Source organism: Streptomyces sp. NPDC057271 (genome assembly GCF_042668715.1).
Lineage (GTDB): Bacteria > Actinomycetota > Actinomycetes > Streptomycetales > Streptomycetaceae > Streptomyces.
In genome coordinates this window covers 5,623-57,430 of sequence record NZ_JBHUYJ010000047.1, presented here as the reverse complement: position 1 = coordinate 57,430, position 51,808 = coordinate 5,623, and the positions used below count along the sequence as shown (strand labels likewise).

The following is a 51,808-nucleotide window of genomic DNA, read 5'->3' as shown; positions in this document are numbered from 1 at the left end:
CACCCCCCAGGTCATCCGTTCGACAGGGGGACACAGTCATGCCGGGCCCGGAGGCCAGCGGCCCTCTTGCAGGACCGCAAAGAACATAACGGGGGGCTTCGTGCCCTCGGGGCGCAGCAGGAGCCCGGTGACGGCCCGGTCCCGGTAGAGGGTGGTCTGCCCGAGGTGGAGAAAGGTGTCCGGGCGGGGGCCGGTCTCCTGCTCGCTGCCGTCGACGGAGCGGGTCGCCTCGCGCACCTCCCGCTGGAAGAGCATGCCGGGCAGGGAGGCGGCGGCGAGGAGCAGGGCCACTCCGAAGCCGACGCCGAGCACGGTCAGGACGGTGCGGAGCAGGCCCGAGCGGCCTCCGGTGACCGCGAACCGGGCGCCGAGCGTCAGGTCGCGGGACCAGGTACGGAGCCTCATGCCGCCCACTCCGTGGAGCGGACGGCGCCGTCGCGGACGACGACCTCGCGGTCGGAGTAGGCGGCGACGCGGGCTTCGTGGGTGACGAGGACGACGGCGGCGCCGGTGTCCCGGGCCGCGTCCGTGAACAGCTCCATGACGCGTTCGCCGTTGAGGGAGTCGAGCGCGCCGGTGGGTTCGTCGGCGAAGAGCACCCGCGGGGCGGTGACCAGCGAGCGGGCGACCGCGACCCTCCCCCTAGGCCCTGGCGGCCTGGGGGGACCCCCAGCCCTGGCCGCCGGATATCTCGCCGGGCCGCTTGCCGGCGATGTCGCCGATCTCCAGGCGGTCCAGCCACTCCCGGGCGCGGGACTCGGCGCCCTTGCGCCGTTCGCCGTTCAGACGGAGCGGAAGGGCGACGTTCTCGACGCAGGTCAGCTCCGGCACGAGCTGACCGAACTGGAAGACGAAGCCGAAGTCGGCGCGGCGCAGGGCGCTGCGCTCGCCGTCCGACATCGTGGTGAGCTCGCGCCCGTCGTAGGCGATGGTTCCGGCGTCGGGCCGGACGATTCCGGCGAGGCAGTGCAGGAGCGTGGACTTCCCGGAGCCCGAGGGGCCCATCACGGCGACGACCTCGCCGGCCCGGATGGCGAACTCGGCGCCCGAGAGCGTCGGGGTCGGTCCGTACGCCTTGTCCAGGCCGCTCGCCCGGAGCAGAGGGGTGGCGGTCATCGGCGGATCTCCTCGGCGAGGCGGTCGAGCCGGGCGGCGGTCAGCTCCAGCCAGCGCAGGTCGGCTTCGAGGTGGAAGAGGGCGTGGTCGCAGATCAGCTGGTCGGCGAGGTCGCCGCTCTTCTTGCGCCGGGTCAGGTCGCGCATCAGCCGGAGGTGCTCGGCGCGCTGGACGTCGAGCAGCCCGGCGGCGCCGCGTCCGGTGAGGAGCGCGAGGACGACCTTGGTGTAGAGCGTGGACTGGAGGTACGGCTCCGGCTTCTCGGGCCGGCTCAGCCACTGCTCGACGTCGGTGACGCCGGCCTCGGTGATGGCGTACCGCTTCCGCTCGGGCCCTTCGCCTGCCTCGATGCTGTCGACCTCGACCAGGCCGTTCTTCAGAAGCCGGGACATCGTCGAGTAGACCTGCCCGTAGTGCAGCGGACGGTCGTGGCCGAACTTCTCGTCGAAGGCCCGCTTGAGGTCGTAGCCGTGGCGCGGACCGGACTCCAGGAGCCCGAGAAGGGTGTGTCCGATTGACATGCCGTCACTGTACACCCTGTGTATACGCACGATGTATAGCTGCGGTGACCAGGGAGAGCGCGGATGTGACCCGCGACGCACAACCATCCGCGTCCCAGAAGCGTCGGTTTCACCGTAAGCAGGTGCTGATTCTCACGTCCGGAAAAGACCGGATCGAGTGCACTTTGTCGGCATCGGCGGTGTTAGCTTGCTGAGCTGACTCGGAGCGGTCACCTGCCCGACCACCACCACGACACCACCACGCCGACGACACCACGACGACGAGACCACGACGAGCGGAGCGACGGAGAACATGGGCCGAGCGGACAAGGGCCAGGGGAAGAAGGGCGGGCGCATACGCCGCCTCTTCACCTGGAAGAAGATCCTGGGCACGTTCTTCGTCGGCTGCCTGCTCGTGATGGGCGCCTTCTACACGATCTACCTGATGGTCCCGGTGCCGACGGCCAACGCGCAGGCGACCATGCAGAGCAACGTGTACAAGTACGCGGACGGCAGGATCCTCGCCCGTACCGGCGAGATCAACCGCGAGATCGTCGGCCTGGAGAAGATCCCGCTCGACGTGCAGTACGCCTTCGTCGCGGCCGAGAACAAGACCTTCTACAAGGACCACGGCATCGACATCAAGGGCACCGCGCGCGGCGCCCTGAACACGATCACCGGCAAGGGCAAGCAGGGTGGTTCGACCATCACCCAGCAGTACGTGAAGAACTACTACCTGGACCAGGACCAGACGGTCACCCGCAAGCTCCGCGAAATGGTGATCGCGCTCAAGGTCGACCAGCGCATGTCGAAGACCGAGATCCTCGCCGGCTACATGAACACCAGCTTCTACGGCCGCAGCGCGTACGGCATCCAGGCCGCCTCGCAGTCGTACTACGGCGTCGACGCCTCGAAGCTGAACGTCGCCCAGGGCGCCTACCTCGCCTCGCTGCTCCAGGCCCCGAACCAGTACGACTGGACCGCCGCCACGCCCACCGGGCGCAAGCTGGTCGAGGACCGCTGGAACTACACCCTCGACAACATGGTCGAGGAGGGCTGGCTCGACCCGACCGAGCGCGCCACGCTGAAGTTCCCCGCCCCGCGCAAGGAGAAGGCCGCCCCCGGCATGGAGGGCCAGCGCGGCTACCTCGTCGAGGCCGCCAACCAGGAGCTGATGCGGCAGGGGATCAGCGCCGAGGACATCAAGGCCGGCGGCTGGACGATCACCCTCAACATCGACGAGCAGAAGCAGAAGGACCTGGTCAAGGCGGTCGAGCGGCAGCTGGAGAAGAAGCTCGACCGCAAGGGCGACAAGAAGGACGCCACCGTACAGGCGGGCGCCACCTCCGTCGACCCGAAGACCGGCAAGGTCGTCGCGATGTACGGCGGCGTCGGCGCCACCGAGCACTGGACGTCGAACGCCACCCGCCGCGACTACCAGCCCGCCTCGACGTTCAAGCCGATCGTCCTCGCCTCCGCGCTCGACAACCGCGCCCTCACCCAGGACGGCCGGAAGATCGGCCTCGGCACGATCTACGACGGCACCAGCAAGCGGCCCGTGGTCGGCAGCTCCATCGCGTTCAACCCGGAGAACGAGGACAACCGCAGCTACGGCCCGGTCACCGTCCAGAAGGCCACCAACAGCTCGATCAACTCCGTGTACGCGCAGATGATCGTGGACGTCGGCCCGGGCACCACCAAGAAGACCGCGCTCGACCTCGGCATGAAGGACGGGGCGGACTTCGGGGAGACCCCCGCGATGTCCCTCGGCACCATGGGCGCCTCCACCTGGGACATGGCCGGCGTCTACGCCACGCTCGACAACCACGGCGTCAAGGTCACCCCGACGATCGTGAAGTCCGCCGAGCACAAGGACCGCAAGGCCGAGCCGGTGAAGTCGATCGGCGGCCAGGTCATCAGCCGCGAGGCCGCCGACACCGTCACCAAGGCGATGACCGGCGTCGTCCGCAGCGGCTCCGGCTTCCGGGCCGCCGGCGACTACGCGGCGGCCGGCAAGACCGGAACCTCGGAGAACAACCGCTCCGCCTGGTTCGTCGGCTACACCCCCGAACTGGTCACCGCCGTCGGCCTCTTCGGCGAGGACCCCAAGGGCAACCAGGTCACCCTGACCGACACGATCAACCCGGGCCGAGCCAACGGTGGACGTACCCCCGCCGAGATCTGGGGCGACTACACCACCGCGGCACTCGACGGCGGCTCCGACGCCCGCTTCGACCTGGAGACCGACGGCCTCGGCGACGTCGTGGAACCGGACCCGACCACGACGCCCACCGGCGACGCCCCGACGTCGACCCCGCCGCCCGTCACCGAGTCCCCGGACCCGACGCCCCCGCCGACCTCGACGGCGACCACGCCGCCGCAGCCGACGGACACGACCACGGTGCCGCCGCCGCCCACGCAGACGACGGACCCGGTGCCGCCGACGATCGAACCGCCGGTCGACGGCGACATCGGCGACGAGAACATCCGCCCCGAGCGGTGACACGACGAAGGCCGGACCCGAGAGGGGTCCGGCCTTCGTCGTGTCACGCTCAGATACGCGTCGGCAGTTCGAACCAGACGACCTTGCCGCCCGAGAGCCGGGTCGCCCCCCACCGACGGGCCAGCCGGTTCACCAGGAAGAGCCCGCGCCCGCCCTCATCCGTGTCCCGCGCCCGCCGCTGCCGGGGCAGCTGCGGCGAGTCGTCGCCGACCTCGCAGCGCAGGACGTCGGTCCTGAGCAGACGCAGCGTCACCGGCCGCTCCGCGTACCGCACGGCGTTCGTCACGACCTCGCTGATCAGCAGCTCGACCGAGTCCGAGAGCTCCTCCAGGTCCCAGCGGGCCAGCGCCCGCCGCGCGAGCCGCCGCGCCCGTCCCGGCGCCGCGTCCTCCGGCTCCAGGAACCAGTACGCCACGTCACTCGGCGCGATCCCGTCGAAACGGGCCGCGAGGAGCGCGATGTCGTCGTCCCGGTCGCCCGGGCCGAGCATGTCGAGGACGTCGTCGCAGAGGGCCTCCAGGGGCGGGGAGTGGTCCGGGCCGGTCAGCTGCGCGGTCGCCGCCAGGCGCTCGCGGAGCTGCTCTATCCCGGTCCACACGTCCCTCAGCCGCGACTCGACCAGACCGTCCGTGTACAGCAGCAGCGTGGCGCCCGCCGGGGCGTCCAGCTCGACCGCCTCGAAGTCGACCCCGCCCACGCCGATCGGGGCGCCCGGCGGGACGCGCAGGACCTCGGCACGGCCCCCGAGGTGGAGCAGTATCGGCGGCGGATGGCCCGCGTTGGCGATGGTGATCCGGTGCGAGACCGGGTCGTACACCGCGTACATGCAGGTCGCCATCCGGTCCTGGCCGAGCCGCTGGGCCTGCTCGTCCAGGTGGTGCAGGACCTCCTGGGGCGGGAGGTCGAGCCCGGCGAGGGTCTGCGCCGTCGTCCGCAGCTGGCCCATGATCGCCGCGGACGTCATGGAGTGGCCCATGACGTCGCCGACGACCAGCGCCACCCGGCTGCCGGGCAGCGGGATCGCGTCGTACCAGTCGCCGCCCACCCGGGCCGTCTCGGCGGCCGGCAGATAGCGGGAGGCGAGCCGGACGCCGGTCGGCTGCGGCAGCGAGTCCGGGAGCATCGTGCGCTGGAGTTCGTCGGCGATGTACGCCTCACGGCCGTAGAGCACGGCCTTGTCGATGCCGAGCGCGGTGTGGGTGGCGAGCTGGGCCGCGACGAGCAGGTCGTTGGGCTCGAAGGCGGGCCGCTCCGGTCGGCGCAGGAAGACGGCGGCGCCGATGACCCGGCGACGGCCCCGCAGCGGCGCCAGGATCGCCCGGTGCCCGGCGGGCAGCACGTGCTCCCGCCCGAGCAGTTCGGACAGGGCGGTGCGGGCGGCTGCGGAGTCGCCGAAGACCGGCCGCACCCCGCGCAGCACCTCCGCCAGGTTGCCGCCGGAGCGCACCTCGCAGAGTTCGGCCGCGGGGGTCGGGTCCGGGTCGGGGACGAGCGTCAGCTCCTCGCCCTCCACGTCCGTTAAACGGAGCCGGTCGGTGCGGCGGAGCCGCAGCACGAACGGCGCGACCGGCCGTTCGTCGCCGACCGGGAGCGGGTCGCGCAGATAGACCAGGATCGCGTCGGAGAAGGTCGGCACGGTCGCCCGGCAGAGCCCGAGCACGATCTCGTCGAGGTCGATCCCGCGCGCGATCCGCCGGGTCGCCGCGCCCACGAACCGCAGCCGGTCGCCCTCGCGCCGGGCCGCGGCGCCGTCCTGCGACTGCGGGGCGCCGGTGGTGCCCGGAGCGCCCGGGGCGGCGTTCACGGCCATCGCGGCCGCCGGGGCGCCCGCCTGCGTGGGCGGGCCGCCCGCGGCGGGGGCCGCGGCCGTCGTCACCTGTCCGGGCACGGGACGGCCTCCGCCGTCGCCCGTGCCGTCGGGGGTGTGCTCACGGTCGGCGCCCGGCGTGTCGTCGGGGCGTCTGTCGGCGGCGGACCGGGGACCTGCCGAACCGGGCTGCGCCGGCACCGGCGCCTCGGCCGCTTGCTGCCGGGGGCGGGTGCGCTCGTGCGGCCGGGCAGCCAGCGGCTGCCGGCCTTCGTGGGAGGTGGGATGCTCCGTCACGCGTGGGATTCCGTCCGTCCGGGCCGGTGGTGCGATGCACTCGCTCTTCTCGCCGATGCCGCGCCTTCACGGGGGATAAACCCCTGGCGCGCGGTGGATCTGAATGCCCCGCGAGCAGCGGCTACGACAGGGGTCGGCACACCCGGGCAGACGTCCGGCACTGCTCTCCCCTCAAGAATGACTTACGGTCAGGTCCTGCGCTGTGCTCTGTGGTTGACACCGTGTTCGGTGGATCATCGTCGTGCGGAGGACGATCCTACGTTTGCACCCGGGGGGCGCATCAAGGGTCTCACGGTGCCGTTCGCGCCGGGGTGCGATCCCAGTCCGACGGCAGCTCGGGAACGGTCCACCCGGGATCGGGCCGCCAGTCCTCCCACCCGTCGCGGAACGGCGCCCCCCAGGCCCGGATCAGGTCGACGGCGGCGCTGCCCGCCGCCCGGACGCGCGCGGCCTGCGCCGCGTCCATCAGACCGGCCCGCTGGGCCTGCGCGAACTCGTCCTCGTCCCGCCAGAGCCAACTGCGGTCGGGATAGACGGAGATGTCCAGGAAGTGGTCCTCGGAGTCGACGCCGCCGGACCACCGCGTGTGCGGCTCCTCCAGGTTCACGTACCAGCTGCGGAACTGCCAGCCGCGCTCCCAGAACAGCCAGACCGACCACGGTTCGCCGGGCCGTGCCAGCTTCAGCACACCCGTCCCGAACCAGCGCGAGCGGATCGTGGTGCGCGGGGCGGTGTAGCGGGTGGCGAGCGGTTCCTGGTGGACGGGCGTGCCGTCGGCGAGCACCGGCTTGACGCACTCGGTGCCCGGCGCCATCCAGACGGCGAGCAGGCCGGGGGTGTCGCGCACGACCGTCACGGGCCGGCAGATGTGCACGTCGCCGAAGGCGTTGTCGCGGTAGCGCCAGAGGATGTGATCCCCCGGCGCCCAGTGTGGAGAACCGCCCGATCCTGTCATGCGCAGATATTAGGGGTGCGCCCCCTCGCCCGCTGCGATGCAGGTCACGGATGAGTCATACGCAGGACGTCGAGCGCCTCGTCCAGCTGTTCGACGGTGAGGTCTCCGCGGTCGACGTATCCGCCCTCAAGGACCACCTGACGGATCGTCTTCCGTTCGGCCAGGGACCTCTTGGCCACCTTCGCCGCCTCCTCGTAGCCGATGTACCTGTTCAGCGGGGTGACGACGGACGGCGAGGACTCGGCGTACTCCCGGGCCCGTTCGACGTCGGCGGTGATGCCGTCGACGGTACGGTCCGCCAGCAGGCGCGCGGCATTGGCCAGGAGCCGTACGGATTCCAGCAGGTTCTTGGCCATCACCGGGAGCATCACGTTGAGCTCGAAGTTGCCGGCCGCGCCCGCCACCGCCACCGTGGTGTCGTTTCCGGTCACCTGCGCGGCGACCATCAGGACCGCCTCGGGAATGACCGGATTCACCTTGCCCGGCATGATCGACGAGCCGGGCTGGAGGTCGGGGAGGTTGATCTCGGCCAGGCCGGTGCGCGGGCCGCTCGCCATCCAGCGCAGATCGTTGCAGATCTTCGTCAGACCGACGGCGATGGTCCTGAGCTGGCCCGACGTCTCCACCAGGCCGTCCCGGGCGCCCTGTGCCTCGAAGTGGTCGCGGGCCTCGGTGAGGGGCAGTCCCGTCGTGTCGACGAGTTCGGCGATGACCGCGGCGGCGAAGCCGGGTGGCGTGTTGATGCCGGTGCCCACCGCCGTACCGCCGAGGGGGAGTTCGGCGAGCCGGGGGAGCGAGGCGCGCAGCCGTTCGACCCCGTACCTGATCTGTGCCGCGTAGCCCCCGAACTCCTGACCGAGGGTGACCGGCGTGGCGTCCATCAGGTGCGTACGACCGGACTTGACGACCGTCGCGAATTCGGCCGATTTCCGCTCCAGCGAGGCGGCCAGATGGTCGAGGGCGGGGACGAGGTCGTGGGTCACGGCGGCCGTGGCGGCGATGTGGATCGAGGACGGGAAGACGTCGTTGGAGGACTGCGAGGCGTTCACATGGTCGTTGGGGTGGACCTCGCGCCCCTCGGGGAGCCGCTCGGTGGCGAGCGTGGCGATGACCTCGTTGGTGTTCATGTTGGAGGAGGTGCCCGAGCCCGTCTGGAAGACGTCCACCGGGAAGTGCTCGTCCCAGCGGCCCTCGGCGACCTCGGCGGCTGCCTCCGCGATGGCGTCCGCACGGTCCCGGTCGATCACCCCGAGCGAGGCGTTGACCTCGGCCGCGGCGGCCTTGATCCGGGCCAGGGCCTCGATGTGCGCGCGCTCCACGCGCTGCCCCGAGACGGGGAAGTTCTCCATCGCCCGCTGGGTCTGGGCCCGCCACTTGGCGTGCGCGGGAACCCGCACCTCGCCCATCGAGTCGCGCTCGATCCGGTACCCGCTCGTGTCGTCGCTCATGACGTCAACCTCCATGCAAAGGTGAGCACTTGTCTTGTTCTACCTATTCCCATTGCGCTTACCGGCCAGTAAAAACCGTGGGTAACCCCACTTCCAGGAGGCGCAATGAGGCGCACCAGGTACAGACTCCGTTGGGCGATCGCGGCCTCGGCCGCGGCCGCCGCGGTCTTCGGATCGACGGCGGCCGCCGCCCCCGCCGGCGCGGCCCCGAGCACACCCCGGACGGTCTCCGCCGTACCGCTGCCGCCCGAGCTCGAAGCCGTCCGGGCCGCCGAGGCGACCAAGATCTACGGAAGCCCCGAGGAACGCCCCCTCGCACAGCGCAAGAGCGGTCTGATCTCGCTCGGCGACAGCGAGATCTCCGGCGAGGGCGTCGGCACGTACGAGCCGCCCACCAACGGACCGAGCAACTGGTGCCACCGCTCGCCCGACGCCGCCATCCACCGCACCGGGATCCCCGCGGACCTCACGTTCAACGTGGCCTGCTCCGGCGCCTACAGCGGCAACATCAGGATCGGCGGCACGAAACAGTACGCCGACGAACTGGTCCAGAGCGACAACCTGGCCATCAAGGCCCGCAACACCCGGATCAAGATGGTCCTGCTCGTGGCCGGAGCCAACGACGACCTCCAGTTCGGGCCCGTCATGACCGACTGCGTCACCCGCTACCTCACGTTCCAGGGCGCGTGCGAGCCGAAGTACGCCCCCGGCTGGCAGGCCCGCGTCGACGCCCTCGTCCCCAAGGTCGAGCAGACCGTGCGTGACCTGAGGACCGTGATGCGCGACGCCGGCTACGCCGACGGCGACTACAAGCTCGTGGTCATGGGCTACCCGAGCCCCATCGGTCCCGACTTCCCCGACAACCCGAACTTCCCCGGCAAGCTCGTCTGCGGCGGCCTGGGCTACGACTCCGACACCGTCTGGGGCCGTAACACCGCCGTCCCCGCCTTCGAGCGCGGCATGCGCAGGGCGGCGGCGAACACCGGCGCGACCTACCTCGACAACTCGCGGCTCTTCCACGGCCACGAGGTCTGCATGGAGGACACCTGGGCCCGCGGTCTGTACATCGACCTCTCCAAGCCCGGCACCCCCGACGAGAACTCGGTCCGGCAGTCCTTCCACCCGAACGCGAGCGGCCACCGCGCCTTCGCGTCCTGCCTCACGCAGATCTACAACTCCTCTCTCCGGGAGGCCGGTTGCGCGGACGTCGACTCCAGCGGCACGCCGACCCTCTTCCCGCACGCCTGGGACGACGTCTACCGGCCGCTGAAGAACCAGGCCACCGGCGACTGCGTCGACGTCGAGGCGGCCACGTCGAGGAACGGCACCGCCGTGCTCGGCTGGGACTGCCACGGAGGCCGCAACCAGGGCTGGTGGTACGACTCCGTCCGCGGGACCGTCCACACGGAGCTGACCCAGGACCGCTGCCTGGACGTGCCGGGCGCCCGCTACCGGGCGGGTGAGGCGCTCATCGTCTGGAACTGCTCGGGCGCCGCCAACCAGAAGTTCGTACGCGACGGGGCCACGATCAGGCCCGCGGCCGCGGCCGGGCTCTGCCTGACGCAGGCGGCCGCGAAGCAGCCGCTGCGGCTGCAGAACTGCGACGGCTCGGCGAACCAGCGGTTCGTGTAGACCGGGCCCACGACGCCGTGGCCCCCGTCCGGTGCGGGACGGGGGCCACGGTCACGCCCAGGGGCCGGGGTGCCTCCCCGGCGCGTGGCGGCCTCGGGGCGCCGTGCGGAGTGCGGAGTGCTCGACTTCCCTGCTCTCAGAGGGCCTTGAGGCTGGTCCGGGCCAGCTCGTAGGCCGGAAGCATCCCCCGGTGCTCCTCGGTGTCGAGCCCGCCGAGATGGACGATGACCGTCCCCTTCGGCGCGGCGACGGCGAAGGCGCGCTCCTCCTTCGACTCCTCCATGAGCTCGTTGTAGACGGTGTACGTCACCTCCACGGCCGGCAGCGCGCCCGCCTCCGTCTCCTTGTAGGTGACCTTGGAGGTGTTCTCCTCCGCCTTCACGAACCCTTCGAGCGCGGTACGGGCCGTGCCCTTGTCCGCCGTCCAGACCCGCAGATAGCCGATGTTGCCGGCCGGCTTCGCGTCGATCTCGCAGGTCATCGTCGCGGGACCCTGCACGGCGAGCGCGGCGAACAGCTCGTCGTCGGTGGCCGTGACGGCCTTCGGCTTCCAGTCGGCGGCCAGGCCGAAGGAGACCGGCAGCTCACAGGCGGACCCGGCGGCCCCCACGGACGCCGAGGCCGCGGCAGCCTTCGTGCCCGCGCCGGAACCGGCGGCCGGGCCGGTGTGCGTCGTGACGGGCGGCGCGGTGCCGTCGGGCTTCGCCGTGGTGCCACAGCCGGTCAGTACGCCGGCGGCCGTCAGCACGGCGATCGCCGGCGCCAGGACCCGTATCGGATGTCTCATGAGCGCAGGCTATCCGGGCGCCCCTCGGTGGTTTTTCACCCGCGGGCCCGCGGGACATCCGCCAGGAGGACGTGCCGGGCGTCGTGCGCTTACGGAGGCAAGGGGAGAGCCCCCGGCGCGGACCGGGGGCTCTGGAGGGATCAGGGGGCGTCTCAGGCGAGGCCGGGGCCCCGTACCGGGATGTGGGTGAACGTCGGCTCCGGGGCCGGGTTCTGGAAGAAGTCGTTGCCCTTGTCGTCCACGACGATGAACGCCGGGAAGTCCTCGACCTCGATCTTCCAGACCGCCTCCATGCCGAGCTCCTCGTACTCGACGACCTCGACCTTCTTGATGCAGTCCTGCGCGAGGCGCGCCGCCGGGCCGCCGATGGAGCCCAGGTAGAAGCCGCCGTGGCTGCCGCACGCGTCCGTGACCTGCTTCGAGCGGTTGCCCTTGGCCAGCATTACCTTGGAGCCGCCCGCCGCCTGGAACTGCTCGACGTACGAGTCCATCCGACCGGCCGTCGTCGGGCCGAAGGAGCCGGAGGCGTAACCCTCGGGGGTCTTCGCCGGGCCCGCGTAGTAGACCGGGTGGTCCTTCAGGTACTGCGGCATCTCCTCGCCCGCGTCCAGCCGCTCCTTGATCTTGGCGTGCGCGATGTCGCGCGCCACGACCAGCGGGCCGGTGAGCGAGAGCCGGGTCTTGACCGGGTACTTCGTCAGCTCGGCGAGGATCTCGTCCATCGGCTGGTTGAGGTCGATCTTCACGACGCCGGAGGACTCGGCGCCCCCGTCGAGGGTCTCTTCCGTCGTCTCCGGCAGGAAGCGCGCCGGGTCGGTCTCCAGCTGCTCCAGGAAGACGCCCTCGGCGGTGATCTTCGCGACGGCCTGGCGGTCCGCCGAGCAGGACACGGCGATCGCGACGGGCAGCGAGGCGCCGTGGCGCGGCAGCCGGACGACGCGGACGTCGTGGCAGAAGTACTTGCCGCCGAACTGCGCGCCGATGCCGATCCTCTGCGTGAGCTCGAAGACCTTCTCCTCCAGCTCCTTGTCCCGGAACCCGTGACCGGTCTCGGCCGAGCCCTCGGTGGGCAGCTCGTCCAGGTAGTGCGCGGAGGCGTACTTCGCGGTCTTCAGCGCGAACTCGGCGGACGTGCCGCCGACGACGATCGCCAGGTGGTACGGCGGGCAGGCGGCCGTACCGAGCGAACGGATCTTCTCCTCCAGGAACTTCATCATGCTCGCCTCGTTGAGCACGGCCTTCGTCTCCTGGTAGAGGAAGGACTTGTTGGCCGAGCCGCCGCCCTTGGCCATGAAGAGGAACTTGTACGCGCCGCCGTCGGTCGCGTACAGCTCGATCTGCGCGGGCAGGTTCGAGCCGGTGTTTTTCTCCTCCCACATGGTGACCGGGGCCATCTGCGAGTAGCGCAGGTTGAGCTTGGTGTACGCGTCGTGGATGCCCTTGGACAGGGCCTCCTCGTCGAGACCGGAGGTCAGCACGTTCTGGCCGCGCTTGCCCATGACGATCGCCGTGCCGGTGTCCTGGCACATGGGGAGGACGCCGGCGGCGGCGATGTTCGCGTTCTTGAGGAGGTCGAGCGCGACGAACTTGTCGTTGCTCGACGCCTCCGGGTCGTCGATGATCCGGCGCAGCTGGGCGAGGTGGGCCGGGCGCAGGTAGTGCTGGATGTCGTGGATCGCCTCGGCGGCGAGCGTGCGCAGCGCCTCCGGCTCGACCTTGAGGAACGTACGGCCGTCGGCCTCGAAGGTGGAGACTCCTTCGGCGGTCACCAGGCGGTAGGGCGTGGTGTCCTCCCCCAGGGGGAGCAGATCGGAGTACGCGAACGCCGGGACGGGCGGGCGGGGGGTGGACGACATGACGGCAGCCATTCCTCACTCGGCAGACAGCGGCGCCACCTCCGTTGGCGGCGCCTCCTCCAGCGTAGAGCGCGGCCGGGGGGCCGATCCTGTGAGGTAAGGCTCACTTAGGGCAGCGGGGTGCGGTGGAGGGAGATCAACAGCCGCCAGGTGCGGCCGGTGATCTGCTCGGGTGTGGCGTCGATCAGGCCGTGCACCCAGTCCGCGAGCAGCCCTCCGAAGGCCGCCGCGACGGCGGAGGCGACGAGGTCCGGCTCGGGAGCCCCGGCCAGTTCCCGCTCGCGCCGGCTGTACGCGCGCAGCTCGCGGTGGAGCAGCTCGCCGAGCGGCCCGCCGCCGCCCGGTCGCAGCAGACCGCGGTAGAGCGGCGCCCGCGGCGCGACGTCGGCGAAGAAGGCGGCGAGGGCGGGCGGCGGGGCGGCCGCGTCGGGCGTACCGCGCCAGGCGTGGAGCGCCTCGACCGCGTCTCGTACGACATCGGCGCAGGCGTCGACGGCGAGGGCCTGGAGGTCGGGGTAGTGCAGGTAGAAGGTGGCCCGGCCGACGCTCGCCCGGCGGACGAGCGCGGCGACGCCGACCTCGTCGAGGGGGCGCTCGGCGCACTCCTCCCACAGCGCGGCGCGAAGCCTGGCGCGCGTGCGGGCGGCGCGGGGGTCGGTGGAGCCGGGGTCGGCGGCGCGGGGGTCGGCGGCGCGGGGGTCGGTGGAGCCGGGGGCGGCGGGGTCGGGGTCGGCGGGGTCGGCGGCGGAGGCGGTCATCCCGCCCACAGTACGGCGGCGAGGGCGAGGGCCCCGGGCAACGCCTGGGCGAAGAGGATCCGGCGGTTGGCGGTGAGGCCGCCGTACACCCCGGCGATCACCACGCAGGTGAGGAAGAAGACCTGGACGCGGTGTCCGGTGGGGTCGTCCGCCACCAGGCCCCAGACCAGACCGGCCGCGAGGAAGCCGTTGTACAGGCCCTGGTTGGCGGCCAGGGGCGCGGTCGCGCGGGCCATGGTGGCGTCGAAACCGGAGAGTTCGCGGCCCGGGCGGCGCTCCCAGAGGAACATCTCGAGAACGAGGATGTAGGCGTGCAGGGCGGCGACAAGGCCGACGGCGATGTGAGCGAAGATGGACATGTGTCCAGGATAGCTGGACATGTGTCCAACTTCCTGCCGTGGGTGGTCGGGGTGTCCTGTTCGAGGCGTCCGGTCGTGCCCACTAGTCGCGATCTATCGCGTTTCGCTAGGCTGGGGTCGTGGACCTCGAAAAGCAGCCTCAGAAGCCGGTCGCCCCAGCCGAGCCCGCCCCCGTCCCCGCCGAGCCCGCCCCCGCCCCGGCCGCTCCCGGGGACTCCCTGCGCGCCTCGGACGCCGACCGGGACCGGATCGCGGACATCCTCAGGGACGCGCTGGCCGAGGGACGGCTCGACGCCGAGGAGCACTCCGAGCGGATCGACGCCGTCTACCGCGCCAAGACCGTGGGCGAGCTGGAGCCGATCGTCCGCGACCTGCCCGCGGGGAACCGCGCCCGCCGGGAGCCCGACCCGGCGTACGCGTACGGCCCCGACGACACCTCGGGGCCCGCCGACAACCTGGTCGCCGTCTTCTCCAGCACCACCCGCAAGGGCCGCTGGCGGGTGGGTCGCAGGACCAACGCCTTCGCGCTCTTCGGCAGCATCGAGATCGACCTGACCGAGGCGCTCTTCGCCCAGCGGCTGACGACCGTCAACGCCACCTCGATCTTCGGCAACGTCGAGGTGCGGGTCCCGGAGAACATCAGCCTGCGGGGCAACGGCACCGGGATCTTCGGCAACTTCGAGGTCGTGACCCTGGAGGCCGCCGACCCGCAGGCCCCGGTGGTCGTGATCAACGGCTATTCGCTCTTCGGCAACGTCGAGGCCAAGCCCAAGCGCGGCAAGTGGATCACGGACCTCCAGAACCACGTCCAGGACAAGCTGCGCAAGCACCTCGGCCACTGATCCCCCGCCCCGTTCCACCTCTCCTGGTGCGCCGGGCGGATTCCCCTGTCTGGCCAGGGATGACGGAGTGACCGGATTCCGCCCATGGGATTCCGCACTCCGGAACTCGGCGGCACGCAGTGCATAGGCGCGCGTACAGCGGGTAGGGCTGCTGCATCGTCTCTCGCTCGCGAAGCCGTCGTCAGGAGTAGACCGTGCTGCAACTGCCGCATCAGCCCCTCCAGGTCGCCGCCGCCCCGCCCCAGCGTGCCCCCGCTCGGGAGGACGAGGCCGGTCCCTGGCACACGGAGGCGGTGTGCCGTCGGGACGAAGCCGGACTGTTCTTCGCCCCGTCCAAGGAGCCCACCGCCTCGCGGCTCTCCCGCGAGGAGGCCGCCAAGCGGGTCTGTGCCCGCTGCCCCGTGATGGTCGAGTGCCGGGAGCACGCCCTGCTCCAGCCCGAGCCGTACGGAGTGTGGGGTGGGCTCACCGCGGCCGAGCGCCGCGTCGTGCTCGCCCGGCGCAGGCGGCGCGAGGTGGAGCTCAAGAAGGCGGCGTCGGCCGACCCGATCGCCGCGGCCGGCTGACGGGGCCGAGCGCTCCGTCGACGTCGGCCGTACGTACGGCAAGGGGCGCCCCCACCGCACATGGGGGCGCCCCTTGCCGTACCGCCGCGCCTGCTGCGTGGCGCGTCACGCGGTCCGGGTCACTTGGCCCGGTCGAAGTCGATCTTGCTGTACGCGCGGAGCTTCGAGAGCCGGTGCGTGGAGTCGATCTGGCGGATCGTGCCGGACTTCGAGCGCATCACCAGCGACGACGTGGTCGCGGTCTCCGAGCGGTAGCGGACGCCGCGCAGCAGCTCGCCGTCCGTGATGCCGGTGGCGACGAAGAACACGTTCTCGCCGCTGACCAGGTCGTTCGTGGAGAGCACACGGTCCAGGTCGTGGCCCGCGTCGATCGCCTTCTGGCGCTCGGCCTCGTCCTTGGGCCACAGCTTGCCCTGGATGACACCGCCCAGGCACTTTATGGCGCAGGCGGAGATGATGCCCTCGGGCGTGCCGCCGATGCCGAGGAGCAGGTCCACGCCGGTGCCCTCGCGGACGGCCATGATCGAGCCGGCGACGTCGCCGTCGGTGATGAACTTGATCCGGGCGCCGGTCTCGCGGATCTCCTTGACGATGCCCTCGTGGCGGGGGCGGTCCAGGATGACGACGGTGACGTCCTCGGGGGCCATGTTCTTGGCCTTGGCGACACGGCGGATGTTGACCGAGACAGGTGCGTTGATGTCGACGAAGTCGGCGGCCTCGGGGCCGGTGACCAGCTTGTCCATGTAGAAGACCGCGGACGGGTCGAACATGGTGCCGCGGTCGGCGGCGGCCAGGACGGCGATCGCGTTCGGCATGCCCTTGGCGTTGAGCGTGGTGCCGTCGATCGGGTCCACGGCGATGTCCACCTCGGCGCCGGTGCCGTCGCCGACCCGCTCGCCGTTGAACAGCATCGGGGCTTCGTCCTTCTCGCCCTCGCCGATGACGACGACGCCGTTCATCGAGACGGTGGAGATCAGCGTCCGCATCGCGTTCACCGCGGCGCCGTCCGCACCGATCTTGTCGCCGCGGCCGACCCAGCGGCCGGCGGCCATGGCGGCGGCCTCCGTGACGCGGACCAGCTCCAGGGCGAGGTTGCGGTCGGGGGCCTCGGGAGAGACCTCCAGCTCGGACGGCAGGGAGTGCTCGGTCATCGGAGCGCACCTTTCTGTACGGCGACGGCCGGAAAAAAGAGGGTGCTGCGACTCTATCGGTACGTCGACAAATTGAGCAGAGGGGCCCACGTATGAGCACAACACCATGATGCGACCATGGTGGGCGTGGCAGGTATGCGAGGCAGGCAGACGGTACGCGGGATGTTCCAGTCCCTGGCGGTGATCATGGTCGCCGCGGGCGTGATGTATCTCTTCATCCCGCACGACGAGGACGCGGACCCGGTCCCGGCGAAGGACTACCGGGTCGAGCTGGTGACGGCGCAGCGGGCGGCGCCGTACGCGGTGCTGGCCCCCGAGGGCCTGGGGGAGGGGTGGAAGGCGACCGTGGTCTCGTACAAGCGCGAGCAGCACGACGCCTGGAAGCTCGGCTTCCTCGACCCGGACACGCAGTACGTGGCGATCCACCAGTCGACGGAGGAGCCCGACAAGTACGTTCCCGACGTCACCCAGAAGGCAGAGGACTCCGGGAAGACCCAGACGGTCGCCGGTCAGGTCTGGCAGCGCTGGGAGGGCCCGAAGTACGACGCGCTGGTCCGTACGGACGGCGGCGCGACGACGGTCGTGACCGGGACGGCCTCGTTCGAGCGGCTGGCCGAGATGGCGGGCGCGCTGCAGTCGAAGAAGGCCTAGACGCGGCCTTGGGCGCGGTACGCGGTACGCGTGCGCAGGGGAAAGCCCCCGGAATCCGCCGTGGAGTCCGGGGGCTTTCCCGTGCCCGAGGTGATCAGACGGTGGTGACGACCTCGTCGAAGGTGAGGCGCGGGGAGCGCGGGAACCAGGCGTCCTCGCCCGGCTTGCCGATGTTGACGACCATCAGCGGGGTGTGGTCGGCGTCCAGGAACTCCTTCTGGAGGCCGGCGAAGTCGAGACCGGTCATCGGGCCGGCAGCCAGGCCGGCGGCGCGGACACCGACGATGAAGTACGCGGCCTGGAGCGCGGCGTTCAGCAGGGCCGAGCCCTCGCGGGCCGGGCGCTCGGCGAAGAACATGTCCTTGGCCTGCGGGAAGTGCGGCAGCAGGTTCGGGAGCTCGTGGTGGAACTCGTTGTCGGCGGAGAGGATCGCGACCAGCGGTGCGGTGCGGGTCTTCGCCTGGTTGCCCTCGGCCATGTGCTTCACCAGGCGCTCGCGGGCCTCGGGGGAGCGGACCAGCGTGATGCGCAGCGGGGTCTGGTTGAAGGCGGTCGGGCCGTACTTGACCAGGTCGTAGATCGCCTGGACCTGCTCGTCGGTCACCGGCTCGTCGGTGAAGGTGTTGGCGGTGCGGGCCTCACGGAACAGGAGGTCCTGGGCGGCGGGGTCAAGGGCGAGGGACATGCTGCGTACCTTCCGGGCAAAGGGGTTCAAGCGATGCCCTCACCGTACGGCGGGGATTGGTTAACTTTCAACCAAATAACCGGATAGTGATCCGGTTCACACCCGGGTCGCGGCGGGCCCTTACACGGAACGGTCTGCGGCGTCGGCCTCGTCGCCGTCCTCGGGCGTGGACAGCGCGGCGTCGAGGCGGGCTCGTGCGCCTTCGAGCCAACGCCGGCACACCTTCGCCAATTCCTCACCACGCTCCCAGAGCGCGAGCGACTCCTCCAACGTCGTTCCGCCCGTCTCCAGACGACGAACGACCTCGATCAACTCGTCGCGTGCCTGCTCGTATCCGAGCGCCTCTTCCGTGGTGGCTGCCATGACGACCACCCTATGCGCCGGGTCCGACAGCGCGCCGCACCGTGAACTCGCCCGCCACGACCCGCGCCCGCAGCTCCTCGTCCACCTCGACCTCCTCCGGAGACCGTACGACCGTCCCGTCCGCCTTCTGCAGCACGGCGTACCCGCGCTCCATCGTCGCGGCGGGCGACAGCGCGCGGACGCGGGCCCGGGTGTGCGCGAGCTCGGAGTCGGCCCGGTCGAGCAGATGCCCGAGCGTCCGGCGGCTGCGGGCGAGCAGCGCGTCGAGTTCGTCCTCACGCTGCTCCACCATCCGCTGCGGATGCTCCATGACCGGCCGCGCGAGCGCGTGCGCGAGCCCGCGCTCCTCCCGGTCGAGCAGCCCCCGCACGGTCCGCAGGGCCCGGTCCCGCAGGCCCTGCACCCGGTCGAGCTCCTCGCCGACGTCCGGTACGACCTTCTTGGCGGCGTCGGTCGGCGTCGAGGCGCGCAGGTCGGCGACGAGGTCGAGCAGGGGCGAGTCCGGTTCGTGGCCGATCGCCGAGACCACGGGTGTACGGCAGTCGGCGACGGTACGGATCAGCTGCTCGTCCGAGAACGGCAGCAGGTCCTCGACGCTGCCGCCGCCCCGGGCCACGATGATCACGTCCACGCCCTCGTGCGCGTCCAGCTCCTTCACGGCCTGGACGACCTGGGGCACGGCCTTCACGCCCTGCACGGCCACGTTGCGCACCTCGAACCGGACGGCGGGCCAGCGGCGGCGCGCGTTCTCCAGGACGTCCCGCTCGGCGGCGGAGGCGCGGCCGACGACCAGGCCGACGAGCTGGGGGAGGAAGGGCAGCGGCTTCTTGCGGTCGAGCGCGAAGAGGCCCTCGGCGCCCAGGCTCCGCTTGAGCTGCTCCAGGCGGGCAAGGAGCTCCCCGATCCCGACGGGCTTGATCTCCACCGCCCGCAGCGACAGCTGCCCGCGCGGCGCGTACCACTCGGGCTTGGCGTGCACGACGACGCGGGCGCCCTCGGAGACGATGTCGGCGACGGCGTCGAAGACCTGGCGGTAGCAGGTCACGCCGATGGAGATGTCGTACGACGGATCGCGCAACGTCAGGAACACGACCCCGGCACCGGGCCGCCGCGACAACTGCGTGATCTGCCCCTCGACCCAGACGGCCCCGAGCCGGTCGATCCACCCCCCGATCAACCGGGAGACCTCTCCGACGGGCAACGGCGCTTCGGCGGACGTGTTGAGACCCATGCGCCGAGCGTAGTGGTGCCCACGGACATCCCGGAGCCGGTCGGCGACGGAGCGACGGGGGCCCGTGGGCGGACGGGATGACAGGCTCGGCCCCCGGTTCAGGCGTTCCGGGCCGCGCCCTGCACCGGCCCAGCTCAGGCGTTCCGGGCCGCGCCCTGGACCGGCCTTGTTCAGGCGTTCCGGGTCGCGCCCTGGACCGCCAGGACCGTGAGGCCCACGCACAGCCAGATCGCGCCGACCACCTGGGCCGAGGCCGAGCCCTCGACGATCACCGCGACCAGGATCGCCGCCCCCACCACCGGCATCGCCACGTGCCGCAGCCAGTGCGGCGGCCCCTCCATCCGCCGTACCGCGAACCACCCCACCACGCTCGCGTGCAGCAGCACGAAGGCCGTCAGCGCCCCGACGTCGACCACCGAGACCAGGTGGTCGAGGCCGTCGTCCCGGCCGGCCGCCCAGACCGCCGCCACCATCGTCACCGCCGCCGCCACCAGCAGAGCCACCCGCGGGACACCCCCGTCCGTACGGGCGAGCAGCCGCGGCAGCCGCCGCTCACGGCCCATGGCGAAGAGCAGCCGCCCCGCCGCCGCCTGCCCCGCCAGCGCCGCGAACGCCGCGCCGATCGCCTTCGACGCCGCCACCAGGTCGTGCAGCCACGTCCCCACGGACACGTCCACCGCGTCGTAGAAGGCCGAACCCTGCTTCGCCGGATCCGATGCGAGCTCCGCCGACGAGACCGGTTCCAGGAGCGCCACCAGATACGTCTGCCCCACGAACAGCACACCCGCGAGAACCAGGCAGAACAGCACCGCCCGCGCCACCTTCTCCGAACCCCCGGTGACCTCCTCCGCGAACGAGGCGATCGCGTCGAAACCCAGGTACGAGAGCACGGCCACCGACACCGCGCCCACCACCGCCGCCGACGAGAACGTCCCGTCCCCCGCCAGCGGCGACCACCAGTCGCGCCGCGCCCCGTCCCGTACGAGTACGACCACCGCCGACACCACGAAGACCAGCAGCACCACGAGTTCCATCACGAGCACCGCGAACCCGGCCCGTGCCGCCGCGCGCACCCCCCACAGATTGAGCAGCGTCGTCACGACCACCGCGATCGCCGTCCACACCCACCGGTCCACCTCCGGGACCAGCGCCTCCATCGCGATGCCCGCGAAGAGGTACGCCACGGCCGGGATCAGCAGGTAGTCGAGCATCGCCATCCACCCGGCGACGAACCCGGGCCCCTCACCCAGGCCCTTGCGGGCGTACGTGAAGACGGAGCCCGCGAACGGGGCGACCCGTACCATCTGCGCGTAGCTGAAAGCGGTGAACGCCATCGCGACCGTGGCGACGACGTACACCAGCGCCACCGCGCCGCCGGACTTCGCGTCCAGCGTGCCGAAGACGCCGACGGGGGCCATGGGCGCGATGAAGAGCAGCCCGTAGACGACAAGATCGCGGAACCCCAGGCTCCGCCGCAGTCCGGTGTGGGCAGCCACCTGAGCTTCCTGGGCCATGCGCCCCAGTCTCGGCCACGTTCTCGATCACCCGCCGCACCGACATGGCCGTAGCCGGCCGTGGTATCACGCGGCCTTACGATGGGACGCATGACTGCTACGCCCGCGTCGACGCCCGAGAACGCGACCACGACGAACCGCCCGAAGCGTGTCCTGCTCGCCGCTCCCCGCGGCTACTGCGCGGGTGTGGACCGTGCCGTGATCGCCGTGGAGAAGGCGCTGGAGCAGTACGGCGCGCCGATCTACGTACGCCACGAGATCGTGCACAACAAGTACGTCGTACAGACCCTGGAGCGGAAGGGCGCCGTCTTCGTCGACCAGGCGACCGAGGTGCCGCCGGGCAACATCGTGATGTTCTCCGCCCACGGTGTCGCCCCGACCGTGCACGAGGAGGCCCGCGAGGGCCGCCTGAAGACCATCGACGCCACCTGCCCGCTGGTCACGAAGGTGCACAAGGAGGCCGTGCGGTTCGCCAAGGAGGACTTCGACATCCTCCTGATCGGCCACGAGGGCCACGAGGAGGTCATCGGCACCTCCGGCGAGGCCCCCGACCACATCCAGCTCGTCGACGGCCCGGAGGACGTGGCCAAGGTCGAGGTCCGCGACCCGGACCGGGTCGTCTGGCTCTCGCAGACCACGCTCTCGGTGGACGAGACGATGGAGACGGTCGACGCGCTGAAGGAGAAGTTCCCGAACCTGATCTCCCCGCCGTCCGACGACATCTGCTACGCCACGCAGAACCGCCAGCTGGCCATCAAGGAGCTCGCGGGCCAGGCGGAGCTGGTGATCGTCGTCGGCTCGAAGAACTCCTCGAACTCGATCCGTATGGTCGAGGTCGCCAAGCAGGCCGGCGTGCCGGCCGCGTACCTGGTCGACTTCGCGAGCGAGATCGACGAGGCCTGGCTGGAGGGCGTCACCTCCGTCGGCCTGTCGTCGGGCGCCTCGGTCCCGGACGTCCTCGTCCAGGAGGTCCTGGAGTGGCTCTCCGAGCGCGGCTACGCGGACGTGGAGATCGTCAAGACGGCCGACGAGTCGCTGACCTTCTCGCTGCCGAAGGAGCTCCGGAACAAGGACCTGCGGGCCGAGGCGGCGAAGCTCGTCAAGGAGTAACCGCACCGTCCCCACTTCGGGGGGCGCCTCTTCCGGCCGTGGCGCTCAAGGAGTAACTCCCGGGCGCAGCCCTTACGGTGGGGCCATGAACGTCTTCGGAGTGGACATCGGCGGCTCGGGCATCAAGGGCGCTCCCGTCGACCTGGAGCGCGGAGAGCTGGCCGAGCCCCGCCACAAGGTACTGACCCCGCATCCCGCCACACCCGACGGTGTGGCGGGATGTGTCGTGGAGGTCGTGGAGAGCTTCGGCTGGACGGGCCCGGTGGGGGTGACCTTTCCCGGCGTGGTCACCGGCTCGACGATCCGCACGGCGGCCAACGTCGACAAGCGCTGGATCGGCGTCGATGCGGGCAGGCTGCTGAGCGACCGGCTCGGCGGCCACCAGGTGACGGTCCTCAACGACGCGGACGCGGCCGGGATCGCCGAGATGACCTTCGGCGCGGGCCGGGGGCGTACCGGCACGGTGATCCTGCTGACGCTCGGTACGGGCATCGGCTCGGCGCTCTTCGTCGACGGCCGGCTCGTGCCGAACACGGAGCTGGGCCATCTGGAGCTCAAGGGCCACGACGCGGAGAAGCGGGCGTCGACGAAGGCCAAGGAGGACGAGGACCTCAGCTGGGAGCACTGGGCTACACGGCGCGTGCAGAAGTACCTGGCGCATGTGGAGATGCTCTTCTCGCCGGAGCTGTTCATCATCGGCGGCGGAGTGAGCCGGAAGGCGGACAGGTTCCTGCCGTTGATCGAGGGCATCAGGGCGGAGATCGTGCCGGCGGAGCTGCAGAACAACGCGGGGATCGTGGGCGCGGCGATGGCGACGCGGGGGTAGGGGCGGGCGGGGGACGGAGCGGGAGGGGGACGGAGCGGGCCTCTGGCGCCGCGATCGTAGGGAGACCCGGTGACCGAGGTCTCCACGGCTATGCTGCCGCTCCTGCGGCGACTGTTACCGCCTCTGCCGCTCCTGCTCCTGCCGCCGCTTCCGCTCCTGCGGCCGCTGCTTCCGCCGCTGCCGCTCCTGCCGCCGCGGCGGTCTCGGTCGTTACGGGGCAGGTCGCCTCTGAGGGGCGGCAGGTCTCGTGGTGGCGCGCTGGCGGCGCCCCATGTCGCGTACCTTCCGGACGCTGGTGATCAGTCCGGCGACGAGCGTGCCGCCGTAGAGCCATCCGGCCTGCACGGCGAGGGCGGTGACGACGGCCATCGCCTGGCCGCCGAAGCCGCCGGTGCCGCCAGAGATGGGCACGACCCCCACGGCGAAGGCGATGGGCACGCTGATCGGGGCGGTGACCAGGTCGGCGGTCCGGACCCAGAGCGCGGTCAGGGCGCTGACCGGCAGGAACAGCAGGCCGTAGGCGAGCGGCGAGCCGTCGAGGATCAGCCAGTCGAGGAAGCCGAGCGCCAGCATGGTGGCGGAGGCGAAAAGCCCGGCGCCGAGGCCGGTCAGCCGCGGGTTGGGCAGTCGGCGCAGGGCGAGGACGACGGGTGCCACGGGCGGTGCGGGCCGTCGTACGGGCGCGGTGGCGCGCTCGACGCGGCCCCGGCCCGGGCGGCCCGGGCGGGCGGCGACGCGATAGACGGCGGCGCCTTCCACGAGCGCGCCGGGCGGCGTCAGAGGGGTTTGCGGCCGTCGGCGGCCTTGCGGCTGACTTGTCCTGTGCTGCTCCACTACACCAACGTAGGTCTGGAAGGCCCGGGGGAGCGGCACAGGACACGCCCTTTGGGTGACGTTGCCGTAGAGAACGGCCGAAGGTCGGCGTCGCAGGCCGGTTCGGACCGCCCGTAAACTGGGGGATCGGCCCAACCACCGCACCCCATTCGCACCCCCATCCGTACTCCAGGAAGTCGCCACCGTGTCGCTCACGATCGGAATCGTCGGTCTGCCGAATGTCGGCAAGTCGACCCTGTTCAACGCCCTGACCAAGAACGACGTCCTGGCGGCCAACTACCCGTTCGCCACGATCGAGCCGAACGTCGGCGTCGTCGGGGTCCCCGACGCCCGTCTGACGAAGCTGGCGGAGATCTTCGGCTCGCAGCGGATCCTCCCGGCGACGGTCGACTTCGTGGACATCGCGGGCATCGTCCGCGGCGCGAGCGAGGGTGAGGGCCTGGGCAACAAGTTCCTGGCGAACATCCGCGAGTCGGATGCGATCTGCCAGGTCATCCGTGCCTTCAAGGACGAGAACGTCGTGCACGTCGACGGCAAGGTCTCACCGAAGGACGACATCGAGACGATCAACACCGAGCTGATCCTCGCCGACCTGCAGACGATCGAGAAGGTCCTGCCGCGTCTGGCGAAGGAAGCCCGGATCAAGAAGGACGTGGCCCCCAAGGTCGCGGCGGTCGAGGCGGCGAAGGAGATCCTGGAGCGCGGTGACACGCTCTTCTCGCAGGGCATCCTGCAGGGCTCGGACAAGGCGGAGCTCCTGCACGACCTGCACCTCCTGACGACGAAGCCCTTCCTCTACGTCTTCAACGTGGACGAGGACGAGCTGACGGACGACGCCTTCAAGGAGGAGCAGCGCGCGCTGGTCGCCCCGGCCGAGGCGATCTTCCTCAACGCCAAGCTGGAGCAGGACCTCGCCGAGCTGGACGAGGAGGACGCCATGGAACTCCTCCGGTCCGTCGGCGCCGAGGAGCCGGGCCTGGCGATCCTGGCCCGGGTCGGCTTCGACACCCTGGGCCTCCAGACCTACCTGACGGCCGGCCCGAAGGAATCCCGCGCCTGGACGATCAAGAAGGGCGCGACGGCCCCCGAGGCGGCCGGCGTGATCCACACGGACTTCCAGAAGGGCTTCATCAAGGCGGAGGTCATCTCCTTCGCCGACCTCGTGGAGACCGGCTCGGTGGCCGACGCCCGCGCGGCGGGCAAGGCCCGCATGGAGGGCAAGGAGTACGTGATGCAGGACGGCGACGTGGTGGAGTTCCGGCACGGAGGAACGTCTGGGAGCGGCAAGAAGTAGGGCACGATTCCTCTTTGGGCAATGAAGGAGAGTGAGTCGTGTCAAGGCTGACCGAGCTGCTCAGGCAGGCGCGAGAGATGGACCCGCAGCTGAGCGCGGACCTCGAGGCGTGAATCGTCGCGCTGACCAAGCGCCGGTCCTTTGGCCCGGTCTTCGAGTCGCACCAGCCCGAGGCTGTCGAGTTCCCCGGACGACCTGTTCGCCGCGGCGACAACGTGCGGTTGTCGCCGCCACGCGGCGGCTCCGGGCCGGGGGACCGTCGGCTATGGCGAGTCGCAAGGATCAAGAGGGTCGACGGGCACCGGGTGGCTCACCTTGCTGAGCTGGACGCCGACGAGCCCGAGACCCAGGTGGCCGTCGACTGGAAGTACTCGATCATCGCCGCCTCGCCCCGGCCACGAAGCAGTCGGGCACTTCCGTCCACGGCGAACACGCCCCCAGAGGCGGCAACCGGCAGCTCGAACGCGCGATGTTCCTCTCCGCGTTCGCAGCCCTGCACGACCCCGCCTCCCGCACCTACCACGACCGCTGCCGGGCCCGGGGCTCTCCCGTGGTTCCGGAGGTCTTTCCGGGGCCGGCGGCAGGAGGCGGTCCGGAGGCCGTCAGTGCCCGGTCGACCAGAGGGCCGGCCATGCCCGTGTAGTGGGCCGGGTCGAGCAGCGGCGCGAGCTCTGCGGGGGACAGGGCCCCCCGTACCTCGTCGAGTCCGGCCAGCACCTCGACCAGCGGCCGGCCGGTGTCGGCGGCCTCCGACGACGCGCGGGTCAGCAGCTCCTTCGCGGCCGTCCTGCCCAGCCTCGGGGCGAGCAGGGCGCTGATCCGCTCGGAGACGATCTGCCCGCCGGTGGCCCGCAGGTTGGCCGCCATCCGCTCGGGGCGCACCGTGAGTCCGCGGACCAGCTCCACCATGGTGTGCGCGGCCCCGCCGGTCAGCCGCAGCGCCTCGCGCAGCGGCTGCCACTCGGCGTGCCAGACCCCGGCCGACCGCTCGTCCTCGTGCGGCAGGCACTGGGCGAGGACGGCGGCCAGGGCCGGGACCTGGAGGGCGGCCGAGCGGATCAGCGTCGACAGCACGGGGTTGCGCTTGTGCGGCATCGCCGAGGAGGCGCCCCGCCCGGACACCGCCGGCTCGGCCACCTCCCCGGTCTCGGTACGCGTGAGGACGAGCACGTCGACGGCGATCTTCCCCAGCGCCCCCGCGGTGTGCGCGAGGGCCGCGCCCAGGTCGGCGACGGGCGTGCGCAGCGCGTGCCACGGCAGGACCGGCGCGCCCAGCCCCGTCTCGTCGGCGAAGGCGGCCACCAGCTCGGCCAGGACGGCCGCCGGGTCGGCCCCGTCGCCCGCGTACTGGAGATAGCCCGCCAGGGTGCCGGCCGCGCCGCCCAGGGAGACCGGCAGCCCGCCCCCCTCCAGCCGCTCCAGGCGCTCGGCTGACTCCAGGACCAGCTGGCGCCAGCCCGCCGCCTTCAGTCCGAAGGTGGTGGGCACGGCGTGCAGGGCGAGAGTACGGCCCGCCATCACCGTGTCCCGGTGGTCGGCGGCCAGGACCCCCAGGGTGTCGGCCACGGTCCTGAGGTCCGCGATGACCAGGCGCAGGGCGCGGGTGGCCACCAGCATCGCGCCGGTGTCGAAGACGTCCTGGCTCGTGGAACCGCGGTGCACGTACTCGGCCGCTTCGGGCGAGTGGGCCGCGACGCGCGCGGTGAGCGCCTTGACCAGGCCCACCACCGGGTTCGCGGTCTCCCGCGAGGCCAGTGCCAGCTCCCGTACGTCGAAGTCCGCGGCGCGGGCGGCGGCGGTGATCGCGGCGGCCGCGGCGGCCGGGACGGTGCCGCACCGGGCCTGAGCGCGGGCCAGCGCGGCCTCCGCGTCGAGCATCGCCTGGACCCAGGCGGTGTCGTCGACGGCGGCCTCGACGGGAGTGCCGGCCCGGACCGGGGACAGCAGCCCGGTGTCGGTCGCGGCGGGACGGTGCCCGGCGGCGGGGCTCACGCGGCCACCTCCCTGCCCGAGCGGGCGGGTGCCGGCGGGGCCGTCGCCCCGACGGCCCCGGCCGACGGCTCCGCCAGCGCCAGCACCGCGGCCGCGACGGCGTCGGAGTCCTCCAGCGTCACTGAGCCCACACCCGGACGGATGCCGGCCGCGGTCACCCAGTGCACGGACTCGGTGGGCACCCCGTACGCGAACCGCCTCGGATGCGGCACCCCTCGGGCGTCGAGGAGGCGGTACGGCCGCTCGGACACGGCCAGGCCGCCGGTCTCGTACGACGAGCCGTCCGTGCCCGCGACGCGGTGCGGCCGCCCCTGCCCGGTACGCAACAGCCCCTCCATCAGCTGATCGGCGGTACGCCGGACGTCGATCTCCGGCAGCCGGGCCTCGACCAGCACCGTGGCCCGCACCCGCAGACCGGCGACACCCTCGGAGGTACCGACGAAGGCCGGGCCCTCCGGGTCGTGCGCGTCGGCGGCCACCCGCAGCCCCGGACCGGTCACGTCGAGGATCCCCGCGTCGATCAGCGCGGCCATCTCCTCGACGCGGGAGGCAGGCGGGCCGATGGACAGGTAGGCGTTGAGCGGCGTGTACCACCCGTCCAGCTCGTCACGGTGGGAAGCGGCGTCCAGACCTCCGTGGTCGATGGCCAGGCGCAGCTCGTTGCGCAGATCCCGCAACACGTCCAGAGCGGCCTTGAACGGCCCGCTGACGTTGCCCTCACGGGCCCTGCGCACATCCTCGTCCAGGTAGTCGCGCAGCCAGGCGCGGAAGGCGGCCAGGTCGGGGAAGACGCGCTCACCCGACGGGCGGACGACGTCGTCCCAGTCCCACCGCTCGCCTTCGTCGACACCGGCCGCGGCCAGCAGCCGCTCCTCGGCCGCGCCCTCCTCCGCCCGCAGGAACACGGCCGAGAACACGGCCACCTCGTCCGGCTCCGCGCGCCGCGCCAGCAGTGTCTCGTAGTAGACCGTGCGCACCTCCTTGGAGATGAGCGGCCACAGCTCGGAGCCGAAGCGGATCGGCCGGCCGCCCCTCACCCGCGCGCGCAACTCCGCCACCAACCCGGTGGTCAGCAGCCGCGGACGGTAGCGGCCGTGCGCGCCCTTCTCGTTGTCGCCTCGCGCCTGGTACGGCACGCCGCGCCGGGATCCGGCGTACAGCCGCGGCTCGCGGCCGGAGGGCCGGTACACCAGGCGGCCGCCGACGCGTTCGAACACCCCGCCGCGGGCGTGCGTGAACAGCGCCATGTAGTCGAAGAAGTTCAGACCGAGCCCTCGCAGCAGCACCGTCTCGCCCGGGGCCACGCCCGACAGGTCCACGTCCGCCGGGTTGCCCGGCGCGATGTAGGTCAGCCCGTGCCGGGCCGCGTACTCGGCGTGCCCCCGCTCCGTCTCGGTCGGCCGGACCTGTACGTGGCCCTGCGCGAGCACCACGGCGCCGAGGCCGGTCAGCCGGGTGCCGTCCTCCAGGATCACGGTCTGCGCCGCGTCGGGGCCGGGGTCGGCGTCCTCCAGGGCGACGGCGCGCGAGGCGTGCACGCGAATGTCGACGTGCGCGGCCGCCTTCGAGACGACCTGCCCGAACACCCAGGTCAGGTAGTGGCCGTACAGCGCGCGGGTGGGATACGCGTCCGGGCCCAGGCCGCGGGCCTCGGCGAGCGTCTCGTCGTCGTACGGCGCGCCGGCGCCGGGGACGAGACCGCCGGCGCCCAGCGCCCTGGCCCACTCGTAGAGGCTCGGGCCCTCCTCCAGCGGTCCTTCGATCCTGACGCTGGCGTCCGTGTAGACGGTCACCTGTGAGGCCACGGTGTTCATGAGCAGGTGCCGGGACTGCGAGGGCCGCCAGACGCGGCCGGCGCCCGGCGGATCCGGCTCCACGACGTGCACGGTGAGGCGGTCCCAGCGGGGGGACTTCCGCTCCTGCGCGCAGAGCCGTTCCAGTACGGACAGCCCGCGGGGCCCGGCACCCACCAGGCACACCCCCATCGTTCTCCCGGTGGTTCCCTCCTCGGCCTCGGCCGGGGAGGGGGCCGCTTCCCTGACCCGCGGCAGCCTTTTCGCGCCCTGTGAGGGGCTGGTCCGGGCCGGACCGCGGCTCCCGGTCCGGGGGCCTGCCGCCTCAGCGGTGGGTGAGGTCACGGGTCCGCTGCTCACAAGGACACTCCGCTCAGGAGACGGGGGACGGCCGGACCTCGTCGGCATCGCCGGTGTACCGGTCCGGCCCGCTCCCCAAGGGCCGTGGTGGTGTGTCGCAACGGTCTGTCCCGGCGCTCGACCAGGGCTCGGGCCCGGGTGGAAAGCGGTCCCGGTCCGCCCCGGGCGCCTTCCCGTCCGGCGAGGCCCCGGAGAGGCCCGGCACGGGCGGGCCCGGGCGAGACCGCGACGGGGCCGCGGTGCCGGGAGGGGACGGACGGCGCACGGGGTCACGGGGTGTCCGTCCTCATCGCCGACAGGAACCCCTGGTCGAGCATGGTCCCGGCGGACGTGTCGTCCGCGGTGCACAGGCCGGCGTCGTGGCAGGCGACGCTCACCAGGTACCGGCCCATCACCTCGTGCGTGGCGAAACCCCACTCGCCGCGGGTGGCGGCGCTGCCGTCCGGGGCGTGCAGCTCCAGGTCCCGCCCGAAGCCGAACTCCTTGAAGCCGAGCCGCAACCCCTGCCCCAGCGCCTTGGAGTACGCCTCCTTCAGCGTCCACAGCCGCACCGCGTGCGGCACCCGCAGCGCCTCCGGCAGCTTCGCGATCTCCGCCGCCTCGGTGGCGGTCAGGATCTGCTCCCGCAGCAGGTCCAGCCGGACGGTGCGCCCTGACGGCTCCACGTCCACCCCGATCCGGCCGGTGCGGCTCAGTCCCACGGCCATCAGGTCCCCGGTGTGCGACAGGCTCAGCTCGATCTGGTCGAAACCGCGCAGGTACGGGCGTCCGCCGAGCCGGTAGGACAGGTCCAGGTGCTCCGGCTCGATCCCGAGGGCCGCCCCGGCCGTGTACTTGATGAGCAGCCGGGCGGCGGCGAAGCGGTAGCGGACGGCGGGGTCGTGGGTGCGGCGGTAGCGGTCCCAGTCCGTGCCCAGCAGCTCGCGCAGCCGGGCGGTGGTCAGGACGTTCGGCAGCCATTCGGTCCACGTCGTGTAGGCCACCGCGTTGCCGAGTTCCGCCAGGTCCTCCCGCACCCAGTGCCACGGCCCGTCCGGCCGCGGCACGTGCACCGGCACGGCGCACGTCACCTGATTCATCGTCACCTCCTGCGTCGTCGTGCCGGCCGCCCCGGCACGTCCTGCGTCCGAAGGCCCGTCAGCCCGACAGCCGCGTCCCGTACAGGTCGAGGCTGCGCCGCTCCCGGCACCGGTCGAGCAGCTCGTCCAGCACCGCCTCGACGGTCCCGTCGGACGGGTCCGTCCCTCGCACGCCCAGCCGGCGGGCGATGCGGCTGAGGGCGAGCACCGCCCATGCCGTATCCCCGAGGAACGCGTCGCCGTGCGCGGCCCGCGCCTCCCAGAGCCCCAGCACCGCGGCGGCCGAGAGCACCAGCGCGTAGCGGTCGGCCAGGGCACAGGCATGCGGGTCGAAGGCGCCGCTGAGCGTGACGCAGCGGACGCGCAGCGTCCGCAGCTCCTCGACGAAGGTCCGGGCGAGCGCGGCCAGCGCGGCGTGCGGGGACCCGTGTCCGGTGTGTCCCTCCAGCCGGCCCGCGACCCCGACGAGGGTGGCCGTCAGCAGGTCGTCCGTACGGGAGTGGGCCAGCCGCCGGTGGTCGAAGAGGGGCAGGGGCGCCCCGGGCGTGAAAAGCGCGGCCGGCGGCTCGGCGGTACGGAACCAGGCCGTACGGGCCAGCGCCGGAAGCTGCGGGACGATCACCGCCTGGCAGACGGCGGTGCCCGCGTGCCCCAGCCCGGCCACCGGCAGATCGCGCACGAGCTTCTGGAAGCCCCCGTACAGGGGTCCGCGGTCGTAGCCGCGCCCGCCGAGCACGGTGGCCAGTTCCTCCAGGTCCTCGCGCAGCAGATCGGGCATCGTGTACTTCACGGCCGCGCCCAGGAGGTACGACTGCTCGGGCACCAGGCTCATCGCCCGCAGCCCGGTCACCGCCATCGCGTCGCAGGCCAGCAGGTCGGCGAAGACCCCGGCGAGCACCTTCCGGCCGCGGCGCGAGGGCCGGCCGTCGGGCCGGTTCTCGGTGGCCGCGCGCACCGCCATGCGCAGCACGCTGTCCACGCCCGCGAGCACGGTGCCGGGGATCAGGCAGTGGCTGGTCTGGAAGCTGCGCAGCGCCAGCGACACCCCGTCGCCGACGGCGCCGACCAGGGCGCCGTCCGGCAGGGCCACGCCGTCGAGTTCGAGGCCGGAGAAGTGCGCCCCGCGCATGCCGGGCATCTTCACCCGGCCGAGGCGGCGCACCTCGCCGACGGCCGGCGCGTCGGGGCCGAGGATCAGCACGGAGTGGCTGCGGGGGCCGTCCCCCTCCGAGGTACGGGCGTACATGACGAACGCGTTCGCGCGGTGGGCGTTGATGACGACGTCCTTGCGCCCGCCGACCAGCCAGCCGCCGCCGGGGCGCGGCTCGGCGCGCATCTCGTCGCGCAGGATGGCGTTGGCGTGGGCGACCTCGCGGTGCACGATCGTGACACGGCCGCCGCCGAGCAGAACACCGGCCAGGGAACGCCGCTGGTCCTCGTCCCCGGCGGTCCACACCGACGAGGCGGCGAACAGCGAGGTGATGCCGAAACCGTAGCCGAGGGCGAGGTCACGGCGGAACAGCGGGCGCAGGACGCGGGCCAGCTCCTCCAGGCCGGTGAGCCGGCCGCCGAGGTCGTGAGGGACGAACTCGGCGGCCAGCCCGGCCTCGGCGAGCAGCGCCTCGGTGGCCTCGGGCACCTCGCGGGCCTCGTCGGCGCGCAGCAGCGCCAGGTGTCCGTGCGGGTTACCGGGGTCGAACGGATCCCCGAGCGCCGCTTCCAGCAGTGCGGCCCGCGCGGGCTCGGCGGCCCGCGGCGCGGAGGGGGCGTCCCGTGCCGGGGCGTGGGCGCCCTGGTCGGGCGGCCGGGTGGTCCCGGCCGCGCTCACGGGGCGCTGACCGGGCCGAGGACGGGCTGGGGGGCGTACCGAGGTACGGACAGACAGGTCCGGCCGATCCGGCATCTTCCACACCCTTCTCATGCAGTGACGTGGCCGGCGTGGACCACCGCGCGCGGGTGCGGTGACCGGCCGTGCCGGCGTTCCTCACGCCGGCACGGCCGTCCGCCACGCGTCGGGGCCGTCGGCGGGCGGTACCGGGATCCGCCTCGGTCGGCGGCCGTGCCGACGACCCTGTCCTGAACGGCTCGTGCCTGGCTCGAACCTGGCGGAGCGCGCCTCGACCCGGGGCCCCGTCGTGGCTGGAACCGCGGGGCCGGGGGCGGCCCCGGTGGCCGTCCGCGAGCCGTGGCCGGGGGCGCCGGGGGCTCCGTGATCTCGCCGGCGTCCCCGGCCCGTCTCACCGCGCGCCGTCGGCGGTACGGGTCCGGGCGGCCGGCGTACGGGACAGGTGCTCCCGGCAGGCCTCGCCGATCAGGGCGGGCAGCGCTTCGTCGACGACGAAGAAGTGGTCCCCGACCAGGGTGCGCGGGGTGACGGGCCCGGTGGTCCACCGCCGCCATTCCCGGAGCGCGGTGGGGACGGCCAGCGGGTCGTCGCTGCCGGCGAAGACGAGCAGGGGGACGTCCACGGGGCCGCCGGTGACGGGGTCCAGGGCCGCCTGCCGCAGGGACCTGGCCAGCCGCAGGTCGTCACGGAGCACGGGCAGGACGGAGCGGTGCCACAGCCCGCCGGGGTCGGCGGTTCCCTTCGGCAGCGAGCCGAGGCCGCCGAGGAGCGGGAGCAACCGCTCGACGGGGGCGTCCGCCGCGCTCATCAGGGGGGTCGTGGCGTGGGGCGGCAGGCAGGCGCCCACCGCGAGGAACAGGGGCGGGGGTGCTCCCTCGTCGGCCAGTGCCCGGGTCAGCGTGTAGGCGACCAGCGCGCCCAGGCTGTGCCCGTACAGCGCGTAGGGGCCGGAGTGCGCCGTTTCCAGGAGCGGCCCGAGCAGGTCGCCGAGGAGTCCGGAGCGGTCGGTGACGCGCGGTTCGCGCCGCCGGCGGTCCCGGCCGGGCAGCGGAAGGGCCACCACCTCCACCGCGGGACCGGCCGCGGCGGGCCAGCGGCGGTAGCTGGACGCGCCCGCGCCCGCGTGGGCGAGGCAGTGGAGCCGTACCCGCCGCTCCACCACCCCGTCGACCGCCGTCAGGGAAGCCATCCGTCTCCCTCCTCCAGGAAGCTGTGCCGACGTGTGAGCCGTGCGGCGCACCGGCCGCGGTCCGGAGTCTCGTCACCGGGGCTGGAGCGGGACTCGAATCGCGCGGGGCCGCCCGAGCGGTCTCAGGAGACCCGCGCCAGACGGTGCGCGGCGAAGTCCTCCGAGGACCAGGAGACGGACCAGACGTCCAGGGCGGGATCGCCGGAGAGGATCGCCGACTGGAGGTTCTGGAGCCGCGGACAGGGCTCGACGCCCAGTTCCTGGTTGAGGACGGACCTGAGCCGGTGGAAGGCCTCCAGGGAGCGGCCGACACGGCCCGCCCGGTAGAGGGCGATCATCAGATACGCGCAGAGGTTCTCGTTCATCGTGTTCCGCGCGACCACCCGGGTCAGTTCGCCGAGTAGGTCGGCGTGGCGGCCGAGGGCCAGGTCGGCCTCGATGCGCCGCTCCAGGGCGCCGAGCCGGCTCTCCTCCAGGGAGACGGCCTCGATCTCCAGGACGCTGCCCTTACGGATGTCGACGAGCGCGGGACCGCGCCAGAGCTGGAGCGCCTGGCGGAGCTCCTCGGAGACGCGGCGGTGGTGGCCGGCCTCGAAGGCGGCGTACCCGGCCCGCACGCGTTCCTCGAAGACGGAGACGTCCGTCGTGCAGGCGTCGCCCTCCAGGAGGTAGCCGTTGTGACGTGTGCTCAGGATCTGCCGCACACCGGGGCGTTCGGCGTCGGCGGCGGCCAGGGCGTTGCGCAGCTGGAGGATGTAGGTCTGCAGGGTGGTGGCGTGGCTGCGCGGGGGGCGGTCCCCCCACAGCTCCTCGATCAGCGCCGGGACCGTGACGATCCGGCCCGCGTTGAGCGCGAGCAGGGCGAGCACCTGGCGCTGCTTGGGCGCGCTGGCCGTCACCTGCGCCCCGTCGAGGTGCAGGGACAGTGGGCCGAGCAGCCCGATGCTCAGCTGTCCGGGCTGTTGCCAGACGTTGACGGAGTCGTACCTCATGGGGCCCTCGGACATTTCCGTTCCTCCCGGCTTCGCGCTGTTGGTCTCGGTTTCCGAGCATGCCGAGAGGGGCGGGACTTGCCCACTGACCCGTGCATCTCTCCCGTGTGAAGAATTCACGCGGCGAACGTGAACCGGTGCATGGCGGCCCGCACGGCCGAGGCTGGAAAGTGAGGTCGACCGCGGCACCGACGGCCGCGGACCGGACGAGAGAGGCGATGAACTCATGCAGATCACCCTTGCCGCCGACGACCTGATCATCGAGGACCTGGACGACATCGACGGCTTCACCGGCGACCCCACCGGATGGTGCGCCGTCATGATTCCGGTCGCGGCCGCGGCCCAGTAGAGAGCCAGGCCCGCGCCATGCGTGTGGACGAGACACGACCGATCGGGTTCCGGCGCCACCTGCGGGCCGAGATCGTCCCGGGCGAGGCCGTCTACCTCGTCTCGCCCCGGGGGACGACCGCCCTCTCCGGCAACGCGATCCAGAAGATGGCCCCGCTGCTCGACGGGTCGCTGACCCTCCCCGAACTGCGCGAGGCCACGGGGTTCCCCGCGGAGCAGCTGGACGGCATGATCGACCGGCTCACCGCCGCGGGTCTCGTCGGCTTCCGCACGGCCCCCCGGGACGTCACCTCAGGCGCGTACTGGGATCTGGCGGGTGTCGACGGTCCGGCGGACGCGGAGGTGTCCGTCGTGGCGCTCGGCGGCGCCGACGCGGCGGCGGCCGAGCGCGCCTGCCGCACGGCGGGGCTGGTCTGCGGCCCGGACTCGCCCTTCACGCTGGTCGTGTGCGACGACTATCTGGATCCGGCGCTGGCCGATTTCAACGCGGCACGGCTCGCCGACGGCCGGCCCTGGCTGCCGGCGAAGCCGTACGGGGCGCAGCTCTGGGTCGGCCCGGTGTTCCAGCCGGGTACGGCTGGCGCCTGCTGGTCCTGTCTGGCGGTACGGCTCCGATCCCGCCGACGCGGTGAGTCGCACGTGCGGCGGGCGCTGGGGCTCGCGGCCCCCGTGCGGGCGCCGGAGACCTCGCTGGCGACCACGCGGGAACTGGGGCTGCAGACGGCGGCCCTGGAGGCGGCGAAGTGGCTGGCGGGGCTGCGCGAGGAGCGCCAGAACACGCTGTGGACGCTGGACACGCTGACCCTCGTGGCCGGTCACCATCCGGTGGCGGCGCGGCCGCAGTGCCCGGACTGCGGGGACGCGGGGATGGTGTCGGAGCGGGCTCGGAGGCCGGTGGTGCCGGTGTCCCGGCCGAAGGGCGCGGCCGGCGGGAACGGGCACCGGGCGCTCTCGGCGGAGCAGATGTGGGAGCGGTTCGGGCGGTTGGCCGACCCGGTCACCGGGGTCACGGAGCGGGTCGTGCGGGACCCGCGGAGCCCTTCGTTCCTGCACTGCTACCGGTCGGGGCCCAACCTGGCACTGCCGGAGGGCGACCTGTCCGCGCGCCGGGCGGGGCTGCGGATGCAGAGCGGCGGCAAGGGACGGACGGACGCCGAGGCGCGGGTCAGCGCGCTGTGCGAGGCGGTCGAGCGGTACAGCGCGACGCGTCACGGCGACGAGGAGACCGTGCGCGGGAGCTATCGCGAGCTGGCGGACCGGGCCGTGCACCCGGGGGACTGCATGCTGTTCGACGAGCGGCAGTACGAGGACCGCGAGCGTTGGAACGCCTCGGGCGTCCCCTTCGAGTACGTGCCGGAGCGGTTCGACGAGGACGCGGAGGCCGAGTGGACGCCGGTGTGGTCGCTCACCGGCGGGGAGCACCGGCTGCTGCTCTCGGCGCAGGCGTACTTCGGTGGGCCCCCCGTGGCCTCGGTCGTGGCCGACTCGAACGGCAACGCCGCGGGCGGCACCCTGGAAGACGCGATCCTCCAGGGCTTCCTGGAGCTGGTGGAGCGCGACGCGGTGGCGCTGTGGTGGTATAACCGCACCCGGCACGCCGCCGTGGACCTGGCGGCGTTCGGCGATCCGTGGGTGGCGGCGCTGCCCGAGCGCTTCCGGGAGCTGGACCGCTCGATCTGGGTCCTGGACCTCACGGCCGACCTGGGCATCCCGGTGATGGCGGCGGTGTCGCGCCGGGCCGGGGGACCCGCGGAGGACATCATGCTGGGCTTCGGGGCCCACCTCGATCCGGCGGTCGCGCTGAGCCGGGCGGTCACGGAGCTGGGGCAGATGCTGCCCTCGCTGCCGTCAGGGACGCGGGGGTACGCGCCGGGTCTCCCGGCCCACCTGCTCGACTGGCTGCGCGGGGCGACGGTCGCGGACCAGCCGTACCTGCTGCCCGACCCGGAACTGCCGGTGCGGACGCCGGAGTCGTACGGGTACGTGCCGCGCGCCGACCTCCGGGACGATCTGGAGCATCTGGTCGGTCTGGCCCGGACCCACGGTCTTGAGGTGCTGGTCCTGGACCAGACGCGGCCCGATCTGGGGCTGCCCGTGGTGAAGGTGGTCGTGCCGGGCTTGCGGCACTTCTGGGCGAGGTTCGCACCGGGGCGGCTCTTCGAGGTGCCGGTGCGGCTTGGGAGGCTCTCCGCGCCGACGCGCTACGAGGACCTGAACCCGACACCACTCTTTCTGTAACTTCCTTATGAACACGCATGAGTTGAAACCCCTCACCGGCTCTCATGTCCGAGAAATATCGGTTGCACCCATGACAGTGTGATGCCTCGTCTGTAAGATCACCTGCGGTATCCAGGGGGGGATGCCTGGGCGTTCGCCCGTGCTTCTCGGACACCACAGGTACGGCGTAGGAGGCACACTCTGATGCCCGACAAGCCTCGGGGGGAAGGGTGGGGCGACGAGCCCGATCCCCCTTACCAGACCCCGCGCATGGCCCTGCTCGTCACCCTGGGCGTGCTCGGCGGTCACACGCTCGTGACCGTCCTGAACGTCCTCGGTGAGGAGCCCGGAGCCGCGCGGATCGCGCTCCTCGCGGTCAGTCTGGCGGCGTTGCTCCCGCTCCAGTTCGCCTGCTCGACCCGGCGCCCGCGCACCTGGCCCGTACCCGTCCGCGTCCGCACGCTCTGTGCGCAGGCCGTGGTCACCTACCTGCCGCTCGTCTGGCTCGGCATGCCCTGGGGCGCCATGACCGGTCTGCTCGGCGGATCGATTCTCCTCCTCGTGACCGGCCCACTCCGCTGGCCGCTCTTCGCGCTCGCCACCGGCGCGATCGTGCCGATCGTCGTCACGATCGCGGGGACGGGCATCGCGCTCTACAGCCTCGGCGTCACACTCCTCTTCAGCCTCATCGTCTACGGGGTCAGTTCGCTCTCCGACCTCGTCTCCGAACTCCGCGAGACCCGGCGCGAAATCGCCGGGATGGCCGTCGTCCGGGAACGGCTGCGGGTCGCGGGGGACCTCCACGACCTCCTCGGCTACAGCCTCTCGGCGATCACCCTGAAGACCGAACTCAGCCACCGGATGGTCGTGCCGGCCCCCGATCGCGCCCGCTCGGAGGTCGTCGGAGTGCTCGGCATCGCCAGCGAGGCCCTGACCGACATGACCCTGGTCGCCACCGGCTACCGCGACATGTCGCTCGTCGCCGAGGCCGAGTCCGCCCGCTCCGTCCTCACCGCCGCCGGGATCGAGACCGTCACCGAGCTGGACTGCGGCCCGCTCCCGAGGGAGCTGGACACCGTCCTCGCCATCGTGCTGCGCGAGGCCGTCACCAACGCGCTCCGGCACAGCAAGGCGGATCACTGCGCGATCACCGCCGTCCGCGAGGGCGGGACGGTGACGCTGCGGGTCCGCAACGACGGCGTGGGGGAGACCAGCCGGGACACCACCGGCGGAGGTGGCAGCGGCCTCGGCAATCTGGCGGCCCGGATGAACGGCGTCGGCGGCGAGTTCACCGGACGCCCCACGGAGGACGGCTGGTTCGAGCTCCTCGCCCACGCGCCGGTGGAGCCGGCGAAGGGCCCGGAGTCCGGCCCGGACGCCGGCGGGGCCGCCGCCGTGGACCGTACGGACGGGGCCGGCTCCGAGGAGCACGCGCCCGCCGCCCCGCACTGGGCGGTCCGGATGGCCCGCGGCATGCTCGTCGCCGTCGTCGTCGGCTACACCCTCGTCGTCGTCATCAACGCCTCCGCCGGCGCGGAATCCGGCCGCGAGCTGCTCGGCTTCCTCGGCTGCCTCGCCGTCGTCGTCGCGCTCCAGTTCCTCCACTCGCTGCGCCGCCCGCGCACCTGGCCGGCCCGCACCCTCGCGCTCACCCTCACGCTCCAGGCCCTCGCCACGTACGCGCCGCTCCTCTGGCTCGGTGCCCCCTGGGGCTCGATGGCCGGATTCCTCGCCGGCTCGCTCCTCATCACCCTCGTCGGCACCCGGCGGCTCTGGCTGTACGGAGCGGCCGTCGGCGTCATCGCGCCCCTGGCGGTCGCGGCCGGAAACCCCCTGTACGACGTCGTCTACCTGACAGACTCCTCGCTCGTCGCGGGACTCGTCATCTACGGTTTCACGGCGCTGTACCGGCTGGTAATCGCCCTCCACGGGGCCCGTGGCACGCTCGTCCGGCTGGCCGTCGACCGGGAGCGGCTGCTCGTGGAGCGCGAGCTCCACGAGGTGCTCGGATCCAGCCTCTCCGCGATCGCCATGAAGTGCGCGCTCGTCCAACGGCTGCTGCCCGACGCCCAGGAGGCCGCCCAGAAGGAGCTGACCGCCGTCCTCGACCTCTCCCGCCGGGCCCTCGCGGACGTACGGCTCGTCGCGCGCGGATACCGGTCCCTGCCCGGCGCGCGGGAGACACCGGAGCACCGGCGGCCCCATGATTCGGCTCTCGGTACTTACCTGGCGGAAGACCGATCCTTCACACTGCGGCAGGAGGACGCCGCGATCTGACAACGCGTGGTCGTTCGGGGCGGTGAACGCCCTTTCTCATCGGCGGAAGCCAAAAAAAGGGGGGAACCAGTGGGGGATCGGCGACTCAGAATTCTCCTGGCCGAGGACATGCACATGGTGCGGGGAGCGTTGGTCGCGCTGCTCGAACTGGAACCGGACCTGGAAGTCGTCGCCGTGGTGGACAGGGGGGACCTGATCGTCCCGACCGCCCTGGACTGCCGGCCCGACGTGGCGGTCATGGACATCGACCTGCCGGGGACCGACGGTCTCACCGCGGCCGAGACCCTGCACGACAAGCTGCCGGGGTGCCGCACGCTGATCATGACCGGGCTCGGGCGCCCCGGTCTGCTGCGTCGCGCGATGTCCGCGAAGGTCTCGGGGTTCCTCCTGAAGGACTCCCCGGCCGAAAGTCTCGCGCAGGCGGTCCGGGAGGTCGCGGCGGGCCGGCGCGTGATCAACCCGCAGTTAGTCATGAGCGCCTGGGACATCGGTGAGAACCCGCTGTCCGAACGCGAGACCGAGGTGCTGCGCATGGCCGCGCGGGGGGACGAACCACACGAGATAGCGACCAGTCTGCACCTGTCACCCGGCACCGTGCGCAACTACCTGACGACCACGGTGATGAAGCTCAACGCGCGCAACCGGATCGACGCCGTCCGCATCGCCACCGAGGCCGGTTGGCTCTCCTGACCGGCGCGGGAACGCGTGCGACCGGTCCTCGACCAGCCGTCCACCGGCGCGTTCGAGGATGCCGACACTCGGTGCGGTGAGAGCACCTCCGTGCGGCATGAGGAGTGCGTGATGCGCAAGGTCGTTTCCCGGGACGGCACGACGATCGCCTACGAGAAGTCGGGGGACGGCCCGCCGATCGTGCTGCTGAACGGCTCGTTCCGTGACCACACGATCTTCGACGCGCTCGTTCCCGAGCTGGCGCCGCACTGCACCACCTACGTCTACGACCGGCGTGGGCGCGGTGAGAGCGGCGACGCGCCCGAGTACGCCGTCGGGCGCGAGGTCGAGGACCTCGCCGCGGTGATCGAGGCCGCCGGCGGCGAGGCCGTGGTGTTCGCCGGTTCCTCGGGCGCCAATCTGGCGCTCGAGGCGGCGCTCGCCGGCCTGCCGATCACCAGGCTGGCGCTGCACGAGCCGTTCTACCGGGTCGACGGCTTTCCGAAGCCCCCGTGGAACGTGGCGAAGACGACGCGCGTGCTGCTCTCCGAGAACCGGCGCCACGAGGCCGTCGAGTACTTCCTCGGTTCCTTCCTCGGCCTCACGCCCGACAACGTCGCCGAGTGGCGCCGCGGCCCGATCTGGGCGATGAACGAGACGAACGCACACACCCTCCCGTACGACATCGCCATCTGCGGCGACTACGAGGTGCCGGTCGAGCGGCTCGCCGAGTACGGGACGGAGACCCTGGTCCTCAACAGCGCCGGGACCAGCGACTGGCTGCGCGCCGCCGCGCGGGCCACCGCCGACGCCCTCCCGAACGGGCGCGGCCTCGAACTGCCGGGCTCCTGGCACCGGATCGACATGGACGTCCTCGGCCGCACCCTCGCCGAGTTCGCCACCGCCTGAGCGGACCGACCCCACCGAAGTCGACTCACGTGCAGGAGAGCGTCACCGTGACCACTGCTCCCCCTCTCGCCGCCGTGCCGGCCCCGGCCCCCGGGGGCCGTACCGCGGCGGCCCTCGCCCGCCCGCGCGGCGCCACCGTGTGGCTGACCGGCCTGCCCAGCGCGGGAAAGACCACCCTCGCCCGTGCCCTCGCCGACCGGCTGCGCGCCGAGGGAGGGCCGGTCGAGGTGCTCGACGGTGACGAGGTCCGTGCCCATCTGTCGGCGGGTCTCGGGTTCAGCCGGGAGGACCGGCACACCAACGTGACCCGGATCGGTTTCGTGGCGGAGCGGCTCGCGGCGCACGGCGTCACCGTCCTCGCGCCGGTCATCGCCCCGTACGCCGCCTCCCGCGCCGCCGTGCGGGAGCACCACGCCGGGCGCGGCACGGCGTTCTTCGAGGTCCATGTGGCCACGCCCGTCGAGGTCTGCTCGGCGCGCGACGTGAAGGGCCTGTACGCGCGGCAGGCCGCCGGGGAGATCAGCGGCCTGACCGGTGTGGACGACCCGTACGAGATCCCGGCCGACCCCGAACTGCGCATTGGGACCCAGGGCCGGTCCGTGGCCGAGTGCGCGGCCGAGCTGCACGCCTTCCTCACCGAGAGGGGCCTTCGATGAGCGCGCCGACCACGGCCCGCGGCCCGGTCGGGGCCCCGGAGAGCCCCTACGCGCTGTCGCACCTGGACGCCCTGGAAGCGGAGTCCGTCCACATCTTCCGCGAGGTGGCGGGCGAGTTCGAGCGGCCGGTGATCCTTTTCTCCGGCGGCAAGGACTCGATCGTCATGCTGCACCTGGCGCTGAAGGCCTTCGCACCGGCGCCGGTGCCCTTCGCCCTGCTGCACGTCGACACCGGGCACAACTTCCCCGAGGTCATCGCCTACCGCGACCGCGTCGCGGCCCGGCACAGGCTGCGGCTGCACATCGCCTCCGTACAGGAGTTCATCGACACGGGACGGCTGCGCGAGCGCCCGGACGGCACCCGCAACCCGCTCCAGACCGTGCCGCTGCTCGACGCCATCGGGACCCGCCGCTTCGACGCGGTCCTCGGGGGTGGCCGCCGCGACGAGGAGAAGGCCCGCGCCAAGGAACGTGTCTTCTCCCTGCGCGACGAGTTCGGTGCCTGGGACCCCCGCCGGCAGCGCCCCGAACTGTGGTCCCTCTACAACGGCCGGCACTCCCCCGGGGAGCACGTCCGGGTCTTCCCGCTCTCCAACTGGACCGAGCTGGACGTCTGGCAGTACATCCAGCGCGAGGGCATCGAGCTCCCGGAGATCTACTACGCCCACGAGCGGGAGGTGTTCGCGCGCGACGGCATGTGGCTGACGGCCGGGGACTGGGGCGGCCCGAAGGAGTCCGAGACCGTGGAGAGGCGGCTCGTCCGCTACCGCACGGTCGGTGACATGTCCTGCACCGGCGCGGTCGACTCCGCCGCCGCCGACGACGCGGACATCATCGCCGAGATCGCCGCCTCCCGGCTCACCGAGCGCGGGGCCACCCGCGCCGACGACAAGCTGTCCGAGGCCGCCATGGAAGACCGCAAGCGTGAGGGGTACTTCTAGCCATGACCACCGCACAGGAAGCCACCGTCACGCGGCACGACGCGGCCCCGGAGCACGGGGCCCGGGAGCGCGACGCGGCACCCGGGCACACCGCACCCGCCCCGGGTTCCGCCACCTCGCTGCTGCGCCTGGCCACCGCGGGCTCCGTCGACGACGGCAAGTCCACCCTGGTGGGCCGGCTCCTGCACGACTCCAAGTCGGTCCTCGCCGACCAGCTGGAGGCCGTCGAGCACGCCTCCCGCGACCGCGGCCAGGACACCCCGGACCTCGCCCTCCTCACGGACGGGCTGCGCGCCGAGCGCGAGCAGGGCATCACCATCGACGTGGCCTACCGCTACTTCGCCACGCCCCGCCGCCGGTTCATCCTCGCCGACACCCCGGGCCACGTGCAGTACACCCGGAACATGGTCACCGGCGCCTCGACGGCCGATCTCGCGGTCGTCCTCGTCGACGCCCGCGACGGCGTCGTCGAGCAGACCCGCCGCCACCTCGCCGTCGCCGCCCTGCTCCGGGTCCCGCACGTGGCGCTGGCCGTGAACAAGATGGACCTGGTCAGCTACGCGGAGTCCGTCTTCGCCGCCACCGCCGAGGAGTTCACGGCGTACGCCACCGAGCTCGGCGTCCGGGACGTCGTGGCGATCCCGCTCTCCGCACTCGCCGGCGACAACGTCGTCGAACCCTCCGCGCACATGGACTGGTACGCCGGCCCGACGCTGCTCGACCACCTGGAGACCGTCCCGGCCGGCGGCGCCCCGAACGGCGAACCGGTCCGCTTCCCCGTCCAATACGTGATCCGGCCGCAGACCGCCGAGCACCCCGACTACCGCGGCTACGCCGGCCGGCTGGCCTCCGGTGTGCTGTCCGTCGGGGACCCGGTGACCGTGCTGCCCTCCGGCCACACCACCACCGTCGCCGGGATCGACGCCTTCGGAGAACCGGTCGACCTCGCCTGGGCCCCGCGGTCGGTCACCGTACGGCTCGCCGACGACATCGACGTCTCACGCGGCGACCTGATCACCACCGCTCCGGCGCCCGTGCCGACGCGGGACGTGGAGGCCGGACTCTGCCACCTCGACGAGCGCCCGCTGCGCGTCGGCACCAAGGTGCTGCTCAAGCACACCACCCGTACCGTGCGCGCCGTGGTCCGGGAACTGACGTACCGGATCGACGTCGGCACACTGGAACGGCAGCCGCACCCGTCGGAGCTGCGCGTCAACGACATCGGCCGGGCGGTGCTGCGCACGGCGGAGCCGCTGGCGCTCGACCCCTACGCCGACAACCGCGCGACCGGGTCCTTCCTGCTCATCGACCCCGCCGACGGCACCACGCTCACGGCCGGCATGGCGGGCGAGCCCTTCGGGGCCGCGCTCACCGGGCCGGCCCGCACCGCGGGGGCGGCGGCGAACGACGAGCCGTGGGTCTGACGGTGCCACGCCCGCAGCCGGAGCCCCCGCGCCGCGCGCCCGGCGGGCCGACCCGACGGGCGGCCCTGCGGGGCGGGGCGGCGCTGGCCGCCACCGGCCTCGTCGCCTCCTGCGGCTACGGCTCCCGTAGCCCCGACCGGGCCGGTTCCGGCCCGGTGGCGCTCACCGCGGGTACGGGCCCGCCGCTCTCCGCCGGCACCGTACGCGTCGGCCACTTCGCGAACCTGACCCACGGCACCGCGCTCGTCGGACTGCGCCGGGGCCTCTTCCAGAAGGAGCTGGGCGGCACCCGGCTCAGGACGCAGGTCCTCGGCGCCGGTCCCAGCGCGATCGAGGCCCTCAACGCCGGAGCCCTCGACCTCGCCTGGATCGGCCCGTCGCCCACGGTCAACAGCTGGACGCGGTCGGGCGGCACGTCCCTGCGGATCGTCGCCGGTGCGGCCTCCGGCGGCGTCCGGCTCGTGGTGAACCCGGCGCGGATCAGAACCGCCGCCGACCTCCGGGGCAGCCGGATCGCCTCCCCGCAGCTCGGCAACACCCAGGACGTCGCCCTCCTCACGTACCTCGCCGAGCAGGGGTACGAGGTCGACCCCGCCACCGGGGCCGGCGAGGTCTCCGTCGTCCGCACCGACCACAACGTCCTGCCCGGCGCCTACCGTTCGGGCTCCGTCGACGGCGCCTGGGTGTCCGAGCCGGCCGCCGCCCAGCTGACCGCGCTCGGCGCGGAGGTCCTCCTCGACGAGCGGTCCCGCTGGCCCGGCGGGGCGTTCGTCACCACCCACCTCGTCGTCGCGCAGCCCTTCCTGACCGCGCACCCGGATGTCGTCGAAGCCCTGCTGCGCGGCTCGGTGGCCGCCAACGCGGCCATCGCCGCGGCTCCGGAACGGGCGCGGGCCGACGCCGCCGCGTACACCGAACTGCTCACCGGAGGACGGCTCGAACCCGCCGTCCTCGACCGGGCCTGGGACGGCATCGACTTCCTCGACGACCCGCTGGCCACCACCCTGCGCGCCCAGGCCGCCCACGCGGTCGCCGCGGGTCTCCTGAAGGAGACCGACCTCCGCGGCGTCTACGACCTGCGCCCGCTGAACCGGGTGCTCGCGGCGGCCGGACGGCCCCCCGTGCCGGACGCCGGACTCGGCTCCTGACGCCGTACGGCCACCCCGCCGCACCGCACCTCGGACACGCGCGCGGCCGCGCCCCGTCCGTCCTCCCGACCACTCCCTCAGGAGGTGCCCGTGACCACGGCACTGACTTCTCAGAAGGACACTCGCCACGTCGGGGCCGCCGCGCCGGCACCGCCCGCCGTGCGGCTCACGCGGGTCTCCAAGTCCTTCGGACCCCCCGGCACGGGCGTGCCCGTGCTCGACGGCATCGGCCTGGACGTCGCCCCGGGCGAGTTCGTCACCCTGCTGGGCGCCTCGGGGTGCGGCAAGTCCACGCTGCTGAACCTGGTGGCGGGGCTCGACGCGCCCGACTCCGGGACCGTCGAGGTGCCCGGCCCCCGGCCGGCCCTGATGTTCCAGGACCACGCGCTGTTCCCGTGGCTGACCGCCGGCGGCAACGTCGAGCTGGCGCTGCGTCTGGCCGGGGTCCCGCGCGAGCGGCGCCGGTCCGAGGCCGAGCGGCTCCTCGGCCTGGTCCGGCTCGGCGGCGCCCACGGCAAGCGGGTGCACGAGCTGTCCGGCGGCATGCGCCAGCGCGTCGCTCTGGCCCGCGCCCTCGCCCAGGGCGCGCGCGTCCTGCTGATGGACGAGCCGTTCGCGGCGCTGGACGCCATCACCCGGGACGTCCTGCACGACGAACTGACCCGGATCTGGGCCGAGCACGGCCTCACCGTCCTGTTCGTCACGCACAACGTGAGCGAGGCCGTCCGACTCGGCGGGCGTGTCGTGCTCCTGTCGTCGCGGCCCGGCCGGATCGCCCGCGAGTGGAGCGTCGACCTGCCGCAGCCCCGCAGCCTTGAGCCCGCCGGGGTCGCGGCGCTGTCCTCCGAGATCACCGAGCACCTGCGTGGGGAGATCCGCCGCCATGTCGTCCAGCACTGACGTCCGCCCGCACACCGACGAGTCCGCCGGGGTCGGGACCGGGCTCGACGCGCTGCAGACCGTGCCCGCGGAGCGCGCTCCGCTCGGCCGGGTACTGCGGCGGAAGGCGCTGCCGCCGCTGCTCGGCGTCGCCCTGGTGCTCGGTGTCTGGCAGCTCGCCCACAGTCTGCGCCTGACGACCCCCGACAAGCTGCCGGCCCCGGCCGACGTGTGGGTCGCCCTCACCGACCTCTGGTACGAGGGCACGCTGTTCTCGATCATCTGGACCAGCCTGTGGCGCGGGGTCTCGGGCTTCCTGCTCGCCGTCGCGATCGGCACCCCGGTCGGTCTGCTCGTCGCCCGGGCCCGTGTCGTACGGGCCGCCGTCGGCCCCGTCCTCGCCGGGCTCCAGTCGCTGCCGTCGGTCGCCTGGGTACCGGCCGCCGTGATCTGGCTCGGCATCGACGACTCGGCGATGTACGCGGTCATCCTGCTCGGCGCGGTGCCGTCGATCTCGAACGGGCTGATGTCCGGGATCGACCAGGTCCCACCGCTCTTCCTACGGGCCGGCCGGACGCTCGGCGCGACCGGGGTGCGCGGCGCCCGGTACGTCCTGCTGCCGGCCGCCCTGCCCGGCTACCTGGCCGGGCTCAAGCAGGGCTGGGCGTTCTCCTGGCGCTCCCTGATGGCCGCCGAGCTGATCGCCTCCTCGCCCGAACTCGGTCTCGGGCTCGGGCGCTACCTGGAGAACCAGCGGGAGTTCTCCGACATGGCCGGCGTACTCGTCGGGATCATCCTGATGCTCGTCGTCGGGGTCGCCGTCGACCTGCTGTGCTTCGCCCCGCTGGAGCGCCGGGTCCTGCGGTCCCGAGGGCTGCTCGCCGCCTCGCGCTGACCGTGCCGTCGCACGCCCCCGGGGCGGCTCCCGGCACCACCGGAAGCCGCCCCGTTCCCGTACCCCGCGTCCCGCCGCGGCGGACGCTCCACCGGTGTTCGACAGGCTTCCGACCCCGTCTCGAGAGAGGTCGCCCAGGGTGGGCACCGGGTGGTTCCCGGCGAAGGGAGACGGACATGGGTTCACGGCTCAGGTCCGCCATGCGATCCGTGTGGCGGGACCTCAGCAGGGGCCTGATGTGGATGGGCTTCGCGTGGAACGGCATGTATCCGCCTCTGGAATGGCAGGACTGCTGGTCCCAGCCTTCCCCCACCGGCCGGCCCTGTCCGCAGCCGTTGTCGGAAGAGGAGCTCGCCGCATGGTCGGAACTGGTCAAGCAACTGCGATAGGGGCGCAGCGCACCCCCCAAGGAGACGGTCGAATGCACAGCAATCTGATAGTGGCCCGAATGGACTCCCGGTCGAGTGACGAGGTGGCGCGGCTCTTCGGCGCTTTCGACGAGACCGAGATGCCGCACCGCATGGGGACGCGGCGACGTCAGCTCTTCATGTTCAACGGTCTGTACTTCCACCTCCAGGACTTCGACGGCGAGGACGGCGGAGAGCTGATCGAGAAGGCGAAGACCGACCCCCGTTTCGTGCGGATCAGCCAGGACCTGAAGCCCTTCATCGATGCCTACGATCCGGCGACCTGGCGTTCCCCCGCGGACGCGATGGCGAAGCGCTTCTACCACTGGGAGTCTCAGTGACCGGCAGGCGTGTGGTCGTCACCGGGGTCGGCGTGGCGGCTCCGGGAGGGATCGGGGCCAAGAACTTCTGGAGCCTGCTGAGCGAGGGCCGGACGGCGACGCGGGGGATCACCTCCTTCGATCCCGCGCCGTTCCGCTCCCGTGTGGCGGCCGAGATCGACTTCGACCCGGAGGAGCACGGGCTCGGCCCGCAGGAGATCCGGCGCACCGACAGGGCGGCGCAGTTCGCGCTGGTCACGGCGCGTGAGGCGATGGCGGACAGCGGGCTCGACGTGGGCGCGCACGCGCCGCACCGGATCGGTGTGGCGGTCGGCAGCGCCGTCGGCGCGACGATGGGGCTCGACGAGGAGTACCGGGTCGTCAGCGACGGCGGCCGGCTGGACCTGGTCGACCATGGGTACGCCGTCCCGCACCTCTACAACTACTTCGTGCCCAGCTCGTTCGCGGCCGAGGTGGCCTGGGCGGTCGGCGCCGAGGGGCCCACGACGGTGGTCTCCACCGGCTGTACGTCAGGCATCGACGCGGTCGGCTACGCGGCCGAGCTGATCCGCGACGGCTCCGCCGACGTCATGATCACCGGTGCCTCGGACGCGCCGATCTCGCCGATCACGGTGGCGTGCTTCGACGCGATCAAGGCCACGACCTCACGCAACGACGACGCCGAGCACGCCTCCCGGCCCTTCGATCTGACCCGCAACGGATTCGTCCTCGGTGAGGGCGCGGCGACGTTCGTTCTGGAGGAGCTGGAGTCGGCCCGCCGGCGCGGCGCCCACATCTACGCCGAGGTCGCCGGCTACGCCAGCCGCTGCAACGCCTTCCACATGACCGGGCTGCGCCCCGACGGCCGGGAGATGGCCGAGGCCATCCGCTCCGCGCTGGACGAGGCGAGGCTCGCCCCGGAGGCGGTGGACTACGTCAACGCCCACGGCTCGGGCACCAAGCAGAACGACCGGCACGAGACCAGCGCCTTCAAGCGCAGCCTGGGCGAGCACGCCTACCGGACCCCCGTGAGCTCGATCAAGTCGATGGTCGGCCACTCGCTCGGCGCGATCGGCTCGATCGAGATCGCCGCCTCCGTCCTGGCCATGGAGAACAACGTGGTGCCCCCTACCGCGAACCTGCACACGTCCGACCCCGAGTGTGATCTCGACTACGTGCCGCTGACCGCGCGCGACTGGCGCACCGACACGGTGCTGACGGTCGGTAGCGGTTTCGGCGGCTTCCAGAGCGCGATGGTTCTCGCCCGACCGGACAGGACGACGGCATGAACTCCACCAGAGTCGTGGTGACCGGCATCGGTGTCGTGTCGCCCAACGGTTTCGGCGTGACGGAGTACTGGGAGGCGACGCGCGCCTCGAAGAGCGGCATCCGCCGCATCGAGCGCTTCGATCCGGAGCAGTATCCCTCGAAGCTCGCCGGCCAGATCGACGGCTTCGCCGTCAAGGAGCACCTGCCGAGCAGGCTCGTGCCGCAGACGGACCGTATGACGCAGCTCGCGCTCGTCGGCGCCGAGCACGCCCTGACGGACGCCGGGGCGAGCACGGAGGGGACCGACGGGTACGGCATGGGCGTGATGACCGCCAGTACCTCGGGCGGCTTCGAGTTCGGCCAGGGCCAGCTGCAGAACCTGTGGAGCAAGGGCGGGCAGCACGTCTCCGCGTACCAGTCCTTCGCCTGGTTCTACGCGGTGAACACCGGCCAGATCTCCATCCGGCACGGGATGCGCGGCCCCAGCGGCGTGGTCGTCAGCGACCAGGCCGGCGGCCTGGACGCGCTGGCCCACGCGCGCCGCCTGGTCCGCAAGGGCAGCGATCTGATCCTGTCGGGCGGCGTCGACGCGGCGATCTGCCCGTGGGGCTGGGTGGCCCAGCTGACCAGCGGAAGGATGAGCACGGAGGACCGGGCGGACCGCGCCTACCTGCCCTTCGACGCGGACGCCTCCGGGTACGTGCCCGGCGAGGGCGGCGCGCTGCTGGTCCTGGAGGACGCCGAGGCGGCCCGCCGCCGCGGGGCGACCGGGGTGTACGGGGAAATCTGCGGCTACGGCTCGACCTTCGACCCGGCTCCGGACAGCGGCCGGGAACCGACGCTGCGGAAGGCGATCGAGATCGCGCTCGCGGACGCGGGTCTGGAGGCCGGCGACATCGACGTGGTCTTCGCGGACGCGTCCGGCGTGCCGGAGCTCGACCGGATCGAGGCGACCGCGCTCACGGAGGTCTTCGGGCCGCGTGGGGTCCCGGTCACCGCGCCGAAGACGATGACGGGGCGACTGGGTTCGGGGGCGGCGCCGCTGGACGTCGCGACCGCGCTGCTCGCCATGCGCGACGGGGTGATCCCGCCGACGGCGAACGTCACGCTCTCGCCCGACTACGACCTCGACCTGGTCACCACGGTCCGGGACACCCCGGTGTCCACGGCGCTCGTCCTCGCCCGCGGCCACGGCGGCTTCAACTCCGCCGTCGTCCTGCGCTCCGTCGACTGGAACTGACCGAGGGGAAGAAGGCCGAGTGGACATCACCGGGTCGGCAAGCGATCGTCCCCCCGTACAGAAGCGCCGGATCATCGGGCTGTTCCGCCCGTACCGGGGGAGCCTGACGTCCGTGGCGCTCCTGGTGGCGGGCTCGTCCTTGGTCTCCCTCGTCAACCCGTTCCTGATCCGGGAGATCATGGACACGGCGCTGCCACAGGGGCGGACGGGGCTGTTGTCGGCGCTCGCGCTCGGCATGGTCGTGGTGTCGGTCGCGACGAGTTCGTTCAACGTGTGGCAGACCCATGTGTCGGCGAAGGTCGGCCAGGCGGTCATGCACGACCTGCGGACGGCCGTCTACTCGCACCTCCAGCGGATGTCGCTGGCGTTCTTCACCCGGACGCGGACGGGGGAGGTGCAGTCACGCATCGCCCACGACATCGGCGGGATGCAGGTCACGGTGACGACGACCGCGACCGCACTGGTGGCGGACGTGACGATCGTCTTCGCGACGACGGCGGCGATGCTGTTGATCGACTGGCGGCTGACACTGGCCTCGCTGGTGATGCTGCCGGGGTTCGTGTGGGTCAGCCGGCGCGTCGGCGACGAGCGCCGGGTCATCACCCGGGACCGGCAGAAGCAGTTCGCCGAGCTGTCGGCCACCGTGCAGGAGTCGCTGTCGGTCAGCGGGATCATGCTGGGCCACACGATGGGCCGGGCGCGTTCGCTCACGGACACGTTCGCGGAGCAGTCGCGCAGGCTGACCACGATCGAGGTGCGGGCGAGCACCGCGGGGCTCTGGTACCAGTCGACGATCTGGATCGTCATGGCGTCGATGCCGGCGGTCATCTACTGGGCGGCGGGGCTGACGGCGAGCGGCGGACAGATGGCCGTCTCGATCGGCTCGCTCGTCGCCTTCACCACGCTCCAGCAGGCCCTGTTCCGTCCGGCGCAGCGGCTGCTGACGGTCGGGATCGACGTCCAGAGCTCGCTGGAGCTGTTCGCCCGCATCTTCGAGTACCTGGACCTGCCGGTGGACGTCGCCGAGCCGGAGCACCCGGTGGAGCTCGGGAAGGTGCGCGGCGAGGTGCGGCTGCGCGGGGTGTGCTTCACCTACGCGGGGGCGGAGCGGCCCACGCTGGACCAGGTGGACGTGACGGTGCCGGCCGGGCGGAGTCTGGCGATCGTCGGGGAGACCGGTTCGGGAAAGACGACGCTGAGTTATCTGATCCCGCGTCTGTACGACCCCACGTCCGGTGTCGTGACGATCGACGGCGTCGACGTGCGGGACCTGTCCTTCGGGACGCTGACGGCGGCGGTGGGCGTGGTCTCCCAGGAGACGTACCTGTTCCACGCCACGGTCGCCGAGAACCTGCGCTTCGCGAAGCCGGACGCGACCGACGAGGAACTGGTGGAGGCGGCGCGGATCGCGCACATCCACGACTACCTGATGTCGCTGCCCGACGGGTACGACACGGTGGTCGGCGAGCGCGGCTACCGGTTCTCGGGCGGGGAGAAGCAGCGCCTCGCGATCGCCCGCGCGATCCTGCGGGACCCGCCGGTCCTGGTCCTCGACGAGGCCACGAGCGCGCTGGACACGCAGACGGAGAAAGCCGTGCAGGCGGGCATCGACGCGGCGAGCGAGGGCCGGACGACGATCACGGTGGCCCACCGGCTCTCGACGATCCGGAACGCGGACGAGATCCTCGTCCTGGAGCGGGGCCGGGTCGCGGAGCGGGGCACGCACGAGGAACTGCTCGCCCTGGGCGGGCACTACGCGACGCTCGTGAACCGGGACGCGCAGGAGCTGGCCGCCGCCTGATCCACCCCGCCGCCTCCCCCGCCGTGGGGGGGGGGGGGAGAGGGGGTTTCGTGTGGGGTGGGGGGTCTCCCT

General features: G+C 72.4%; 44 protein-coding genes and 2 pseudogenes. 24 read left to right on the top strand and 22 right to left on the bottom strand.

Annotated elements, in window-relative coordinates:
* Positions 1–36: 36 nt before the first annotated feature.
* The 3 genes and pseudogenes from ACFUJR_RS22065 to ACFUJR_RS22055 all read right to left on the bottom strand — a co-directional run bounded on the left by ACFUJR_RS22065 (position 37) and on the right by ACFUJR_RS22055 (position 1,637).
* Entirely contained in the window at positions 37–405 is a 369-nt protein-coding gene (locus ACFUJR_RS22065; protein WP_383181142.1) for a hypothetical protein, read from the bottom strand.
* Positions 402–1,116: pseudogene (locus tag ACFUJR_RS22060) on the bottom strand (ABC transporter ATP-binding protein). Before ACFUJR_RS22060 ends, ACFUJR_RS22065 begins: the two are co-directional and overlap by 4 nt.
* Entirely contained in the window at positions 1,113–1,637 is a 525-nt protein-coding gene (locus ACFUJR_RS22055; protein WP_383181145.1) for a PadR family transcriptional regulator, read from the bottom strand. Before ACFUJR_RS22055 ends, ACFUJR_RS22060 begins: the two are co-directional and overlap by 4 nt.
* Before the next feature lie 292 nt (positions 1,638–1,929).
* Between ACFUJR_RS22055 and ACFUJR_RS22050 the strand changes: the two genes are divergently transcribed.
* Positions 1,930–4,119: a transglycosylase domain-containing protein gene (locus tag ACFUJR_RS22050; protein WP_383181148.1), complete on the top strand. Its 2,190-nt coding sequence runs from the start codon at positions 1,930–1,932 to the stop codon at positions 4,117–4,119.
* 49 nt (positions 4,120–4,168) lie between these two features.
* Here ACFUJR_RS22050 and ACFUJR_RS22045 read toward each other — a convergent pair whose 3' ends face one another.
* From ACFUJR_RS22045 to ACFUJR_RS22035, 3 genes are all read right to left on the bottom strand, one after another.
* On the bottom strand, positions 4,169–6,223 hold the full coding sequence (locus ACFUJR_RS22045) for a SpoIIE family protein phosphatase (protein WP_383178641.1): 2,055 nt from the start codon (positions 6,221–6,223) through the stop codon (positions 4,169–4,171).
* Between the two features lie 289 nt (positions 6,224–6,512).
* Positions 6,513–7,178: a DUF402 domain-containing protein gene (locus ACFUJR_RS22040; protein ID WP_383178643.1), complete on the bottom strand. Its 666-nt coding sequence runs from the start codon at positions 7,176–7,178 to the stop codon at positions 6,513–6,515.
* 44 nt (positions 7,179–7,222) lie between these two features.
* On the bottom strand, positions 7,223–8,626 hold the full coding sequence (locus tag ACFUJR_RS22035; RefSeq protein ID WP_383178646.1) for a class II fumarate hydratase: 1,404 nt from the start codon (positions 8,624–8,626) through the stop codon (positions 7,223–7,225).
* 105 nt (positions 8,627–8,731) lie between these two features.
* Between ACFUJR_RS22035 and ACFUJR_RS22030 the strand changes: the two genes are divergently transcribed.
* Positions 8,732–10,258, top strand: a complete 1,527-nt coding sequence (locus ACFUJR_RS22030; protein ID WP_383178648.1) for a ricin-type beta-trefoil lectin domain protein — start codon at positions 8,732–8,734, stop codon at positions 10,256–10,258.
* A gap of 136 nt (positions 10,259–10,394) precedes the next feature.
* On the opposite strand, the gene ACFUJR_RS22025 is transcribed toward ACFUJR_RS22030, so the two are convergent.
* The 4 genes from ACFUJR_RS22025 to ACFUJR_RS22010 all read right to left on the bottom strand — a co-directional run bounded on the left by ACFUJR_RS22025 (position 10,395) and on the right by ACFUJR_RS22010 (position 14,018).
* Entirely contained in the window at positions 10,395–11,045 is a 651-nt protein-coding gene (locus tag ACFUJR_RS22025; protein WP_383178651.1) for a lipoprotein, read from the bottom strand.
* Between the two features lie 152 nt (positions 11,046–11,197).
* Positions 11,198–12,901, bottom strand: a complete 1,704-nt coding sequence (locus ACFUJR_RS22020; RefSeq protein ID WP_383178654.1) for a fumarate hydratase — start codon at positions 12,899–12,901, stop codon at positions 11,198–11,200.
* A gap of 107 nt (positions 12,902–13,008) precedes the next feature.
* Positions 13,009–13,659 (bottom strand): TetR/AcrR family transcriptional regulator, encoded by a 651-nt coding sequence (locus tag ACFUJR_RS22015; protein ID WP_383178657.1) that lies wholly within the window; start codon positions 13,657–13,659, stop codon positions 13,009–13,011.
* A complete protein-coding gene (locus tag ACFUJR_RS22010) occupies positions 13,656–14,018 on the bottom strand; it encodes a DUF1304 domain-containing protein (protein WP_383178660.1) in 363 nt (120 codons plus the stop codon). The genes ACFUJR_RS22015 and ACFUJR_RS22010 overlap by 4 nt, the downstream gene beginning before the upstream one ends.
* A 119-nt stretch (positions 14,019–14,137) precedes the next feature.
* Here ACFUJR_RS22010 and ACFUJR_RS22005 point away from each other — a divergent pair, with 119 nt between their 5' ends.
* Positions 14,138–14,860 (top strand): DUF1707 domain-containing protein, encoded by a 723-nt coding sequence (locus ACFUJR_RS22005; RefSeq protein ID WP_383178663.1) that lies wholly within the window; start codon positions 14,138–14,140, stop codon positions 14,858–14,860.
* 194 nt (positions 14,861–15,054) lie between these two features.
* Positions 15,055–15,426 carry a WhiB family transcriptional regulator gene (locus ACFUJR_RS22000; RefSeq protein WP_352190459.1) on the top strand — a complete coding sequence of 124 codons (372 nt, stop codon included), beginning with the start codon at positions 15,055–15,057 and terminating at the stop codon, positions 15,424–15,426.
* A 119-nt stretch (positions 15,427–15,545) separates the two neighbouring features.
* On the opposite strand, the gene glpX is transcribed toward ACFUJR_RS22000, so the two are convergent.
* Positions 15,546–16,577, bottom strand: coding sequence for a class II fructose-bisphosphatase (glpX, locus tag ACFUJR_RS21995; protein ID WP_352190458.1), 1,032 nt, complete (start codon positions 16,575–16,577; stop codon positions 15,546–15,548).
* A gap of 117 nt (positions 16,578–16,694) precedes the next feature.
* Between glpX and ACFUJR_RS21990 the strand changes: the two genes are divergently transcribed.
* Positions 16,695–17,228, top strand: a complete 534-nt coding sequence (locus ACFUJR_RS21990) for a DUF4245 domain-containing protein (RefSeq protein WP_383176752.1) — start codon at positions 16,695–16,697, stop codon at positions 17,226–17,228.
* A gap of 94 nt (positions 17,229–17,322) precedes the next feature.
* Here ACFUJR_RS21990 and ACFUJR_RS21985 read toward each other — a convergent pair whose 3' ends face one another.
* The 4 genes from ACFUJR_RS21985 to ACFUJR_RS21970 all read right to left on the bottom strand — a co-directional run bounded on the left by ACFUJR_RS21985 (position 17,323) and on the right by ACFUJR_RS21970 (position 21,021).
* Entirely contained in the window at positions 17,323–17,913 is a 591-nt protein-coding gene (locus ACFUJR_RS21985) for a malonic semialdehyde reductase (protein WP_383176755.1), read from the bottom strand.
* Positions 17,914–18,033: 120 nt separating this feature from the next.
* On the bottom strand, positions 18,034–18,276 hold the full coding sequence (locus tag ACFUJR_RS21980) for an exodeoxyribonuclease VII small subunit (RefSeq protein ID WP_383176758.1): 243 nt from the start codon (positions 18,274–18,276) through the stop codon (positions 18,034–18,036).
* Positions 18,277–18,286: 10 nt separating this feature from the next.
* A complete protein-coding gene (gene xseA, locus ACFUJR_RS21975) occupies positions 18,287–19,507 on the bottom strand; it encodes an exodeoxyribonuclease VII large subunit (protein WP_383176761.1) in 1,221 nt (406 codons plus the stop codon).
* 170 nt (positions 19,508–19,677) lie between these two features.
* Positions 19,678–21,021, bottom strand: a complete 1,344-nt coding sequence (locus tag ACFUJR_RS21970) for an APC family permease (protein WP_383450646.1) — start codon at positions 21,019–21,021, stop codon at positions 19,678–19,680.
* A gap of 81 nt (positions 21,022–21,102) precedes the next feature.
* Between ACFUJR_RS21970 and ACFUJR_RS21965 the strand changes: the two genes are divergently transcribed.
* Both ACFUJR_RS21965 and ppgK read left to right on the top strand, forming a co-directional pair.
* A complete protein-coding gene (locus ACFUJR_RS21965; protein ID WP_383176767.1) occupies positions 21,103–22,131 on the top strand; it encodes a 4-hydroxy-3-methylbut-2-enyl diphosphate reductase in 1,029 nt (342 codons plus the stop codon).
* A gap of 85 nt (positions 22,132–22,216) precedes the next feature.
* The gene (ppgK, locus tag ACFUJR_RS21960) at positions 22,217–22,957 is read left to right on the top strand and encodes a polyphosphate--glucose phosphotransferase (protein WP_383176770.1); all 741 of its coding nucleotides are present in this window, start codon (positions 22,217–22,219) and stop codon (positions 22,955–22,957) included.
* Between the two features lie 210 nt (positions 22,958–23,167).
* Here ppgK and ACFUJR_RS21955 read toward each other — a convergent pair whose 3' ends face one another.
* Positions 23,168–23,791, bottom strand: a complete 624-nt coding sequence (locus ACFUJR_RS21955) for a DUF6542 domain-containing protein (RefSeq protein ID WP_383176773.1) — start codon at positions 23,789–23,791, stop codon at positions 23,168–23,170.
* Positions 23,792–23,975: 184 nt separating this feature from the next.
* On the opposite strand from ACFUJR_RS21955, the gene ychF reads away from it, so the two are divergent.
* A complete protein-coding gene (gene ychF, locus ACFUJR_RS21950; protein WP_383176776.1) occupies positions 23,976–25,085 on the top strand; it encodes a redox-regulated ATPase YchF in 1,110 nt (369 codons plus the stop codon).
* A 385-nt stretch (positions 25,086–25,470) separates the two neighbouring features.
* Positions 25,471–25,629, top strand: a pseudogene (locus ACFUJR_RS21945) (transposase); the annotation flags it as partial.
* Here ACFUJR_RS21945 and pcaB read toward each other — a convergent pair.
* The 6 genes from pcaB to ACFUJR_RS21915 all read right to left on the bottom strand — a co-directional run bounded on the left by pcaB (position 25,602) and on the right by ACFUJR_RS21915 (position 34,351).
* A complete protein-coding gene (gene pcaB / locus ACFUJR_RS21940) occupies positions 25,602–27,077 on the bottom strand; it encodes a 3-carboxy-cis,cis-muconate cycloisomerase (protein WP_383176779.1) in 1,476 nt (491 codons plus the stop codon). The pseudogene ACFUJR_RS21945 and the gene pcaB sit on opposite strands and share 28 nt — an antisense overlap.
* A complete protein-coding gene (locus tag ACFUJR_RS21935) occupies positions 27,074–29,062 on the bottom strand; it encodes an FAD/NAD(P)-binding protein (protein ID WP_383176782.1) in 1,989 nt (662 codons plus the stop codon). Before ACFUJR_RS21935 ends, pcaB begins: the two co-directional genes overlap by 4 nt.
* 437 nt (positions 29,063–29,499) lie before the next feature.
* Positions 29,500–30,309 carry a 4'-phosphopantetheinyl transferase family protein gene (locus tag ACFUJR_RS21930; protein ID WP_383176785.1) on the bottom strand — a complete coding sequence of 270 codons (810 nt, stop codon included), beginning with the start codon at positions 30,307–30,309 and terminating at the stop codon, positions 29,500–29,502.
* Between the two features lie 58 nt (positions 30,310–30,367).
* The gene (locus tag ACFUJR_RS21925; RefSeq protein WP_383176788.1) at positions 30,368–32,137 is read right to left on the bottom strand and encodes an acyl-CoA dehydrogenase family protein; all 1,770 of its coding nucleotides are present in this window, start codon (positions 32,135–32,137) and stop codon (positions 30,368–30,370) included.
* A gap of 409 nt (positions 32,138–32,546) precedes the next feature.
* Complete coding sequence (locus tag ACFUJR_RS21920; RefSeq protein WP_383176005.1) at positions 32,547–33,344, bottom strand: thioesterase II family protein; 798 nt, start codon at positions 33,342–33,344, stop codon at positions 32,547–32,549.
* A gap of 122 nt (positions 33,345–33,466) precedes the next feature.
* The gene (locus ACFUJR_RS21915; protein WP_383176008.1) at positions 33,467–34,351 is read right to left on the bottom strand and encodes a BTAD domain-containing putative transcriptional regulator; all 885 of its coding nucleotides are present in this window, start codon (positions 34,349–34,351) and stop codon (positions 33,467–33,469) included.
* Between the two features lie 211 nt (positions 34,352–34,562).
* On the opposite strand from ACFUJR_RS21915, the gene ACFUJR_RS21910 reads away from it, so the two are divergent.
* The 15 genes from ACFUJR_RS21910 to ACFUJR_RS21840 all read left to right on the top strand — a co-directional run bounded on the left by ACFUJR_RS21910 (position 34,563) and on the right by ACFUJR_RS21840 (position 51,736).
* On the top strand, positions 34,563–34,685 hold the full coding sequence (locus ACFUJR_RS21910) for a hypothetical protein (protein ID WP_383176011.1): 123 nt from the start codon (positions 34,563–34,565) through the stop codon (positions 34,683–34,685).
* 17 nt (positions 34,686–34,702) lie between these two features.
* Complete coding sequence (locus tag ACFUJR_RS21905; RefSeq protein ID WP_383176014.1) at positions 34,703–36,922, top strand: TOMM precursor leader peptide-binding protein; 2,220 nt, start codon at positions 34,703–34,705, stop codon at positions 36,920–36,922.
* Between the two features lie 183 nt (positions 36,923–37,105).
* The gene (locus tag ACFUJR_RS21900; protein ID WP_383176017.1) at positions 37,106–39,178 is read left to right on the top strand and encodes a histidine kinase; all 2,073 of its coding nucleotides are present in this window, start codon (positions 37,106–37,108) and stop codon (positions 39,176–39,178) included.
* Between the two features lie 69 nt (positions 39,179–39,247).
* The gene (locus ACFUJR_RS21895) at positions 39,248–39,868 is read left to right on the top strand and encodes a DNA-binding response regulator (RefSeq protein ID WP_383176020.1); all 621 of its coding nucleotides are present in this window, start codon (positions 39,248–39,250) and stop codon (positions 39,866–39,868) included.
* 111 nt (positions 39,869–39,979) lie between these two features.
* Positions 39,980–40,756, top strand: coding sequence for an alpha/beta fold hydrolase (locus ACFUJR_RS21890; RefSeq protein ID WP_383176023.1), 777 nt, complete (start codon positions 39,980–39,982; stop codon positions 40,754–40,756).
* Between the two features lie 74 nt (positions 40,757–40,830).
* Entirely contained in the window at positions 40,831–41,412 is a 582-nt protein-coding gene (gene cysC, locus ACFUJR_RS21885) for an adenylyl-sulfate kinase (protein ID WP_383176053.1), read from the top strand.
* Positions 41,409–42,353: a sulfate adenylyltransferase subunit CysD gene (gene cysD, locus ACFUJR_RS21880; RefSeq protein ID WP_383176026.1), complete on the top strand. Its 945-nt coding sequence runs from the start codon at positions 41,409–41,411 to the stop codon at positions 42,351–42,353. Before cysC ends, cysD begins: the two co-directional genes overlap by 4 nt.
* A 2-nt stretch (positions 42,354–42,355) precedes the next feature.
* Positions 42,356–43,777 (top strand): sulfate adenylyltransferase subunit 1, encoded by a 1,422-nt coding sequence (locus ACFUJR_RS21875; protein ID WP_383176029.1) that lies wholly within the window; start codon positions 42,356–42,358, stop codon positions 43,775–43,777.
* On the top strand, positions 43,768–44,925 hold the full coding sequence (locus tag ACFUJR_RS21870; RefSeq protein ID WP_383176032.1) for an ABC transporter substrate-binding protein: 1,158 nt from the start codon (positions 43,768–43,770) through the stop codon (positions 44,923–44,925). Before ACFUJR_RS21875 ends, ACFUJR_RS21870 begins: the two co-directional genes overlap by 10 nt.
* A gap of 90 nt (positions 44,926–45,015) precedes the next feature.
* Entirely contained in the window at positions 45,016–45,825 is an 810-nt protein-coding gene (locus ACFUJR_RS21865) for an ABC transporter ATP-binding protein (RefSeq protein WP_383176035.1), read from the top strand.
* Positions 45,809–46,699, top strand: a complete 891-nt coding sequence (locus ACFUJR_RS21860; RefSeq protein WP_383176038.1) for an ABC transporter permease — start codon at positions 45,809–45,811, stop codon at positions 46,697–46,699. Before ACFUJR_RS21865 ends, ACFUJR_RS21860 begins: the two co-directional genes overlap by 17 nt.
* A gap of 421 nt (positions 46,700–47,120) precedes the next feature.
* Entirely contained in the window at positions 47,121–47,447 is a 327-nt protein-coding gene (locus ACFUJR_RS21855; RefSeq protein WP_383176041.1) for a TcmI family type II polyketide cyclase, read from the top strand.
* Positions 47,444–48,715 (top strand): beta-ketoacyl-[acyl-carrier-protein] synthase family protein, encoded by a 1,272-nt coding sequence (locus ACFUJR_RS21850; RefSeq protein WP_383176044.1) that lies wholly within the window; start codon positions 47,444–47,446, stop codon positions 48,713–48,715. Before ACFUJR_RS21855 ends, ACFUJR_RS21850 begins: the two co-directional genes overlap by 4 nt.
* On the top strand, positions 48,712–49,935 hold the full coding sequence (locus ACFUJR_RS21845; RefSeq protein WP_383176047.1) for a ketosynthase chain-length factor: 1,224 nt from the start codon (positions 48,712–48,714) through the stop codon (positions 49,933–49,935). Before ACFUJR_RS21850 ends, ACFUJR_RS21845 begins: the two co-directional genes overlap by 4 nt.
* Positions 49,936–49,954: 19 nt before the next feature.
* Positions 49,955–51,736 carry an ABC transporter ATP-binding protein gene (locus tag ACFUJR_RS21840; RefSeq protein WP_383176050.1) on the top strand — a complete coding sequence of 594 codons (1,782 nt, stop codon included), beginning with the start codon at positions 49,955–49,957 and terminating at the stop codon, positions 51,734–51,736.
* Positions 51,737–51,808: the final 72 nt, after the last annotated feature.

Excerpts from the sequence above, each read along its gene's own strand:
- ACFUJR_RS21980 (WP_383176758.1), bottom strand. The coding sequence starts at position 18,276 with ATGGCAGCCACCACGGAAGAGGCGCTCGGATACGAGCAGGCACGCGAC.
- ACFUJR_RS21985 (WP_383176755.1), bottom strand. The coding sequence starts at position 17,913 with ATGTCCCTCGCCCTTGACCCCGCCGCCCAGGACCTCCTGTTCCGTGAG.
- ACFUJR_RS22020 (WP_383178654.1), bottom strand. The coding sequence starts at position 12,901 with ATGTCGTCCACCCCCCGCCCGCCCGTCCCGGCGTTCGCGTACTCCGAT.
- xseA (WP_383176761.1), bottom strand. The coding sequence starts at position 19,507 with ATGGGTCTCAACACGTCCGCCGAAGCGCCGTTGCCCGTCGGAGAGGTC.
- ACFUJR_RS21970 (WP_383450646.1), bottom strand. The coding sequence starts at position 21,021 with ATGGCCCAGGAAGCTCAGGTGGCTGCCCACACCGGACTGCGGCGGAGC.
- ACFUJR_RS21965 (WP_383176767.1), top strand. The coding sequence starts at position 21,103 with ATGGGACGCATGACTGCTACGCCCGCGTCGACGCCCGAGAACGCGACC.
- ACFUJR_RS22055 (WP_383181145.1), bottom strand. The coding sequence starts at position 1,637 with ATGTCAATCGGACACACCCTTCTCGGGCTCCTGGAGTCCGGTCCGCGC.
- ACFUJR_RS21890 (WP_383176023.1), top strand. The coding sequence starts at position 39,980 with ATGCGCAAGGTCGTTTCCCGGGACGGCACGACGATCGCCTACGAGAAG.
- ACFUJR_RS21905 (WP_383176014.1), top strand. The coding sequence starts at position 34,703 with ATGCGTGTGGACGAGACACGACCGATCGGGTTCCGGCGCCACCTGCGG.
- ACFUJR_RS21930 (WP_383176785.1), bottom strand. The coding sequence starts at position 30,309 with ATGAATCAGGTGACGTGCGCCGTGCCGGTGCACGTGCCGCGGCCGGAC.
- ACFUJR_RS22030 (WP_383178648.1), top strand. The coding sequence starts at position 8,732 with ATGAGGCGCACCAGGTACAGACTCCGTTGGGCGATCGCGGCCTCGGCC.
- ACFUJR_RS22050 (WP_383181148.1), top strand. The coding sequence starts at position 1,930 with ATGGGCCGAGCGGACAAGGGCCAGGGGAAGAAGGGCGGGCGCATACGC.
- ACFUJR_RS22015 (WP_383178657.1), bottom strand. The coding sequence starts at position 13,659 with ATGACCGCCTCCGCCGCCGACCCCGCCGACCCCGACCCCGCCGCCCCC.
- ACFUJR_RS22035 (WP_383178646.1), bottom strand. The coding sequence starts at position 8,626 with ATGAGCGACGACACGAGCGGGTACCGGATCGAGCGCGACTCGATGGGC.
- ACFUJR_RS21915 (WP_383176008.1), bottom strand. The coding sequence starts at position 34,351 with ATGTCCGAGGGCCCCATGAGGTACGACTCCGTCAACGTCTGGCAACAG.
- cysD (WP_383176026.1), top strand. The coding sequence starts at position 41,409 with ATGAGCGCGCCGACCACGGCCCGCGGCCCGGTCGGGGCCCCGGAGAGC.
- ACFUJR_RS22010 (WP_383178660.1), bottom strand. The coding sequence starts at position 14,018 with ATGTCCATCTTCGCTCACATCGCCGTCGGCCTTGTCGCCGCCCTGCAC.
- ACFUJR_RS21900 (WP_383176017.1), top strand. The coding sequence starts at position 37,106 with ATGCCCGACAAGCCTCGGGGGGAAGGGTGGGGCGACGAGCCCGATCCC.
- ppgK (WP_383176770.1), top strand. The coding sequence starts at position 22,217 with ATGAACGTCTTCGGAGTGGACATCGGCGGCTCGGGCATCAAGGGCGCT.
- ACFUJR_RS21920 (WP_383176005.1), bottom strand. The coding sequence starts at position 33,344 with ATGGCTTCCCTGACGGCGGTCGACGGGGTGGTGGAGCGGCGGGTACGG.
- ACFUJR_RS22040 (WP_383178643.1), bottom strand. The coding sequence starts at position 7,178 with ATGACAGGATCGGGCGGTTCTCCACACTGGGCGCCGGGGGATCACATC.
- glpX (WP_352190458.1), bottom strand. The coding sequence starts at position 16,577 with ATGACCGAGCACTCCCTGCCGTCCGAGCTGGAGGTCTCTCCCGAGGCC.
- ACFUJR_RS21875 (WP_383176029.1), top strand. The coding sequence starts at position 42,356 with ATGACCACCGCACAGGAAGCCACCGTCACGCGGCACGACGCGGCCCCG.
- ACFUJR_RS21855 (WP_383176041.1), top strand. The coding sequence starts at position 47,121 with ATGCACAGCAATCTGATAGTGGCCCGAATGGACTCCCGGTCGAGTGAC.
- ACFUJR_RS22025 (WP_383178651.1), bottom strand. The coding sequence starts at position 11,045 with ATGAGACATCCGATACGGGTCCTGGCGCCGGCGATCGCCGTGCTGACG.
- ACFUJR_RS21860 (WP_383176038.1), top strand. The coding sequence starts at position 45,809 with ATGTCGTCCAGCACTGACGTCCGCCCGCACACCGACGAGTCCGCCGGG.
- ACFUJR_RS21990 (WP_383176752.1), top strand. The coding sequence starts at position 16,695 with ATGGTGGGCGTGGCAGGTATGCGAGGCAGGCAGACGGTACGCGGGATG.
- ACFUJR_RS21935 (WP_383176782.1), bottom strand. The coding sequence starts at position 29,062 with ATGGGGGTGTGCCTGGTGGGTGCCGGGCCCCGCGGGCTGTCCGTACTG.
- ACFUJR_RS22065 (WP_383181142.1), bottom strand. The coding sequence starts at position 405 with ATGAGGCTCCGTACCTGGTCCCGCGACCTGACGCTCGGCGCCCGGTTC.
- ACFUJR_RS21845 (WP_383176047.1), top strand. The coding sequence starts at position 48,712 with ATGAACTCCACCAGAGTCGTGGTGACCGGCATCGGTGTCGTGTCGCCC.
- ACFUJR_RS21910 (WP_383176011.1), top strand. The coding sequence starts at position 34,563 with ATGCAGATCACCCTTGCCGCCGACGACCTGATCATCGAGGACCTGGAC.